Annotated in this window: 52 protein-coding genes, 2 tRNA genes and 8 pseudogenes; 37 read left to right on the top strand and 25 right to left on the bottom strand. The window is 67.3% G+C overall.

Annotated features, from left to right (window positions below; all coding sequences use genetic code 11):
* Positions 1-129: 129 nt before the first annotated feature.
* Both EET03_RS32730 and EET03_RS32725 read left to right on the top strand, forming a co-directional pair.
* A pseudogene (locus tag EET03_RS32730) lies at positions 130-405 on the top strand (FAD-dependent monooxygenase); the annotation flags it as partial.
* A gap of 99 nt (positions 406-504) precedes the next feature.
* Positions 505-933, top strand: a complete 429-nt coding sequence (locus EET03_RS32725) for an aromatic-ring hydroxylase C-terminal domain-containing protein (protein ID WP_341868761.1) — start codon at positions 505-507, stop codon at positions 931-933.
* A 64-nt stretch (positions 934-997) separates the two neighbouring features.
* Here EET03_RS32725 and EET03_RS16380 read toward each other — a convergent pair whose 3' ends face one another.
* The 8 genes from EET03_RS16380 to aceE all read right to left on the bottom strand — a co-directional run bounded on the left by EET03_RS16380 (position 998) and on the right by aceE (position 11,778).
* A complete protein-coding gene (locus EET03_RS16380) occupies positions 998-1,885 on the bottom strand; it encodes a hypothetical protein (RefSeq protein ID WP_075541986.1) in 888 nt (295 codons plus the stop codon).
* A gap of 124 nt (positions 1,886-2,009) precedes the next feature.
* Positions 2,010-3,431: an acyl-CoA carboxylase subunit beta gene (locus EET03_RS16375; protein WP_075541987.1), complete on the bottom strand. Its 1,422-nt coding sequence runs from the start codon at positions 3,429-3,431 to the stop codon at positions 2,010-2,012.
* A 36-nt stretch (positions 3,432-3,467) separates the two neighbouring features.
* Positions 3,468-4,727 (bottom strand): 3-oxoacyl-ACP synthase KasB, encoded by a 1,260-nt coding sequence (gene kasB / locus EET03_RS16370; protein WP_075541988.1) that lies wholly within the window; start codon positions 4,725-4,727, stop codon positions 3,468-3,470.
* 93 nt (positions 4,728-4,820) lie between these two features.
* Positions 4,821-6,071, bottom strand: a complete 1,251-nt coding sequence (gene kasA, locus EET03_RS16365) for a 3-oxoacyl-ACP synthase KasA (RefSeq protein WP_099193594.1) — start codon at positions 6,069-6,071, stop codon at positions 4,821-4,823.
* Entirely contained in the window at positions 6,068-6,415 is a 348-nt protein-coding gene (gene acpM / locus EET03_RS16360; protein ID WP_023365075.1) for a meromycolate extension acyl carrier protein AcpM, read from the bottom strand. The genes kasA and acpM overlap by 4 nt, the downstream gene beginning before the upstream one ends.
* 76 nt (positions 6,416-6,491) lie before the next feature.
* Positions 6,492-7,409: an ACP S-malonyltransferase gene (locus EET03_RS16355; protein ID WP_075541990.1), complete on the bottom strand. Its 918-nt coding sequence runs from the start codon at positions 7,407-7,409 to the stop codon at positions 6,492-6,494.
* 172 nt (positions 7,410-7,581) lie between these two features.
* Entirely contained in the window at positions 7,582-8,901 is a 1,320-nt protein-coding gene (locus EET03_RS16350) for a PucR family transcriptional regulator (RefSeq protein ID WP_075541991.1), read from the bottom strand.
* A gap of 84 nt (positions 8,902-8,985) precedes the next feature.
* On the bottom strand, positions 8,986-11,778 hold the full coding sequence (gene aceE / locus EET03_RS16345; protein ID WP_075541992.1) for a pyruvate dehydrogenase (acetyl-transferring), homodimeric type: 2,793 nt from the start codon (positions 11,776-11,778) through the stop codon (positions 8,986-8,988).
* A gap of 197 nt (positions 11,779-11,975) precedes the next feature.
* Between aceE and EET03_RS16340 the strand changes: the two genes are divergently transcribed.
* From EET03_RS16340 to EET03_RS16325, 4 genes are all read left to right on the top strand, one after another.
* Positions 11,976-12,578 (top strand): hypothetical protein, encoded by a 603-nt coding sequence (locus tag EET03_RS16340; protein ID WP_099193593.1) that lies wholly within the window; start codon positions 11,976-11,978, stop codon positions 12,576-12,578.
* 81 nt (positions 12,579-12,659) lie between these two features.
* Positions 12,660-13,082 (top strand): DUF3052 domain-containing protein, encoded by a 423-nt coding sequence (locus EET03_RS16335; protein WP_075542022.1) that lies wholly within the window; start codon positions 12,660-12,662, stop codon positions 13,080-13,082.
* Positions 13,082-13,543 (top strand): peroxiredoxin, encoded by a 462-nt coding sequence (locus EET03_RS16330; protein ID WP_075541994.1) that lies wholly within the window; start codon positions 13,082-13,084, stop codon positions 13,541-13,543. Before EET03_RS16335 ends, EET03_RS16330 begins: the two co-directional genes overlap by 1 nt.
* A 56-nt stretch (positions 13,544-13,599) precedes the next feature.
* A tRNA-Val gene (locus EET03_RS16325) sits at positions 13,600-13,674 on the top strand.
* Positions 13,675-13,731: 57 nt separating this feature from the next.
* On the opposite strand, the gene EET03_RS16320 is transcribed toward EET03_RS16325, so the two are convergent.
* On the bottom strand, positions 13,732-14,730 hold the full coding sequence (locus tag EET03_RS16320; protein WP_075541995.1) for a Fic family protein: 999 nt from the start codon (positions 14,728-14,730) through the stop codon (positions 13,732-13,734).
* Positions 14,731-14,932: 202 nt separating this feature from the next.
* Between EET03_RS16320 and EET03_RS16315 the strand changes: the two genes are divergently transcribed.
* The 7 genes from EET03_RS16315 (at position 14,933) to EET03_RS16295 (ending at position 18,912) form a co-directional block, all read left to right on the top strand.
* Positions 14,933-15,010 (top strand) — tRNA-Val (locus EET03_RS16315).
* A 96-nt stretch (positions 15,011-15,106) separates the two neighbouring features.
* Entirely contained in the window at positions 15,107-15,307 is a 201-nt protein-coding gene (locus EET03_RS16310; RefSeq protein ID WP_208649070.1) for a hypothetical protein, read from the top strand.
* A 9-nt stretch (positions 15,308-15,316) separates the two neighbouring features.
* Entirely contained in the window at positions 15,317-16,444 is a 1,128-nt protein-coding gene (locus EET03_RS16305) for an epoxide hydrolase family protein (protein ID WP_075541996.1), read from the top strand.
* A gap of 51 nt (positions 16,445-16,495) precedes the next feature.
* Entirely contained in the window at positions 16,496-17,425 is a 930-nt protein-coding gene (locus tag EET03_RS16300; protein ID WP_075541997.1) for a cation diffusion facilitator family transporter, read from the top strand.
* Between the two features lie 70 nt (positions 17,426-17,495).
* On the top strand, positions 17,496-17,663 hold the full coding sequence (locus tag EET03_RS30300; RefSeq protein ID WP_167470648.1) for a hypothetical protein: 168 nt from the start codon (positions 17,496-17,498) through the stop codon (positions 17,661-17,663).
* Positions 17,664-17,732: 69 nt separating this feature from the next.
* Positions 17,733-17,927 (top strand): hypothetical protein, encoded by a 195-nt coding sequence (locus tag EET03_RS29860; RefSeq protein WP_136625709.1) that lies wholly within the window; start codon positions 17,733-17,735, stop codon positions 17,925-17,927.
* A gap of 43 nt (positions 17,928-17,970) precedes the next feature.
* On the top strand, positions 17,971-18,912 hold the full coding sequence (locus tag EET03_RS16295) for a cobalamin biosynthesis protein (protein WP_075541998.1): 942 nt from the start codon (positions 17,971-17,973) through the stop codon (positions 18,910-18,912).
* On the opposite strand, the gene EET03_RS16290 is transcribed toward EET03_RS16295, so the two are convergent.
* The 3 genes from EET03_RS16290 to EET03_RS16280 are packed head-to-tail and all read right to left on the bottom strand — an operon-like array spanning position 18,894 to position 20,843.
* On the bottom strand, positions 18,894-19,709 hold the full coding sequence (locus tag EET03_RS16290; protein ID WP_099194210.1) for an SURF1 family cytochrome oxidase biogenesis protein: 816 nt from the start codon (positions 19,707-19,709) through the stop codon (positions 18,894-18,896). The two genes, EET03_RS16295 and EET03_RS16290, sit on opposite strands and share 19 nt — an antisense overlap.
* Before the next feature lie 11 nt (positions 19,710-19,720).
* Complete coding sequence (locus EET03_RS16285; protein WP_075542000.1) at positions 19,721-20,218, bottom strand: low molecular weight protein-tyrosine-phosphatase; 498 nt, start codon at positions 20,216-20,218, stop codon at positions 19,721-19,723.
* Positions 20,211-20,843 (bottom strand): HAD hydrolase-like protein, encoded by a 633-nt coding sequence (locus EET03_RS16280; RefSeq protein WP_075542023.1) that lies wholly within the window; start codon positions 20,841-20,843, stop codon positions 20,211-20,213. Before EET03_RS16280 ends, EET03_RS16285 begins: the two co-directional genes overlap by 8 nt.
* A 273-nt stretch (positions 20,844-21,116) precedes the next feature.
* On the opposite strand from EET03_RS16280, the gene cobC reads away from it, so the two are divergent.
* From cobC to EET03_RS16260, 4 genes are read left to right on the top strand one after another with little or no spacing between them, the layout of a single operon-like run.
* Positions 21,117-22,169, top strand: coding sequence for an Rv2231c family histidinol phosphate aminotransferase CobC (gene cobC, locus EET03_RS16275; protein ID WP_063471855.1), 1,053 nt, complete (start codon positions 21,117-21,119; stop codon positions 22,167-22,169).
* The gene (locus EET03_RS16270) at positions 22,166-23,302 is read left to right on the top strand and encodes a Nif3-like dinuclear metal center hexameric protein (protein WP_099193591.1); all 1,137 of its coding nucleotides are present in this window, start codon (positions 22,166-22,168) and stop codon (positions 23,300-23,302) included. Before cobC ends, EET03_RS16270 begins: the two co-directional genes overlap by 4 nt.
* A complete protein-coding gene (locus EET03_RS16265; RefSeq protein ID WP_063471853.1) occupies positions 23,299-24,036 on the top strand; it encodes a zinc ribbon domain-containing protein in 738 nt (245 codons plus the stop codon). The genes EET03_RS16270 and EET03_RS16265 overlap by 4 nt, the downstream gene beginning before the upstream one ends.
* The gene (locus EET03_RS16260; protein WP_099193590.1) at positions 24,033-25,157 is read left to right on the top strand and encodes a bifunctional RNase H/acid phosphatase; all 1,125 of its coding nucleotides are present in this window, start codon (positions 24,033-24,035) and stop codon (positions 25,155-25,157) included. The genes EET03_RS16265 and EET03_RS16260 overlap by 4 nt, the downstream gene beginning before the upstream one ends.
* Positions 25,158-25,291: 134 nt before the next feature.
* Here EET03_RS16260 and EET03_RS16255 read toward each other — a convergent pair whose 3' ends face one another.
* From EET03_RS16255 to EET03_RS16235, 5 genes are all read right to left on the bottom strand, one after another.
* Positions 25,292-26,515 (bottom strand): cytochrome P450, encoded by a 1,224-nt coding sequence (locus tag EET03_RS16255; protein WP_075542004.1) that lies wholly within the window; start codon positions 26,513-26,515, stop codon positions 25,292-25,294.
* Positions 26,508-28,232, bottom strand: a complete 1,725-nt coding sequence (locus EET03_RS16250; protein ID WP_075542005.1) for an N-acyl-D-amino-acid deacylase family protein — start codon at positions 28,230-28,232, stop codon at positions 26,508-26,510. Before EET03_RS16250 ends, EET03_RS16255 begins: the two co-directional genes overlap by 8 nt.
* Before the next feature lie 19 nt (positions 28,233-28,251).
* Positions 28,252-29,445: an amidohydrolase family protein gene (locus EET03_RS16245; RefSeq protein WP_075542006.1), complete on the bottom strand. Its 1,194-nt coding sequence runs from the start codon at positions 29,443-29,445 to the stop codon at positions 28,252-28,254.
* A gap of 78 nt (positions 29,446-29,523) precedes the next feature.
* Positions 29,524-29,919, bottom strand: a complete 396-nt coding sequence (locus EET03_RS16240; RefSeq protein WP_063471848.1) for a type II toxin-antitoxin system VapC family toxin — start codon at positions 29,917-29,919, stop codon at positions 29,524-29,526.
* Positions 29,916-30,179 carry a hypothetical protein gene (locus tag EET03_RS16235; protein WP_063471847.1) on the bottom strand — a complete coding sequence of 88 codons (264 nt, stop codon included), beginning with the start codon at positions 30,177-30,179 and terminating at the stop codon, positions 29,916-29,918. The genes EET03_RS16240 and EET03_RS16235 overlap by 4 nt, the downstream gene beginning before the upstream one ends.
* A 90-nt stretch (positions 30,180-30,269) precedes the next feature.
* Here EET03_RS16235 and EET03_RS16230 point away from each other — a divergent pair, with 90 nt between their 5' ends.
* The 10 genes and pseudogenes from EET03_RS16230 (at position 30,270) to EET03_RS16185 (ending at position 40,025) form a co-directional block, all read left to right on the top strand.
* The gene (locus EET03_RS16230) at positions 30,270-30,518 is read left to right on the top strand and encodes a hypothetical protein (RefSeq protein ID WP_136625708.1); all 249 of its coding nucleotides are present in this window, start codon (positions 30,270-30,272) and stop codon (positions 30,516-30,518) included.
* A gap of 104 nt (positions 30,519-30,622) precedes the next feature.
* Positions 30,623-30,816: pseudogene (locus EET03_RS16225) on the top strand (heavy-metal-associated domain-containing protein).
* Positions 30,817-30,890: 74 nt separating this feature from the next.
* The gene (locus EET03_RS16220) at positions 30,891-33,182 is read left to right on the top strand and encodes a heavy metal translocating P-type ATPase (protein WP_075542007.1); all 2,292 of its coding nucleotides are present in this window, start codon (positions 30,891-30,893) and stop codon (positions 33,180-33,182) included.
* 22 nt (positions 33,183-33,204) lie between these two features.
* Positions 33,205-34,587, top strand: a complete 1,383-nt coding sequence (locus tag EET03_RS16215; RefSeq protein WP_099193589.1) for a YHS domain-containing protein — start codon at positions 33,205-33,207, stop codon at positions 34,585-34,587.
* A gap of 13 nt (positions 34,588-34,600) precedes the next feature.
* Positions 34,601-35,851 (top strand): threonine synthase, encoded by a 1,251-nt coding sequence (locus EET03_RS16210; RefSeq protein ID WP_244232398.1) that lies wholly within the window; start codon positions 34,601-34,603, stop codon positions 35,849-35,851.
* A 227-nt stretch (positions 35,852-36,078) separates the two neighbouring features.
* Positions 36,079-36,486, top strand: a complete 408-nt coding sequence (lpqS, locus tag EET03_RS16205; protein WP_082274549.1) for a putative copper homeostasis (lipo)protein LpqS — start codon at positions 36,079-36,081, stop codon at positions 36,484-36,486.
* A 283-nt stretch (positions 36,487-36,769) separates the two neighbouring features.
* Entirely contained in the window at positions 36,770-37,873 is a 1,104-nt protein-coding gene (locus EET03_RS16200; RefSeq protein ID WP_208649069.1) for a PLP-dependent cysteine synthase family protein, read from the top strand.
* Positions 37,874-38,013: 140 nt separating this feature from the next.
* Positions 38,014-38,235: pseudogene (locus EET03_RS16195) on the top strand (anti-sigma factor family protein); the annotation flags it as partial.
* A 99-nt stretch (positions 38,236-38,334) separates the two neighbouring features.
* Positions 38,335-38,664 (top strand): TFIIB-type zinc ribbon-containing protein, encoded by a 330-nt coding sequence (locus EET03_RS16190; RefSeq protein WP_075542008.1) that lies wholly within the window; start codon positions 38,335-38,337, stop codon positions 38,662-38,664.
* A gap of 95 nt (positions 38,665-38,759) precedes the next feature.
* Positions 38,760-40,025: a DegT/DnrJ/EryC1/StrS family aminotransferase gene (locus EET03_RS16185; RefSeq protein WP_075542009.1), complete on the top strand. Its 1,266-nt coding sequence runs from the start codon at positions 38,760-38,762 to the stop codon at positions 40,023-40,025.
* A 77-nt stretch (positions 40,026-40,102) separates the two neighbouring features.
* On the opposite strand, the gene EET03_RS16180 is transcribed toward EET03_RS16185, so the two are convergent.
* Complete coding sequence (locus tag EET03_RS16180; protein ID WP_244232393.1) at positions 40,103-41,497, bottom strand: GMC oxidoreductase; 1,395 nt, start codon at positions 41,495-41,497, stop codon at positions 40,103-40,105.
* Positions 41,498-41,745: 248 nt separating this feature from the next.
* On the opposite strand from EET03_RS16180, the gene EET03_RS16175 reads away from it, so the two are divergent.
* From EET03_RS16175 to EET03_RS30860, 3 genes are read left to right on the top strand one after another with little or no spacing between them, the layout of a single operon-like run.
* Positions 41,746-43,605, top strand: a complete 1,860-nt coding sequence (locus EET03_RS16175) for a N,N-dimethylformamidase beta subunit family domain-containing protein (protein ID WP_208649065.1) — start codon at positions 41,746-41,748, stop codon at positions 43,603-43,605.
* The gene (locus tag EET03_RS16170; protein ID WP_075542028.1) at positions 43,605-44,885 is read left to right on the top strand and encodes a hypothetical protein; all 1,281 of its coding nucleotides are present in this window, start codon (positions 43,605-43,607) and stop codon (positions 44,883-44,885) included. Before EET03_RS16175 ends, EET03_RS16170 begins: the two co-directional genes overlap by 1 nt.
* A 54-nt stretch (positions 44,886-44,939) precedes the next feature.
* A complete protein-coding gene (locus EET03_RS30860; protein WP_075542010.1) occupies positions 44,940-45,953 on the top strand; it encodes a hypothetical protein in 1,014 nt (337 codons plus the stop codon).
* On the opposite strand, the gene EET03_RS16160 is transcribed toward EET03_RS30860, so the two are convergent.
* From EET03_RS16160 to EET03_RS32440, 3 genes and pseudogenes are all read right to left on the bottom strand, one after another.
* Positions 45,879-47,330, bottom strand: coding sequence for an MFS transporter (locus EET03_RS16160; protein ID WP_075542011.1), 1,452 nt, complete (start codon positions 47,328-47,330; stop codon positions 45,879-45,881). The genes EET03_RS30860 and EET03_RS16160 overlap by 75 nt on opposite strands.
* Before the next feature lie 410 nt (positions 47,331-47,740).
* Positions 47,741-48,965, bottom strand: a pseudogene (locus EET03_RS32720) (serine/threonine protein kinase); the annotation flags it as partial.
* Positions 48,929-49,147 (bottom strand): hypothetical protein, encoded by a 219-nt coding sequence (locus tag EET03_RS32440; protein ID WP_208649064.1) that lies wholly within the window; start codon positions 49,145-49,147, stop codon positions 48,929-48,931. The gene EET03_RS32440 and the pseudogene EET03_RS32720, both read right to left, overlap by 37 nt.
* Here EET03_RS32440 and EET03_RS16145 point away from each other — a divergent pair.
* Both EET03_RS16145 and EET03_RS16140 read left to right on the top strand, forming a co-directional pair.
* Complete coding sequence (locus EET03_RS16145; RefSeq protein WP_075542015.1) at positions 49,128-49,559, top strand: DUF6262 family protein; 432 nt, start codon at positions 49,128-49,130, stop codon at positions 49,557-49,559. The genes EET03_RS32440 and EET03_RS16145 overlap by 20 nt on opposite strands.
* 101 nt (positions 49,560-49,660) lie before the next feature.
* A pseudogene (locus EET03_RS16140) lies at positions 49,661-49,870 on the top strand (transposase); the annotation flags it as partial.
* Positions 49,871-49,912: 42 nt separating this feature from the next.
* Here EET03_RS16140 and EET03_RS16135 read toward each other — a convergent pair.
* The 3 genes and pseudogenes from EET03_RS16135 to lpqS (EET03_RS33285) all read right to left on the bottom strand — a co-directional run.
* Positions 49,913-50,279 (bottom strand): annotated as a pseudogene (locus EET03_RS16135) (MFS transporter); the annotation flags it as partial.
* Positions 50,279-51,388 (bottom strand): PLP-dependent cysteine synthase family protein, encoded by a 1,110-nt coding sequence (locus EET03_RS16130; protein ID WP_208649063.1) that lies wholly within the window; start codon positions 51,386-51,388, stop codon positions 50,279-50,281. The pseudogene EET03_RS16135 and the gene EET03_RS16130, both read right to left, overlap by 1 nt.
* Positions 51,389-51,493: 105 nt before the next feature.
* Positions 51,494-51,955, bottom strand: coding sequence for a putative copper homeostasis (lipo)protein LpqS (gene lpqS / locus EET03_RS33285; protein WP_482805336.1), 462 nt, complete (start codon positions 51,953-51,955; stop codon positions 51,494-51,496).
* Between the two features lie 125 nt (positions 51,956-52,080).
* Between lpqS (EET03_RS33285) and EET03_RS16120 the strand changes: the two are divergent.
* The 4 genes and pseudogenes from EET03_RS16120 to EET03_RS31625 form a co-directional block, all read left to right on the top strand.
* Positions 52,081-52,482 (top strand): annotated as a pseudogene (locus EET03_RS16120) (response regulator transcription factor); the annotation flags it as partial.
* Positions 52,483-52,817: 335 nt separating this feature from the next.
* The gene (locus EET03_RS16115; protein ID WP_075542019.1) at positions 52,818-54,014 is read left to right on the top strand and encodes a sensor histidine kinase; all 1,197 of its coding nucleotides are present in this window, start codon (positions 52,818-52,820) and stop codon (positions 54,012-54,014) included.
* A 133-nt stretch (positions 54,015-54,147) separates the two neighbouring features.
* Positions 54,148-54,486, top strand: a complete 339-nt coding sequence (locus EET03_RS32435; RefSeq protein WP_099193587.1) for a GMC oxidoreductase — start codon at positions 54,148-54,150, stop codon at positions 54,484-54,486.
* Positions 54,487-55,139: 653 nt separating this feature from the next.
* Positions 55,140-55,430: pseudogene (locus tag EET03_RS31625) on the top strand (IS110 family transposase); the annotation flags it as partial.
* Here EET03_RS31625 and EET03_RS31620 read toward each other — a convergent pair.
* Positions 55,421-55,666 (bottom strand): hypothetical protein, encoded by a 246-nt coding sequence (locus EET03_RS31620; RefSeq protein ID WP_244232391.1) that lies wholly within the window; start codon positions 55,664-55,666, stop codon positions 55,421-55,423. The pseudogene EET03_RS31625 and the gene EET03_RS31620 sit on opposite strands and share 10 nt — an antisense overlap.
* A 21-nt stretch (positions 55,667-55,687) precedes the next feature.
* On the opposite strand from EET03_RS31620, the gene EET03_RS31615 reads away from it, so the two are divergent.
* Complete coding sequence (locus EET03_RS31615) at positions 55,688-56,257, top strand: transposase (RefSeq protein ID WP_244232390.1); 570 nt, start codon at positions 55,688-55,690, stop codon at positions 56,255-56,257.
* Positions 56,258-56,465 lie beyond the last annotated feature (208 nt).

Below are 56,465 nucleotides of genomic sequence, written 5' to 3'. Positions count from 1 at the left end.
GCCGTGCGGGGTCGATAACCCTGACGCGCCAGGAATATTCTTGGCGGTTACCGGCGACCTCGGAATGTTCATCACCACCTACCATCCCGCCAAAGGTGAGACGGCCGAACAGTTTACCCGCAACGCTGTGCCGAGCTGCTGGTCAAGGCGATCGGCGAACCGATCGAGATGCGGATCACCGAGGTGGCGACGTGGCAACCCTACGAACAGGTAGCCGACGAATTCGCCTGCGGCCGTGTCTTTGTCGTCGGCGATTCGGCACATACCATGCCGCCGTTCAAGGCCGGGGGAGCCAACAGCGCGATCCAGAGCGCACACAACCTGGCCTGGAAGCTGGCCGCGGTCCTGCAGGGTACTGCCGGCGCTGAGTTGCTGGACACCTATCACAGCGAGCGTCGCCCGGTGGGGCGATTTGCCGCTCATCAGTCGCTTACCGGACCGACGGTTGCCTTGCTCGAGTTGGATGAGCATCGACCGCAACTGGCGGCCGCCGAAGAGTGCTCGATGTTCGAGCTGCTGATCGGTTACCGGTACCGCTCCGCTGCGGTCGTGACCGCCGAACCCGCAGCGGACTCCGACGCGGTGCAGCTGGTGGCGGAGTTGCGTGGGCAGCCCGGCACCCGAACCCCGCATGTGTGGATTTCTGAAGGCGGACGGCGTATTTCGACGCTGGATCTGCTCGGTCACGAATTCGCCCTGCTTACCGGCGACCAACGTTGGCGCGGTACAGCCGATTCGGTGTCGACCGCTCTCGGTGCCCCGATTGCCGTGCAGTGCATCCGCGATAACGCGTGGTTCGCTGCGACCGGACTCAAGCCGCACGGAGCGCTGTTGGTGCGCCCGGACGATTTCGTCGGCTGGCGGTGCAGTGGTTTCCCGGCGGACCCGAGTAGCGATCTGCACCAGGCACTTTCGAGGATCCTGTGCCGCTGACGAGCAGACACACAATCGCGTTCCACCGGCCTTTGGCGTGCGATTCTGCGACTGCTCGCCAGCGTCAGATAGCGATGCGCGTGCGGTCCAGGTGGGTAGCGATTCGCTGGGCCAGGCGGTGAGGTTCCTGTCTCACGTCGCTGACGACAATCGGGATAATCGTCCACCCGAGTTCCTGGATCTTGCCCCACCTGGTTTTGTCACGCAGCATCTCGTTGCGCCCGGCATGCCAGTCGACACTTTCGTACTCGGCCGCCAGACGCCTTTCAGGCCAAGCGAAGTCGACCCGCCACAGCTCGCCACCGCGGCCGTAGATCGGATATTGAAGCTCCGGGAGCGGCAACCCGTGGTCGATGATGACGAGCCGAACTTCGCTCTCCATAGCCGATTCCGCTTGTGGGTCGGCGAGCGGCAGCAGTTCGCGCACCGCGACGATTCCGCGGCGCCCACGCTGTTCGTTAACGGCACTTTCGATCTCGAAGCGAGTGCACCGCATTGATCGCAGTGCGGCGTCAAGGGTGGCCAGAGCTCGGGGACGGCGCAGCTGTCGTGCGACCTCGACGGCCGTCCACGCCGGCGCAGTTGCCAGACGACCTGACACCCGCTGCAACCGGGCGCCGGTGCGTTGGTGAACCATCAAACCGACAGTGGGCCGCATCCGTACGCCGGGGTCGAGCACATGAATGGCGGTGGTGTTCTCCGTGTCGAACCCGTATAGCGTGGCCGCAGTGCCCAGGCAAGCCACGGCTTGTCGCCCCATAAAGATGTCGAGGGCCGCCAGGCGACCGAGTAGATCTGGCGTTTGGGCCGAGTAGACCCCGTACCACACGCGAACGAGGCCAGCGTTCTTGACTTGAACGTCGAGCTGTTGGCGGGTCATGACCGTCAGCAGTTGCGCGGTGGTAGCGAACCCGCCGGCCCTTTCCAACAGCGCTAGCGCTCCAAGGTGCACCGGGACAGCATGCGAGGAGCGGCCGGCCTCGGCCAGTCACGCTGGGGATAACCGCCGCGAGCAGTCGCAGAATCGCACTGCGCGGGTCCCGCGCATGCGATTCTGCGACTGCTCGCGGTCAGAACTACAGCGGAATGTTCTTGTGGCGCCCGCGCCGTGCCGGCGCCTGGGCCAGCGCCTCGGTGAGCTTGCTGCGGGTGTGCGCCGGGTCGATCTTCTCGTCCACCACGCCGATGTCGATGGCACTGTCCACACCGCCGGCGATCCGCTCGTGCTCGGCTGCGAGTTCGTCGTGCAGCGCTTCGCGTTCATGCTCGGGCACCGCGGCCAGCTTCTTCTTGTGCAGGATGCCGACGGCCGCTTTGGCGCCCATCACGGCCACCTCGGCGTCCGGCCAAGCAAACACCTTGGTGGCATTAAGCGAGCGGGAATTCATTGCAATGTAGGCCCCGCCGTAGGTCTTTCGGGTCACCAGGGTGACCCGGGGAACGGTGCACTCACCGAAGGCGTGCAGCAGCTTGGCGCCGCGACGCACCACGCCGCCCCACTCCTGGTCGACACCAGGCAGATAGCCGGGCACATCGACCACCACCACCAGCGGAATCCCGAACGCATCGCAGAGCCGCACGAAACGTGCTGCCTTCTCGGCACTTTCGGAGTTCAGGCAGCCGCCCAGCCGCAGCGGATTGTTGGCCAGCACACCGACGGTGCGCCCGGACAACCGACCCAACCCGACCACCATCGACGGCGCCCAATTGGCCTGGAACTCGTCGAACGGCGTTTCGCTGTCGAGGATTGCGGTCACGATCGGATGCACGTCATAGGCCCGCCGAGGAGATTCGGGCAGCAGCGCGTGGATATCAGTGTCGCCGGCCTCGGCCTTGCTCCGGTCGAAATGGCCTTGCTGGCAGAACAATCCGACCAGCCGACGACCGCGGTCATAGGCGTCGAGCTCGTCGTCGGCGACGATGTGGCACACCCCGGACTTCTTGTGGTGGGTTTCCGGGCCGCCGAGGGAGGCCATGTCCACGTCCTCACCGGTGACGCTGCGCACCACGTCCGGTCCGGTGACGAACACCCGGCTTTCCGGGGCCATCACGATGACGTCGGTCAATGCCGGACCGTAAGCGGCGCCGCCGGCGGCGAAACCGACGACCACCGAGATCTGCGGAATGTAGCCCGACGCGCGGATCATGGCCTCGAACACCGTGCCGACCGCGTGCAGCGCGCGCACCCCTTCGGCCAACCGGGCGCCACCGGAGTGCCAGATGCCCACGATCGGGCTCTGCTCCTCGATGGCGGTGTCGTAGGCGTTGACGATGTGTGCGCAGCCTTCGGTCCCCATCGCGCCACCCATCACGGTGCCGTCGGTGCAGAACGCGATGGTGCGCACGCCGTTCACGGCGCCCGCCGCGGCCAGCACCCCTGAGCGGTCACGCTCGTGCAGCAGCTCCACGCTGCCGTCGTCGAAGAAGGTGCTCAGTCGCAGCAGCGGATCGCGGGGGTCGAGCGATTCGCCGACCGCCTCGGGGGCCATGATCGTCATCGCAGGTCTCCTGTTGTTTCCGGGGTGGCTCGGGATTTAGTACCGCCCGAAAGCGATTGCCACGTTGTGGCCGCCGAATCCGAACGAGTTGTTGATCGCATACCGGTAATCACCGGGCCGCGGCTTACCCGCCACCACGTCCAAGTCGATCTCTGGATCGAGGTTTTCCAGGTTCAGTGTCGGGGGAACGACCTGGTCCCGCAACGCGAGCACGGTCAGGATCGATTCCACCGCACCGACCGCACCCACCGAGTGGCCCAGCGCGGCCTTGGGTGCGTACACCACCGCGTTGCCGCCGTGCGGGCCCAGCGCGTTGTTGATGGCCTTGCCTTCGGCCAGGTCACCCACCGAGGTCCCGGTGGCGTGCGCGTTGACATGGCCGATGTCGGCCGGGGTCAGGCCCGCGAGCTGAATCGCCCGGCTCATCGCGTGCCCGGCGCGTTCCCCGTTGGGGTCCGGCGCCACCATGTGAAAGCCGTCGGAGGTAATGCTGGCTCCCATGATACGGGCCAGGATGTTCGCGCCGCGGGCCTTGGCGTGCTCCTCGGTCTCGATCACCATGAGCGCACCGGCTTCACCGAACACGAAGCCGCTGCGGTCCCGGTCGAACGGGCGGCAGGCGCCGACGGGATCGTCGTTCTTGGTGGACATCACGATGCGCATCTGGGCGAACGCCGCGATCGGCACCGCCTCGATCTTGGTCTCGACGCCACCGCAGATGGCGACGTCAGCCTCGCCGAAGACGATGTTGCGCCACGCCTGAGCGATGCCCTCGGAACCGGACGCACACGCCGATACCGGGGTGATAACGCCCGCCTTGGCATGCCGTTCCAGGCCTACCGCCGCGGCCGCGCCGTTGGGCATGTACTTCTGCACGCCAAGTGGTGAGACCGCCTTCATGCCACGAGCGCGCATGCCGTCGTAGCTGAACACCATCTCTTCCGACGAGCCCAACCCGGTGCCGATGGACACCATCAGCCGGTTGGAGTCGACTTCGGGCAAACCCGCGTTCTCCCACACTCGCCGGCTTAAAATGGTGGACATCTTCTGCAGGTAGCCCATGCGCCGCAGCTCGACGCGCGTCAGTTGGCTGTCAAACTCCTCCAGCAGATGCCCGCCGATCCGCACCGGCAGATCGAACTCCTCGACGAACGGGTCGTCGAGGACGCGGATCCCACTTTGGCTGTCGAGTAGCAACTTCCACGTGGTTTCCACGTCGGCGGCCAGCGCGGTTGTCATGGCGACGCCGGTGACCACTACGTTCGGGAGCGTTTTCCCGGTAACCAGCTCTGTCATGAGTGTTGCGAACGTTCCTTCCGTATCTGTCCGGCTCGCCCCCGCAACCGGGGGGACCCCTACCTCGGGCCTCGCGGCCCGCGATGTCTTGCTTTAGTAGCGCCCGAAGGCGAGCGCCACATTATGACCGCCGAAGCCGAACGAGTTGTTAATGGCATAGCGGAATTCGCCGTAGCGAGGTTCGCCCGCGACAACATCGAGGTCGATCTCGGGATCAGGGGTCTCGTAGTTCAGCGTGGGCGGGATGACGCCGTCCCGCAGTGTCAGCACGGTCAGTACCGACTCCAGCGCCCCGACTGCGCCAATGGAGTGACCTAAGGCCGATTTCGGCGCGTAGACCGCGGCATGCTCACAGCCGGCGACCCGGATGGCGTTGGCCTCGGCAGCGTCGCCGATCGGTGTCGCTGTGCCGTGCGCGTTGACGTGGTCGATGTCCTTGGGGGACAAGCCCGCCAGTTCCAGTGACCGTGTCATCGCCCGGCCGGCACGCACACCGTCGGCCGCCGGCGCCACCATGTGGAAGGCGTCCGAGGTGATCCCGGCACCCATCAACCGGGCCAGCGGCTTGGCGCCGCGGGCTTTGGCGTGCTCCTCGGTCTCGAGCAGCATCAGCGCACCGGCCTCGCCGAACACGAAACCGTCACGGTCCTTGTCGAACGGCCGCGAGGCCCGCTCGGGCTCGTCGTTGCGGGTCGACATGGCCCGCATCATGGAGAACGCCGCGATGGGCAGCGCCTCGATGGGACCCTCGACACCGCCGCAGACGGCGACGTCCGCGTCGCCCATGACGATCTGACGCCACGCGTGGGCAATGGCCTCCGAGCCTGATGAACAGGCCGACACCGGGGTGATCACCCCGGCGCGGGCACCGAGTTGCAGGCCCACGACCGCCGCGGCGCCGTTGGGCATGATCATCTGAACCGCGAGCGGGGACACCTTACGGGGTCCGCCCTCGTTCATCAGGTCATAGCTCTCGATCACCCGCTCGGCTCCACCGAGGCCGGTTCCGACCACGACCGTGAACCGGTCCGGATCGACCTCGGGGCTGCCCGCGGACTCCCACAGGTGTCCGCTGAGCAGCTTGGCCATCCGCTGGACATACGACATGCGGCGCAGGTCCAGCCTGCCCATGTGGTTGTCGACGGGCTCCTTGAGGTGGCCGCCGATCTTGACCGGGAGGTCCCACTTGGTGACGAACTCGTCTTCAAGGACGCGGATGCCGCTCTCGCCGGCCAACAGACCCTTCCACGTGCTCTCGATGTCCGGCGAGACCGACGTCGTCGCTGTGACGGCGGTTACCACAACGCTGGGGTAACCGCCATTAGCAGTGGAAGGCTTGGTCACTTGCTCTCTGCTTCCAGCCTCGCCTTGACGTTGGCCACAGCCTCGGGGTTCTCCGACTCGAGCTTGGCCCGCAGCGCCTCGGCAGCCTCGGGGTTCTCTTCCTCGAGCTTCTGGATGTAGGCGACGACGTCACCGACGGTGCGCAGACCGGCGAGGTCCTCGTCGGGGATCTTCACGCCGTACTTGTCCTCGGTCTGCACGGCGATCTCCACCATCGACAGCGAGTCGATGTCCAGGTCGTCGACGAACGACTTCTCCGGGGTGACCTCGGAGGGCTCGATACCGGTGACCTCTTCGATGATCTCGGCGATACCGGCGATGATTTCTTCCTGACTGACGGCCACAGTTAGCTTCCCTTCGTAATATGTTGTGGGCAAATCGGTTTGACGTACTTTTATTGGTTCTGGACGAATCCTGCGGTTACAGGCTTGCCAACTCGTCCAGATCTGCGGGTGACTTGACGGCGCGCGTCGGAACCCCCCGAAGTTCGCGTTTGGCGATGCCGGTGAGGGTGCCCGCGGGCGGGAACTCCACGATCGCCGTGACTGGACCCTCTGCGTGGTCACGCAGATAGGCGGTGCACAGGTCCCAGCGCACCGGCTGGGTGAGTTGGGAGACCAGGGCCTCCATCGCCGCGGCCGCGGAAGTGACGGGCTTTCCGTCCCGGTTGGACAACAGCGTGGCGGTGGGCTCGCCGGTCGCGATGCCGGCCGCCGCTGCGGCGTAGCCGTCCAGGGCCGGGGCCATGAACTGGGTGTGGAACGCTCCGGCGACGCCCAGCGCACGGACCCGGGCTTTGGCCGGCGGGTCCTCGGCCAGCTTGTCCAAGGCGGTCAGCGGGCCGGCGGCGACGATCTGGCCGGCGGCGTTGCGGTTGGCCGGGACCAGGTCGAGCTGCTCGAGGCGGCTCAGCACCTCGGCCTCGTCACCGCCGAGCACCGCCGACATGCCGGTCGGCTCGGCGGCGCACGCCTTGGCCATCTCGGCGCCGCGGGTCGCGGCCAGTGCGACGGCGTCGTCGGCCGCCATCACCCCGGCGATCGCGTAGGCGGCGATCTCGCCGACGGAGTGGCCGGCCACGATGAACTCCTGGCCCACCAGCAGACCCCTCTGTGTCAGCTGCTGGTAAGCCAGCAGGGTGGCCGCAACGATCAACGGCTGAGCGACCGCCGTGTCGGTGATCTCCTCGGTCGACGCGGTGGTGCCCAGCCGGGCCAGGTCCAGGCCGCTGGCCTGCGACCACGAGGCGATCCGGTCCGCCGCGCCTGGCAATTCCAGCCACGGCGACAGCATTCCCTCGGTCTGGGAGCCCTGTCCGGGCGCAAGCAACGCAATCACGTGTCTAAGAGAACACTGTGGAAACGGTTTTGCGCGGTGTAACAGATTATGAACCTCGTCTTAGGTTTTTGTGGAGACCCTACAAAACAGCCGCGTAAGCTACATGTTTGAGATCGACCCGCGATCTGTGTCCTGAATCACTATTGTGCCGGTTCGGCCGTCGGGCCCATGCTCAGGCCCCTTCGGCACCCCGCCTGAGCGGGAGCGGAACCGCTGCGATGGCATTGTTCGCCGCGCCGGAATGCGGTGCCGGATAGTTGAGCTGGCCCACCGTCGCGGCCACCCGCAGGACATAGGCATCGCGCGGTTGGGTCGGATCACGCCCGGTGAAGTCGGTGATTCGCTTGAGCCGGTACCGGATGGTGTTTGGATGAACGAACAACTTCCTGGCACACGCCTCAATCGCGCCGCCACAATCCAGATACGCGTCCAGCGTCTCGATGAGCGTCGGGCCGGCGTCGGCCAGTGGCCGCATCACATCGGTATGCAACGCCACGATCGCCGAGGCGTCACCCATCAGGGCGCGTTCCGGCAGCAATTCACGGGCCAGCACCGGGCGCGGCGCGCCGCGCCAGCCGGCGACCGCGTTCATCCCCGAAATCGCCTCGCTGGCACTGTGATAGGCCGCGGTGAGCATGGGAGCGGTCGGCCCGATGACCACTGGCCCGTTGGAGAACGCCTCCAGCAGGTCCTTGAGGAATTTATCGGTGGGCGACAAGTGGCCGGACACGATGGCCACCAGCCAGGTGCCGTGCACGTCGGTGAGCGCTGCGCGGCCGTGGCGGGCGGCGATGTCGCGGACGTCCTGGCTGGCTCGCTTGCTGCCGTCCTCGTTATTCGAGCCGTCGCGCCCCGGCGCCGGGGTGCCCACCACGACCGTGGCCGGCGCGGTGGTGTCCCAGTTCAGCGCCGCCGCCCGGGACAGCAACTCCGGGCCGGTGTCGCCGCGTACCACCGCGTCGACCACGCTGGCCTCCATCCGGCTGTCCCAGGTGCCGCGCGCTTCGGCGGCGTCGGCGTAGGCAGAGGCGGCGGTGAAGGCCAGGTCCCGGCTGTACTTCAAGATGCCCACGGTCAGCGCGGTCAACTGCTCCTCTGAGCGGGCCAGCAGCGGCACCACTTCTTCGAAGAACTCCATGGTGACCCGCACCATGTCGACGGTGTGACGCAACGCGATTCGTCGGGTCAGGTCTTGGGGCACCAATTCGAATGCCTGTGCGGTATAGCTCACGTCGCTGTGCGGGTCCTGCATCCACTCGACGAAGTTGACCACGGCCGTCTGCACCACCAGTGCCACGCTGGCGCGCTGGGACGCCTCCAGGTCGGCGAAGAACGGCAGCCGTTCCTGCATCACCGAGACCGCCTCGGTGGCCAGCCGGCCCGAGTACTGTTTCAACCGTCGCAGCAGCGAATCGGGCACGGCGTCCAGCAGTTCGAGTGGTGATCTGGACGATGCGAGCCGAGCCAGTGGCGAAAACTGGTTGTCGTTCACCCCTAAAAGCTACGCCTGTTTTCTGGAACTTCCCGCCAAAGCGCTTGGGAGATTCTTAGTGTCGTCTTATGCAGCGGTCGTGCGCTAGGTCGCCGTGCCGGCGTCGGCATCCTGCTTCGCTGACGCCTGCACGTTGTCGATCTGGTACTGACGCGCGGCTGCCACCGCCACCGACGGGTCGATTTCACCGTCGCGGGCCAGCGCCTCCAGCACCGCGACGACGGTCGACTCGGCGTCGGTGTTGAAGTAGCGCCGCGCGGCGGGACGGGTGTCGGAGAAGCCGAACCCGTCGGTGCCCAGCGTCACGTAGGTGCCCGGCACCCAGGGCCGGATCTGCTCGGGGACCGCACGCATCCAGTCCGACACCGCCACCACCGGGCCGGCGGTATCGGCGAGCGCCTTGGTCACGTACGCCTCACCCGCCGGCTGGCCGGGGTTGTGCAGCCGTTGCTTCTCGACGGAGACCCCGTCGCGGTTCAGCTCACTCCAACTGGTCACCGACCACACGTCGGCGGCCACGTCCCACTCGGCGGCCAGCAACTCGGCCGCCCGCAGTGCGTCGGGCATCGACACGCCCGAGGCCAGGATCTGCGCCTTGCTGGAGCGTTGCGCGGTGGCCGCGCGGTACCGGTAGATACCCCGCAGCACGCCCTCGGGATCGAAGTTCTCCGGCTCGGGCGGCTGCACGTAGGGCTCGTTGTAGACGGTGATATAGAAGAACACGTTCTCCGGGTTCTCCCCGAACATGCGCGCCAGCCCGCTTTCCACGATGTAGGCGATCTCGTAGGCGAACGCCGGGTCGTAGGAGACCACCGCCGGGTTCGTGGCGGCCAGCAGCAGCGAGTGGCCGTCGGCGTGCTGCAGGCCTTCGCCCGTCAGCGTGGTGCGGCCCGCGGTGGCGCCGAGCAGGAACCCGCGCGCCATCTGGTCGCCCGCGGCCCACAAACCGTCGCCGGTGCGCTGGAAACCGAACATCGAATAGAAGATGTAGACCGGGATCATCGGCTCGTTGTGGGTCGCATACGACGTGCCGGCCGCGATGAACGAGCCCACCGCTCCGGCTTCGTTGATGCCCTCGTGCAGGATGTGGCCGACTTCGCTTTCCCGGTAGGCCAGCATCAGTTCGGCGTCGACGGCGGTGTAGAGCTGGCCGAGGCGGTTGTAGATCTTCAACGACGGGAACCAGGAGTCCATCCCGAAGGTGCGGGCCTCGTCCGGAATGATCGGGACGATTCGCGGGCCAACCTCTTTGTCCCGCAACACTTCCTTGAAGGTGCGCACCGTCGCCATGGTGGTGGCGACCTCTTGGTTTCCCGATCCCTTCTTCAGGGCGGCATAGATATTGCGGCCGGGAAGCTTCAGCGCCTTGGTCTTGGTCCGGCGCTCGGGCACGAAGCCGCCCAGCGTGCGGCGCCGGTCGAGCATGTACCGGATCTCCGGGGCGTCCGGGCCGGGGTGGTAGTACGGCGGCAGGTAGGGGTCTTCCTCGAGCTGGGTGTCGCTGACCGGGATCCGCATGGCGTCCCGGAAATACTTGAGGTCTTCCAGCGCAAGCTTTTTCATCTGGTGGGTGGCGTTGCGGCCCTGGAAGTGCGCGCCCAGCGAATAGCCCTTGATGGTCTTGGCCAGGATCACCGTCGGCTGCCCCTTGTGGTCGACGGCGGCCTTGTAGGCGGCATAGACCTTGCGGTAGTCGTGGCCGCCGCGCTTGAGGTTCCAGATCTCGGAATCGGTCATGTTTTCCACCAGCGCCTTGGTGCGCGGGTCCCGGCCGAAGAAGTGGTCGCGCACATAGGCGCCGTCGTTGGCCTTATAGGTTTGGTAGTCCCCATCGGGGGTGACGTTCATCAGGTTGACCAGCGCGCCGTCCTTGTCGGCGTGCAGCAGGGCGTCCCATTCGCGGCCCCAGACCACCTTGATCACGTTCCAGCCGGCGCCGCGGAAGAACGACTCCAGCTCCTGGATGATCTTGCCGTTGCCGCGTACCGGGCCGTCGAGGCGCTGCAGGTTGCAGTTGATCACGAAGGTCAGGTTGTCCAGGCCTTCCAGCGCGCCGATGTGTGCCAGCCCGCGGCTTTCGGGCTCGTCCATCTCGCCGTCGCCCAGAAAACACCACACGTGCTGATCGGAGGTGTCCTTGAGGCCGCGGTCGTGCAGGTAGTGGTTGAACCGCGCCTGGTAGATGGCGTTCAGCGGGCCCAGGCCCATCGAGACGGTGGGGAATTCCCAGAAGTCGGACATCAGCCGCGGGTGCGGGTAGGACGGCAACCCGCCGCCGGGGTGGCTGTGCTCCTGGCGGAAGCCGTCCAGCTGGTCGGCGGTCAACCGGCCTTCGAGGAACGCGCGCGCGTAGATCCCGGGGGAGGCGTGGCCCTGGATGAAGATCTGGTCCCCGCCGCCGGGATGCGATTTGCCGCGGAAGAAGTGGTTGAAACCGACCTCGTAGAGCGCAGCGGACGACGCGTAGGTCGAGATGTGACCACCCACGCCCACCCCGGGCCGTTGCGCGCGATGCACCATGATCGCCGCGTTCCATCTGATCCAGGTCCGGTAGCGGCGTTCGACGTCCTCGTCGCCGGGGAACCACGGCTCCAGCTCGGTCGGGATGGTGTTGACGTAGTCCGTCGACGTCAGTGCCGGGATGGCCACCCGTTGTTCGCCGGCACGTTCCAGCAGACGCAGCATCAGGTAGCGCGCCCGCGACGGGCCGGAGCGCTCCAGCATCTCGTCGAAGGACTCCAGCCATTCCGAGGTCTCTTCGGGATCGATGTCGGGCAGATAGGACGCCACGCCCTCGCGGATCACCCGAACGCGGTCGGGTTCGCTTCCGCTGCTTGGGGTTTTGGCCAAATCGTGGCGGGCGAACTCGGTGGTCACGCGCTACTCCTGGAGTCGGCGGGTGTGCTGCTTGGACGCGTCGGTGGTCCGTCCCCCTATCGTGCCGCACCGACGTCGCGGGCGGATAGCCGCCGCCCGATCGCGGTTGCGGGATCGCGACCGCCGGAGGCGTCGGCACCGGCCGGAGTAGGAGCGTCGCCGACAGTTGACGCCCCGAACCGGTAACGTCACTAGCCGTGCTCAACGGATGGCGTGCCGTCGCTCGCCGGCACGCGGGGGTTGTGGCCAGTCTGAATGCGAGGCGAGTCGCCCGGGTCTGCGGTTGCATTGCGGTGCTGCTGATGGCAATCCTGGGGTGTACCAGCGTCACCGAGGGCACCGCGACCCCCGACACCAAGGTCGCTCCGGCCTACCGGTCGTCGGTGTCGGTGTCGCTGTCGGCCTCGTCGGCGACCTCCAGTATCCGGGAATCCCAGCGCCAGCAGTCGCTGACGGCCAAGGCGATCCGCGGCTCCTGTGAGACCCTGGCAACCACCAGCAAGGACGCCATCGACAAGGTGAATGCCTTTGTCGCGGCGTTCAATGCCGGCCGCAGCACCGGGCCGACCGAGGGCCCGGCCATCGAAGCGCTCAACAACAGCGCCTCATCGGTGTCGGGCAGTCTCAGCGACGCGCTGTCCAGGGAGATGCGCGACGCGCTCAACGCCTATGCCGATGCGGCGCTGGCGGTGGCGAATGCCATCGGCACCCATGCACCGACGGGCGAGTTCAACCGGCGAGTCGATCAGCTCAACGACACCAAGACCAAGGCGCTGAAAATGTGCATGGCCTCCTTTTGAGGCGGCGTTATTGGCTCGATGGCGTTTGTGCGACGATAGTGCCCATCACGCGTCGTGTGGCTGAACAAGGGAGGTTCCACGGTGGTCGCGGCGGATCACGCCCCGAGCTACGCTCGCAAACTGGGCATCCAACGAGACCAAGTCGTCCAGGAGTGGGGCTGGGACGAAGATGCCGACGACGACATCCGCGCGGCGGTCGAGGAAGCCTGCGGCAGCGAGCTGCTGGATGAAGACACCGACGAGGTCGTCGACGTCTTGCTGCTGTGGTGGCGCGACGGCGACGGCGATCTGGTGGACACCCTGATGGACGCGATCAGCCCGCTCGCCGAGGACGGCGTGATCTGGGTGCTGACCCCCAAGACCGGCCGGCCCGGCCATGTGCTGCCCGCCGACATCGCCGAGGCGGCGCCCACTGCCGGGTTGATGCCGACCTCGTCGGTCAACCTCGGGGACTGGAGCGCCAGCCGGCTGGTCCAGCCGAAGTCACGGGCCGGGAAGCGCTGATGCTCGACGTCGGGGCCACCGCTCCGGACTTCACGTTGCGCGACCAGAATCAACAACCCGTCACCCTCAGCGACTATCGCGGCGCGAAGAACGTGCTGCTGGTGTTCTTCCCGCTGGCATTCACCGGGATCTGTCAGGGCGAGCTGGACCAACTGCGTGACCACCTGCCCGAGTTCGAGAACGATGACAGTGCGGCACTTGCCATTTCGGTGGGCCCACCGCCGACGCACAAGATCTGGGCGACCCAGAGCGGGTTCACCTTTCCGGTGCTGTCCGATTTCTGGCCGCACGGTGGGGTCAGCCAGGCCTACGGCGTGTTCAACGACCAGGCCGGCGTCTCCAACCGCGGTACCTTCGTCATCGACCGGTCGGGGATCATCCGGTTCGCCGAGATGAAACAGCCGGGTGAGGCCCGCGATCAGCGGTTGTGGACGGATGCGCTGGCGGCTTTGCGAGCCTGAAGGTTTGGGTGCTCGGGCCGCGGGCGGGTAGCCTGCTGCGGACCCCCGGGTTTCAAGGGCGCGTAGCTCAGTGGTAGAGCTCTGGTTTTACACACCAGCGGTCGGCGGTTCGATACCGTCCGCGCCCACCAGTGGAAGCGGGTTGGCGATCGCTGGGCGCCACTCGATCCGCCATTGGTGCTGTCAATTCAGCCTCGGCGTTTGTAGCGGTTCTGGGCGTACTCCTGCACCCATTGACGACTTGAGCGCCACTGCCCGTCAGAGCCTTTGGTGGCCTGCAGCGCACCGCGGTTAGCGGCCACGCGCAGCGCGGTGGCGTTGAGCTCGTCGGTCGCGAGCGCAGTCAGCGGGACCAAGCGCGCCGGCCCGGCAATTGCCGGCACGATGAATTTGTAAAGGTTGTCCATGACCGCGCGGGCGATGAACTCGCCTAGTGCGCCGTAGTCGCCGCCGTCGGCGCGCTGTAGCGCTCGCAAATATCTGCGGCGGTCGTTTTTGTAGATGATGGCCGGCGGATATCCCAGGCGCACGAGAATGAGGTTGAGTACTAGCCGTCCGGTACGTCCGTTGCCGTCGAGGAACGGGTGGATCGCCTCGAAGTCGCGGTGAACCTTGGCGATCCGTTCCGGGAAGTTCAGGGAACGGGCCTCGACGTCGTTGGCTTCATCGAGCCATGAGGCCATTTCGACGTCGATGAGTGGCCAGGTAACGGGCTTCATTCCGCCATGAAATGCTTCAATTTCATGGCGGCGGAATGCGCCCGGGCCTTCGGCCGGCGACGCGCTGGGATGGGGGTCGACGGCCCACACTAGGGCCATGACCTGCTGATGGATGTGGCGCACGTCCTGCATGGTGATATGGCGCTCAGGGTCGTAGCTGGTCGGCTGGATGCCTTCGCGATAGACCCAATCAGCGGCATTGGCGTAGCCCTTGACCTCCAGGTATTCGCGGAGTTGCTTCGCGCCGACAGCGCGGCCCTCGTCGAGTAGCTTCTCGACTTCGCTGATGACCAGCGTGTTGCCTTCGATGGCTGTCGAGTGATGCGCTTCGGCTGTCCAGATGTCTTTCCAGATGTTTGCGGCTTCTAGTGGGCTCGGTAGGCCGCCAAGCCGGTTCCATAGTTCGGATATCTGGGTGTCGAGTCGGTTGTAGACCTCGGATCGCGCCGGTCGGCCCCTTGTGGCCACGTCGCTCCTTGACCTTTCATGGTTGCTCTGAATTCGTACGGCGCACTGATATAAGTCTTAAAGTACGAAATCGATCTAGTGAACTGCGGAAACATATAGATATCATACTGTACGCTTTATTTCTGGTTAGCGTACACATTTGTCGGACCGGGGGTCGGACTGGCGTTGACGCCCGCGACGCTGCGATGGTGATGCTGCTGCTGGTGGTGCTGGCGTCGGCCGCCAGAGCTCTGGTTTTACACACCAGCGGTCGGCGGTTCGATACCGTCCGCGCCCACCGGCTGCGCGGCGTTGGCAGCGCGGCGAAAATCCAAGCCGGTCTCGCCGCGGCGTTATACCCGCCGCGTTGTCGGTCGCGAGCGGGTATGGCAAGGTCGTGGACGTGGGTGAGCTATCTGGTTCTCAGAGCGACGGTGCGGGACGGCAGAAGTCGAGACCGCCGGTGCGGCCGCTGTCATCGGACCAGCAGCCGGCGACCAAGGCGGACCTGTATGCCGCGGTGGACGCGATGCGCGCCGACATGCGCGAGCTGCTCGATCAGATCAGCACACTGATCAAAGAAGCCAACAAGAAATAGTCTTGCGGCGTGAGGCCGTTTCGCATCGACGTCTCCGACGACGTTCTGGATGACCTGCAGTCCCGTCTGGCGCGCACCCGCTGGCCCGAAGCCGAGTGTGTGGACGATTGGAGCCAGGGCATTCCGCTGGCTTACACCCGCGACCTGGCCGCCTACTGGGCCAACGACTACGACTGGCGGGCACGCGAAGCGGCGCTCAACCGCTTCGACCAGTTCGTCACCGAAATCGACGGGCTGGATATCCATTTCATCCATCAACGGTCACCGCATGACGACGCCTTCCCGTTGCTGATCACGCATGGCTGGCCGGGCTCGATCGTGGAGTTCCACAAGGTGATCGAGCCGCTGACCAATCCCACCGTCCATGGCGGACGCGCCGAAGACGCCTTCCATGTCGTCTGCCCGTCGCTTCCCGGCTACGGCTTCTCCGGCAAGCCGAGCCGCACCGGCTGGGGAGTCGAGAGAATCGCTCAGGCCTGGGAGACGCTCCTGCAGCGTCTCGGCTACCGGCGCTACGGCGCCCAGGGCGGCGACTGGGGAGCGGCCGTCACCACCCAGATCGGCCGCAACGCCGGCCTTTCCGGAGGCCACTGCGCGGCCATCCACCTGAACATGCCGATCGCCTGGCCCTCCGCCGACGAGCCCACCGACCACGAGCGGCAGGCGCTGCTGGACCTGGACCACCACCGCAAGTGGGGCACCGGCTATTCCAAGCAGCAAGCAACCCGGCCCCAGACCCTGGGTTATGGGCTGGTGGATTCCCCGGTGGGACAACTTGCCTGGATCGTCGAGAAGTTCTGGGCATGGATGGACTGCGACGGCAACCCCGAGAACGTCCTCACTCGTGATGAGCTGCTGGACAACGTGATGATGTACTGGGTGACCGGCACGGCGGCATCGTCGGCCCGGTTGTACTGGGAAAGCATGAAGAGCTTCCGTCCGGGCGGCCGCGTCGAAATACCCACCGGTGTCGCGTCTTTTCCCCGGGAGATCCTGCGGGCGTCGCGGCGGTGGTGTGAGCCGAACTACCACATCACCCACTGGACGACCATGCCGCGCGGCGGGCACTTCGCCGCATTCGAACAACCCGATCTGTTCGTCGAGGACGTCCGCAGGTTTTTCGCGACGGTGCGGTGAGGTTCCGCCTCACACTCGGAGCGCCGAGCACCAAGTGGCATCCTATTGGGCATGCATGTGATCAATGGTCTGCGGGACCCGGCCGCCAGTTTTCCGCTGGCGCACCGGTTCGACGACCGGGCGGAGCGGCGCCGGGCCAATCGTGCTGTCGCGCTGAGCGCTGCCGGTTTGGCGCTGACGGGTCTGATCGAACTGGCGATCGCCATGGTGTCCGGGTCGGTGGCGTTGCTCGGCGACGCCTTGCACAATCTGTCCGATGTCTCGACGAGTCTGGTGGTGTTCGTCGGATTTCGGAGCTCGCGGAAGTCGGCTAGCCAGCAGTATCCATATGGGCTGGAGCGGGCCGAGGATCTCGCCGGCATCGGGGTGGCGCTGGTGATCTGGGCCAGCGCCGCGGTAGCGGGGGTGGAAAGTGTGGACAAGCTGCTGCGGCACGGGACTACCCAGCATGTGGGCTGGGGCATCGCCGCGGCGGCGGTCGGCATCGCCGGCAATCAGCTGGTGGCCCGCTACAAGCTCGTCGTCGGCCGCCGAATCCAGTCGTCGACCATGATCGCCGATGCCAAGCATTCCTGGCTGGACGCGCTGTCGTCGGGAGGCGCGTTGCTGGGTCTGTGCGGAGTCGCCGCGGGCTGGGGATGGGCCGACGGCGTTGCCGGCATCGTGGTGACGGGATTCATCTGCCATGTCGGTTGGGAGGTGACCTCAGACATCGGCAACCGGTTGCTCGACGGGGTGGATCCCGCCGTCATCGCCACCGCGGAGGCGGTCGCCGCCGCAACACCGGGAGTCAGCCACGCCCACGCACGCGCCCGCTGGACTGGGCGCACGCTGCGCGTGGAGGTGGAGGGCTGGCTTGATCCGGCCACCTCGGTGGCCGAGGCCGATGCGACGGGCCGTCTGGTGGCCCAACGGCTGTCCGCGAAGCTACCCGAGATGCGCAGCTTCGTCTGGGCGGCGCGTAGCGCGCAGCCGGTCTGAGAAGGCGGTATGCGACGAGGTTCTCACCCGCTCGAAGGTTAGCCGGCCTAAAAATGGGCACATTCACGGCATGTCGATCGAACCGTCACCCCGCGATGCCGACGCTGCGGCGGCCGACCTGCCCACACTGCCGATCGCGCCGTCGCCGGGCGGATACGGCCATGCCGGGGAGGTGTGGTGGATGCTGGCGGCGCAGCTGGTCATTGTCCTCGCGCTGATCGCCGTCTTGGTGGTGTAGCCGTCGGGCGACGATTGTTGTTACCCGGTACACAGGTTGGTCCGGCCGGAAGCGGGCACCCGAGTACAGGTGAGCACTCAACCTTCACCTCCGCCTCCCGACCCGCCCAACCTGTCGCCGAAAGGCAAGTGGGGCGTTGCCCCGTCGACGAGCCCCCAAGTGACGCGCCCCGGGCGCGGCTCAAAGCGTGCTCCGCTGCTTTGGTCGGTGTTGGTCGCGCTGGTCGTCGTGGTGATTGTGCTGGCCATCGTGTTGACGGTCTAGGCGGCCCGGCCGCGACGAAGCGGACGTATGAGACGCTGCCGGGGTGGTTGCGTCGACGCGGCAGGCCCGGATCGCCGGCGTCCTGGTGGGCTACCTGGCCGACCTCGCCCTGGGCGACCCGAAGCGGGGTCATCCGGTCGCGGTGTTCGGGCAGCTGGCCGCAAAGCTGGAGCAGACCAGCTACCGCGACAGCAAGGTCGCCGGTGTGGTGCACGTCGGGGTGTTGGTCGGTGCCGTGTGCCTACTGGGCGCGGCGCTGCAGCGGGGCCCGGGCAGGCTGCGGTCCCTGGCGGGCACGGCGACGGCCAGTTGGGTGTCACTGGGTGGGATGTCGTTGGCTCGCACCGGTCGGGCGATGGCCGAGCTGCTGGATCGCGGCGACCTCGAGGCGGCGCGACGGCTGCTGCCGTCGTTGTGTGGGCGCGATCCCGCCGGGCTGGACCTGCCCGGCTTGACCCGCGCGGCGCTGGAGTCGGTGGCCGAGAACACCTCCGACGCCCAGGTGGCACCGCTGCTGTGGGCGGCGATCGGCGGCGCGCCCGCGGTGCTGGGATACCGGGCGGTCAACACGCTGGATTCGATGATCGGCTACCGCTCGTCGTGCTATCTCCGATTCGGTTGGGCCGCAGCACGATTGGATGATGCAGCCAACTATGCCGGGGCGCGCGCGACTGCGCTGCTGGTGGTGGTGTGCGCACCGCTGGCCGGCGGATCGCCGTTGGGCGCCCTCCGGGCCTGGCGTCGCGACGCCGCCCGCCATCCCAGCCCCAACGCCGGCGTCGTGGAGGCGGCGTTCGCCGGGGCGCTGGGCGTGCGGCTCGGCGGGCCGACCCGGTACCGCCACGGGCTACAGATCCGGCCCACCCTCGGCGACGGCCGTCAGCCCACGGTTGCCGATCTGCGCCGGGCGGTGCTGCTGTCGCGGGCGGTGCAGGCCGGGGCGGCGTTGGGCGTTGGGTTGTTGCTCTACCGCCGGCGGCCGTAGCGGTCGGCAAGTTTCTCCTCGACCGTCATCGGCTCGTCCGCCGGCGGCGGCTCGCGTCGTTCGCGGCGGCGCGCCCGCAGCTCGGCGAAGGCGAAATAGCCCAGTCCGATCGGCGCCAGGATGCCGAAGGTAATCCACTGGATGCCGTAGGACAGAAACGGTCCGGCATCCAGATGCGGTATCCCGATCAGGCCCAGTCCGCCGGGCTGGTCCTCGACCAACTGCAAATAGGACCCGGCCAGCGGAACTCCGGTCAACGTCGAAACCTGTGCCGTGCTGATCGAATACACCTGCGGGAAACCGTCTCTGGTGAACGGCTCCTTGCCCACAGCCGTCGGTTCGGAATCTCGCAGTCGCGCCGTGATGGTCACGGTCTGCTCCGGCGGGCGGGGGATCGGCGGCACGTGTGAGCCGGGCTCGGGCCGCACGTAGCCGCGGTCGACCAGTACGGTCGGCCCGTCGTCGACGGCGAATGGCGCCAGCACCTCGAACGCCTGCTCGCCGTCGACCACCCGCAGCCGGGCCACCACCTGCGCGTCCGGCAGGTAGTGCCCGGTCGCCGTCACCCTGCGCCACTGCGCACCAGCGGCCGATGAATCCTGTTGCGGCAGCAGAGTTTTCAGCGGCACCGGGGGTGTGTGCAGGGAGTAGTCGATCTGGCGGTTCTCCCGGGAGGTTTTGGTGTTCTTTCCCAGCTGCCACGGGGCCAGGACCGTGAAGCACAGGTAGGTGAACGCGATCACCACCAGGGCCAGTGCTATCCATCCCGGCCGCAGCAGGAACGCCAGGCTGGGAATCCGTCTGGGCATCACGGGGATCCGTTCTGCGCCAGCCGCTCGTCCACCCAGTCATGCAGGCCGGGCAGCGCGGCCTCGATGACGGCGAAGACCTGCTCGAATTCGTCATGGCCGCCGTAGTAGGGATCGTCGACGTCGAGGGCGTGGGCGCTCGACCGCGGGTCGAACGAGCGCAGCATGCGCAGCCTCGCATCCTCGACACCGAGCTGCCGCAGCAGCCGAGCGTGGTTGCGGCCCAAGGCAATCACCAGGTCTGCCGCCAGATGCCCGGCATCGATCTGCGCGGCGCGGTGCTCGGTGGGGTAGCCGTGGGCGCGCAGCACCCGCCGGGCCCGCTCGTCGACCCCGTTGCCGATATGCCAGTCGCCGGTGCCGGCACTGGTCACCCGCACGGCATCTCCTAAGCCGCGCTCCCTGAGTTGGTGGGCGAACATCTTCTCGGCCATCGGCGAACGGCAGATGTTGCCGGTGCACACGAAGGTGACGTGCAAGGTTGGCGGATCAGACACCCAGCGCCTCCCGCAGCTCGTCGATGGTGCGGGCGTGCCTGACGAGGGTGGCGTCAGTGTCGTGGCCGAAATCGTCCTGCCCGTATCCCCAGCCGACCACCACGGTGTCGATGCCGTGCGCTGCCGCGCCCTCGACGTCATGGTTGCGGTCGCCGACCATGAGGACCCGCTCGGGCAGCGGCCGCAGCTGGGCGAGCGCGTGGCCCAGCACCTCGATCTTGCTGCTCCGTGAGCCGTCGCCACTGGCTCCGGCGATGACCTCGAAATGTTGCTCCAGCCCGAAGTGCGCCAGAATGCGTCGCGCTGTTGGCTCGAGCTTGCAAGTGGCCACCGCCAGCCGGACCCCGGTGGCGCGCAGATCGCCCAGCAGCGGCGCTATCCCGTCGAACACGGTGTTCATCGCCCAGCCGCGGGCGCCGTATTCGGCCCGGAAAGCCGCGATCGCGTCTTCGACACGATCGCCGAGCTCCATCGCGCGAAAGGTGTCGTCCATCGGCGGGCCGACGATCCAGGCGGCCAGGTCGCCCTCGGGAACGGCGGCGCCGATGTGGTCGAGCGCATGGCGGAAGCTCGCCACGATCCCGTGTGCCGAATCGGTCAGGGTCCCGTCGAGGTCGAAGATCACCAGCTGCGGCGGCCCGTCGGAGACCGCGGTAGGGCGGCGGGCGGCGCCGCAGTCGGGCGAATCGGTCGCGATCGAACCTGTCACGCCTTCCATTGTCGGTGATGCGGCGGGTCGTCCGGCACCGACCGGCGTTAACGCCACCGGCTCACCCGCCGGAGCGGACCGCTTCTACGCTGGCCAGCGACTGCCCGCCCCGACCCGACCCGGGCCACGCCCGCCGGGGGCGGTGCTCCGGATGCCTGGGTAGTCCACCGGCGCACTAGTGTTTCACTGGTGGCGGATCTGGATCACAGCGCGTCGATTTGCCTCGCCGCGGCGCGCTATCACGGTGATCAGGCCGTCGCGCCCGACATGCTGGATTTCGCGGTCAATGTCCGTGAGACCCGCCCGCCGCAGTGGCTTGTCGACGTTCTGGCGGCCCGGCTGACTGATCTGGCCCGCTATCCAAGCGTGGACGAGGTGCGCCGCGCACAACAGGCGATAGCCGCCCGGCACGGCCGAACCCGCGACGAAGTGCTGCCCCTGGCCGGGGCGGCGGAGGGTTTCGCGTTGTTGCCCAACCTGGCTCCGGCTCGCGCGGCGATCATCGCGCCCTCGTTCACCGAGCCGGCGGTGGCGCTGAGCGCCGCCGGAATCCCGGTGGACCACGTTGTCCTCGAGCCGCCGTTCGGCCTAGCCGGTGTGGCGGTGCCCGAGGCGGCCGACCTCGTGGTGGTGGGTAATCCGACCAACCCGACCGCGGTGTTGCACACCCGCGAGCAGTTGCTGGCGTTGCGCCGGCCGGGACGAATCCTGGTCGTCGACGAAGCGTTCGCCGATTCGATTCCCGGGGAGCCCGAGTCGCTGGCCGGCGACTGCCTGCCTGATGTGCTGGTGCTGCGCAGCCTGACCAAGACGTGGTCGCTGGCCGGTTTGCGAGTGGGTTATGCCCTCGGCGCACCGGACGTGCTGGCCCGGCTGACCGCGCGGCGCCCGCACTGGCCGGTGGGCACCCTGCAGCTGGCGGCCATCGCGGCGTGCTGTGCGCCCGAAGCGGTGGCCGAGGCCGCCGCCGGTGCCCAGCGGCTGGTGGCACTGCGCGCGGCGATGGTGGCCGGCCTGCAGTCGGTGGGTGCCGCGGTGGTCGACGGTTGCGCACCGTTTGTGCTGTTCGGCATGCCGGATGCCGTGCGAATCCGAAACGACTTGCACCAGAAGCGAATTGCGGTTCGCCGCTGCGATACGTTCGTCGGCCTGGACAACCGGTATCTGCGCGCGGCGGTGCGAGCGGAGTGGCCGCGGCTGGTTCAGGCCATCGGTTGCGGGCACAGCGGGAGGCGCCGATGAGTGTGCGGTTGGCCGACGTCATCGAGGTGCTGGACCAGGCGTATCCGCCGCGGCTTGCCGAGTCGTGGGATTCGGTCGGCCTGGTCTGCGGCGATCCGGCCGACGTGGTGGATTCGGTGACCGTCGCGGTGGACGCGACAGCGGCGGTCGTCGACGAAGTTCCCGACGGGGGCCTGTTGCTGGCCCATCATCCGTTGCTGTTGCGCGGGGTCGATACGGTCGCTGCCAGCACGCCCAAGGGTGGGCTCGTGCACCGCTTGATCCGATCGGGCAAGTCGCTGTTCACCGCGCACACCAATGCCGACTCGGCGTCACCGGGGGTCTCCGACGCGCTGGCGCAGGCGCTGGGCCTGACCGTCGAAGGCGTGCTTGATCCGTTGCCCGGGGCGGCCGATCGGGACAAATGGGTCATCTATGTACCGCGCGAGTCCGCGGATGCGGTGCGGGCGGCGGTGTTTGAGGCCGGTGCCGGACATATCGGTGACTACTCGCACTGCGGCTGGAGCGTTACCGGTACCGGACAGTTCCTCGCGCTGGAGGGTGCATCGCCCGCAATAGGCGCCGTCGGCACCGTCGAACAGGTGGCCGAGGATCGGGTGGAGGTGGTCGCACCCGCGCGGGCGCGGGCCGCGGTGCTGGCGGCGATGCGGGCCGCGCACCCCTACGAGGAACCGGCCTTCGACATCTTCGCCCTGGTGCCGCCGCCGGCCGGCGTCGGGTTGGGCCGGATTGGCACGCTGCCCCAGCCGGAACCGCTGCGCGACTTCGTCTCCCGGGTCTGCGCGGCGCTGCCCGCGACGTCCTGGGGAGTGCGTGCCGCTGGTGATCCCGGCCTGCCGGTTTCGCGGGTGGCGGTCTGCGGCGGCGCCGGGGACTCGTTGCTGGGCGCCGCGGCCGCGGCGGAGGTGCAGGCCTATGTCACCGCCGACCTGCGGCACCACCCCGCCGACGAGCACTGTCGGTCCTCGCCGGTGGCCCTGATCGACCTCGCGCACTGGGCCAGCGAATTCCCTTGGTGCGACCAAGCCGCCGGCGTGCTGCGGTCCCATTTCGGCGCGTCGCTGCCGGTGCGGGTGTCCACCATCCGCACCGATCCGTGGAATGTGGCAACAAGACCTGGAGACGGGACATGAAAGCCGAAGCGGCACAGCAACGTTCGCTATTGGAATTGGCGAAGCTGGATGCCGAGCTGTCGCGGATCGCGTATCGGTCCACGCATCTGCCGCAGCGAGAGGCCTGCGAGCGGGCGCAGATCGAGCACCACGCCGCCGGTGACCGGCTGGCCGCCGTGCGAATCGCTGTGGAGGACTTGGACGCCCAGGTGTCGCGATTCGAGGCAGAAATCGACGCGGTGCGCAAGCGCGAGGAGCGGGACCGGTCGCTGCTCACGTCCGGCGCCACGGACGCCAAGCAACTGTCGGACCTGCAGCACGAACTGGAGACGCTGGAACGTCGTCAGGCCAGCCTGGAAGACTCCCTGCTGGAGGTGATGGAGCGCCGCGAGGAACTGCAGGCCCGGCAGGTCGCCGAGACGGCGGCACTGGAGAAGTTGCACACCGAGCTGGACGGCGCCCGGCAAGCCCGGGACGCCGCGCTGGCCGAACTCGAGCAGTCCCGCCGGGAACGCTCGTCGCGCCGCGAGGAACTCAGCGCCTCGTTGAATCCCGACCTTGTTGCCCTCTACGAGCGGCAGCGGGCCGGGGGAGGGCCGGGCGCCGGACCGTTGCAGGGTCATCGATGTGGGGCCTGCCGGATCGAGATCGGCCGCGGCGAGCTGGCCCGGATCTCGGCGGCCGCCGACGACGATGTGTTGCGGTGCCCGGAATGTGGCGCAATCCTATTGCGGGTCAAGGGTTTTGAGCAGTGAAAGTCATCATCGAAGCCGACGGCGGGTCGCGGGGCAACCCCGGGCCGGCCGGATACGGCGCGGTGGTGTGGACCATGGACCGCTCGACCGTGCTGGCGGAGTCCAAGCAGGCGATCGGCCGGGCCACCAACAACGTCGCTGAATACCGCGGGTTGATCGCCGGCCTGGACGACGCGGTGAAGCTGGGCGCCACCGAGGCAACGGTCCTGATGGACTCCAAGCTGGTGGTGGAGCAGATGTGCGGGCGCTGGAAGGTCAAGCACCCGGACCTGGTGGAACTGCATGCGCAGGCTCAGGCGCTGGCGCGGCACTTCCGCCGGATCAGCTACGGGTGGGTGCCGCGGTCACGGAATGCGTATGCCGATCGGTTGGCCAACGAAGCGATGGATGCCGCGGTTCGCACCAATCGCCGTGGGGAGAACACCGCCGTGCCGGTGTTGGCTGTTGCCGACCCGCCGCACAAGCTTGCGACCGAATCCCCGACAGCTCCCGGATGGACGGGCCGACGCGGTGCGGCCACCCGGCTGCTGTTGTTGCGGCACGGGCAGACCGAGCTATCGGTGCAGCGCCGCTATTCGGGGCGGGGCAACCCGGCGTTGAACGAAGTGGGATGGCGGCAGGCCGGGCTGGCCGCCCGCTATCTCGCGCAGCGCGGCGGGATCGCGGCGGTGGTGTCCTCGCCGTTGCAGCGGGCCTATGACACGGCGACGACGGCGGCCCGGGCCCTGGGTCTGGAGGTGACCGTAGACGACGACCTCGTCGAGACCGACTTCGGCGCATGGGAGGGAATGACTTTCGCGGAGGCGGCCGAACGCGACCCCGAGCTGCACCGCCGCTGGCTGCGTGACACCAGCGCCACGCCCCCGGGTGGGGAGAGTTTCGACGACGTGCTGCTGCGGGTTTGTCGCGGGCGTGACCGGATCATCGCCGGGCACGAGGGCGCCACGGTCCTGGTGGTCTCTCACGTCACGCCGATCAAGATGTTGTTGCGGCTGGCCCTGGATGCCGGGGCGGGCATCCTGTACCGGTTGCACCTCGATTTGGCGTCGCTGAGCATCGCCGAGTTCTATGCCGATGGAGCGTCGTCGGTGCGGCTGGTGAACCAGACCGGCTATCTGTAGCCCGTCTGGTTCACCAGCCGCCCCGAGCGTGCATTCGTTGCGAATTCCGGCGCGATTTTTCGCACTACGTGCACGTTCGACGAGGGTTAGCTGTGGGTTGCGGCGCCGACGACGCGCCATGTGGGAGGCCGGCGTCAGGCCGGCGCCGGCGCGAACTCGACCGGCAGCGCGGCGGGCGAGCGGAAGGCGACCCCCACCACGTGCGGAGTCGGTGCGCTCGCGTCCAGCCGCAGCCCCGGCAGGCGGTCCAGCAGCGCGTTGATCGCCACCGCGGCCTCCATGCGCGCCAAGTGCATGCCGAGGCACAGATGCGGGCCGCCGCCGAACGTCAGGTGCGCGATGTTCTTGCGGGCGGGATCGAAGCGGTCCGGATCCGGGTAGCGCGCCGGGTCCCGATTGGCGGCCGCGACACTGACGCTGACGTTGCTTCCCGCCGGAATCGAGATCCCGCCGAGCTCGCAGTCGCGGACCGCCATCCGCACCACCGTGGTGATCGGCGGCTCCCAGCGCAACGCCTCCTCGATGGCAGCGCGGACCAGCCCGCGGTCGGCCCGCAGCGTGTCCAGCAGCTCCGGTTCGGTGAGCAGCGCGACCAGCAGGTTGCCCGAGGCCCGGTAGGTCGTCTCGACGCCGGCGGGCAGGATCAGCAGCAGGAACGCGAAGATCTCGTCGTCGGTCAGCCGTGCGCCGTCGATCTCGGAGTCCGCAAGCGTGCTGATCAGGTCGTCCTGCGGGTTGCGTCGGCGCTCGGCGAGGATTTCGGTGAAGTAGGCCTTCAGCGCTCTCGACGCGGCCAGCCCGCACTGCCAGTCGTAGACCACATTGAGCAGCTCGATCGACAGCCGCTGGAAGCGCGGGTAGTCCTGTCGCGGCAGGCCCATGATCCGCGCGATCACCTGGACCGGAAACGCGAAGGTGAACTCGCGGGCCAGCTCGGCGCGCCCGCGCGGCGCGAACCGGTCGATGAGCTCGTGGACCACCACCTCCACCAGCTCGGCGCGCCATCGTTCCAGCAGCGCCGACCGGAACGACGGCGACACCAGCGCCCGGCTGGCCCGATGCTCGGCTCCCTCGAGCTCCAGCAGGGTGCGACCCATGACCGGGCCCATGATGTGCTCGTAGATCGACGAGGAGAAGGTGTCCGGATGGGTGAGCACCGTCTGGCACTCGTCGTAGCCGAGCACCGTCACCCCGAAATCGCCGACCTGCCCGGCCCTGACCTCGGTGAAGGGGTTTCCGAGCATCACCCGGTGTCGCGCGCGCGCCTCGCGCAGCCGCTCGTGCACGTTTTCGACCTGCATGAGCAGCCCGCCCTGCAGCTCGGTCGGGTCGAAGTCGTTGGTTGCCACCTCAGCCATGAGCCGACACCGTCTCGGTATCCCGCCCGGACCGCAGCACGGTGCCGGGCAGCGCGCCGGTGGCGGCGCCGTCGCGGCACACCTCGACGCCACCGACCAGCACCGAGCTGATTCCGCGGGCGACGGCGACCAGCCGGGGCGCGCCCGCGGGCAGGTCGTAGCGGGTGCGTTCGGGGCCGTGGCCGACCGTCGCCGGGTCGAACAGCACCAGGTCGGCGTGCCAGCCGGGCGCGATCCGGCCACGGTGCGTCAGCCCGTAGAACCGGGCCGGCACGTCGGTGATCAGCCGCACGGCTTCCTCCAGCGTCACCACCCGATGCTCGCGCACGCCCTTGCCCAGCAGCGACGTCGTGTAGATCGCGCCGCACATCATGTCCAGGTGGGCGCCGGCGTCCGAGCCGCCGATCACCGCGCCCGGGTGGCGCCACACCTGCGCGCGCGCCCGCCAGTCGGCCGCGTCGTCACCGGTCAGCGGCGGGGAGAGTCCGGTGCGCAGCTCGTCGGCGATCACGATGTCCAACAGCGTGTCGAACGGCTCGCCGCCGCGGGCGGCCGCGACCTCGCCGACGCTGCGCCCGGTGGCGTCGGCGTTCTCGGGCGCGAACGTCTCGACGATGACTAGCCGGTCCCATTGCGCCAGGCCGCGCAGCATGCCCGCCTCCTTGGAGGCGGCGCCCTCGGCGAGCCGGCGACGCACCGCGGGGTCGGCGAGCGCGGCCAGCCGCTGCGGCACCGGCAGGTGCATGGTGTCGCGCCACCCGGGCAGCCCGTCGAGCACGAAACCGGACAGGAACGAAAGCCGGATCTTCATGCCGTGCGGCAAGGTGAGTGCCACCACCCGGCCGCCGCGTTCGGCCGCGACATCGTAGGCGCGCAACTGCTTTTCGTGCCCCGCCGGGTTTGCCGCCGTCACACCCAGCAGGTTCCAGTTCAGCGGCCGGTCGGCGGCCACGGACATGTCGGTGAGCAACGCGATGTCGTCATCGGTGAAGCCGGACAGGCAGCCGCCGATGATGGCCTCCAGCGTGGTGCCCGGGTGGTCGCGCACGCCGGAGGCCAGCGCCACCAGTTCCTCTCTTGAGGCGCTGCGGGACGGCACCGGCTGGCCGGAACCGTCGTTGTGAGTGGGCGACTGCGAGGTCGACAGCCCGAGCGCGCCGGCGTTCAGCGCGTCGTGCAGCACCGCGACCATCGTGTCGATCTGTGTCGGGGTAGCCTGGCCGCCGACCGCGTCGTTACCCATCGCCGCCAGCCGCAGTGCCGAATGGCCAACCAGGAAGCCGGCATTGACGGCGATGCGGCTCTCGAGGCGGTCGAGCCAGTCGCCGAACGACGCCCAGCCCCAGTCCAGGCCAGCACGCAGCGCGTCCAGCGGCATCCCCTCGACCCGCGCCAGCATCCGGGTGAGGTAGTCGTGCTGGTCGGCTGCGGCGGGCGCCAGCGTGAAGCCGCAGTTGCCGCCGAAGACCGTGGTTACCCCGTGTTGCACCGACGGGCTCGCCGTCGGGTCCCAGAACAGCTGCGCATCGTAGTGGGTGTGCAGGTCGACGAATCCCGGTGCCAGCGTAAGTCCATGGGCATCAACGGTTTTCGTGGACAGGTCGTCGCTTTCTCCGACGGCGACGATCCGCCCGTCACGGACGCCGACGTCGCCGTGGCGGGCGGGCGCGCCGGTACCGTCGACGATCTCGGAGTCACGGATCAACAGGTCGAGCATGGGCCCCTCCTACGCCGTTCTATCCGGTGGCCGCGAGCCACCGTTCGTCCGGAAGCGGGTGACGAAACAGCTGCGCGGCGTTGCGGTGGGTGATCTTGGCCGCGTCCGCCGCCGACAGGCCGGCGACGTTGCGCGCCACGACCTGTTGGGTGTCGGGCCAGGTCGAGTCGGCGTGCGGATAGTCGCTTTCGACGAGGATGCGGTCGGCCCCGATCGCGTCCAGCGCGCCGAACGCGTGCGGATCGTCGATCGAGCAGAACCAGAAGGTGCGTCGCAGCACCTCGCTGGGCAGCAGGTCGCTTTTCCAGGAGCCGCCCTCGTGGCCCGAAGCGGAGTGCGCCAGAACGTAATCGGCGCGGTCGCCGAGCATGGCCGCCCAGCCCAGGCCGCCCTCGGCCAGCGTGATGTTCAGCCGCGGGAAGCGCACCGGGATGCCCGACCACAGCATGTCCGCGCAGGCGACCAGGCCGTTGACCGGGAACAGTGTGGTGATGGTCTCGAACGGGGTGTCGAAGGCGGGGATCGGCGCCCACTGCGCCGACCCGGTGTGCAGGCAGACCACCGTGTCGGTCTCCTCGCAGGCGGCGAAGAACGGATCCCAGACCCCGGTGTGCAAGCTGGGCAGGCCGCAGTGCGCGGGCAGCTCGGGAAAGCTGACCGCTTTGAACCCGCGGTCGGCGTTGCGGCGGATCTCCTCCGGGGCCAGCTGCGGGTCGGCGAGCCAGGGCAGCTGCAGCGGGATGATCCGCTGCGGGTAGGCGCCGGCCCACACCTCGAGGTGCCAGTCGTTCCAGGCGCGCAGCACGGCCAGCCCCAGCTCCAGATCGTCGCTCTTCCAGAACACGGTGCCCGCGAACCCGGCGATCAGCGACGGGAAGTTCAGCGACGCCCAGATGCCGGCGAGGTCCATGTCGGCGATGCGGGCGTCGATATCCCAACAGCCGCGGCGCATTTCGTCGAACCGGGCGGCTTCCATGCTCCATTCCTCGCGCGGCCGGCCGATCACCGCGTTGAGCCCGATGTTCGGGTATTCCCGGCCCTCGTAGCGCCATACCTGGCGCCCGTCGTCGGTCTCGACGACCGTCGGCGCCCGGTCGGCCAGCGCGGTGGGCAGCCGCCCGGCGAACATGTCGGGCGGCTCGACGACATGGTCGTCGACCGAGATCACGACGTGCTGTCGCTGCCGGGGATCGGGGTCTGGCAGCAGCGCCATAAGAGAAGCTAACGATGGGTTTTAGCGAGTGTCAATGCCTTTTAGCGCTATCTATGCAATGAATATAAGGTTGCCTTGTCAGGTCAGTCGCGTGATCCCCGGGTAGGCGTCGAAGCCGCGGTCGAAGCTCATGAGCGCAGCGATGTTGTGGCGGGCCATGATGGCCACGTGCAATGCATCCCTGGCCGGCAGGGCTGGGTAGCGCAACAAGGTGTCCTTCGCATGCTCGACGTCGGCGCGGCCGATCGGCAACACGTCGTCGACCACGGCGAGGATCGCGTCGAAGGCCGGCTGGATCGCCTCGCGCCGGCCGATCGCCGCGTAGCGGTGGCAGATCTCCTGCAATACCTCGGCGTCGGTGACCAGCCGTTCGCCGGCGAAGAGCGCGGCTTCCAGCAGGCGCTGCGCATCGAGCTTGTGCGGGTGTGCGGCACCCACCAGGTACATCGGGATGTTGGCGTCGACGAAGATCACCGTGTTGCGCCGGGCGGCTCCAAGTAACCGAGTTCGGTCTCTTCGAGCATCTGCTCGATGTCGGGTGCCGGAAACTCGTGACGCACGGCAGCGCGGACCGCGCGCAACTTGGTGTCGAGATCGCCGCCCGGTTCCCGCTCCCGCGCTTCGCGCAGGGTGCGGCGAACCCACTCGGAGACGGTCGTCCGATGCCGACGCGCGATCTTTTGCAGTTCTTCCCATTCGTCGGCGTCGAGGAGGACCTGCAGCCGCTTACTCATAGCATGAGTATAGGTGGCTCATAACTGTCTCGACTCCGTCTCGCAGATAGCGCGGGGATATGTCGGACATCCTTGGCCGGCGGTGAAACGATGCTTTCGTGGATCCCAGCGGGGATGGTGGCGGTGGACTGGCTCGCCGTGGTCGTGTTCGCCAACTCCCTCGTGAGCCTGTTCTACTACCTGCGCTGGATCATTCCGTCGTTTCGGCAGTCAACCGAACGTGTCGCCGACGACGTGTCCGACCCGAAGAGGTGGTCCACCGCCACCGCGGTGCTGGCTTCGGGCATAAGCCTGGCCTTGGGCATTTCATCCGGTGCTGTCTGGCAGTTGCTCACATGACTGGCCGGCGCCACAGCCGGCAGACAACCACTTGCATACCCCCAAGGGGTATGGTAGGCATGAGTTGATCGCCTGAATACCAGCGACTCGAGAAAGGCAGCGACATGAGCACTGTCACCGGTATGACCTGTGGACACTGCGCAGCCGCGGTGCGTGAAGAGATCGACAAAGTTCCCGGCGTCACCGCCGTCAACGTGGAGCTCGCCGCCGGAAAGTGACCATCGAGAGCGACACGCCGGTGGACAGCGACGCGATCAAGAGCGCGGTCGAAGAGGCCGGCTATCAGCTCGCCGGCTGACAAGCCGACCGGTCGCCACTGCGAAGCCCCAAACGCCATAGCCACTGACCCTCGATCACCAGAGGAAATTCGTCATGAATCCCGCTACCAAAACCAAAACTCCGCCAAGCGGTCACGTCGAATTGGATATCAGCGGCATGACGTGCGCTTCATGTGCGGCGCGAATTGAGAAGAAGTTGAACAAGATCGGTGGGGTGGCGGCATCGGTCAACTTCGCTACCGAGAAGGCCCGCGTCGACTACATCGGCGACGTCTCGGCCGAACAACTTGTCGAAACCGTCGAACAGGCCGGGTATCGTGCGCAGGTTTCCAAGCCGGAAACTCGTGAACCCGACGGCGATGCAGCACTTACCGAAGGCGATTCGGCGACGGCGTTGCGACAGCGCCTGCTTGTCTCGCTGGTGCTGACCGCGCCGGTGATTGCGATGGCGATGGTTCCCGCGCTGCAATTCACCAACTGGCAATGGCTGTCACTGACACTGGCCGCGCCGGTGGTGGCGTGGGGTGCGCTGCCCTTCCACCAGGCCGCGTGGTCCAACCTGCGCCACGGCACCGCCACCATGGACACGCTGATCTCGATGGGCACGATCGCCGCCTTCGGTTGGTCGATCTACGCCCTGTTCTGGGGGACCGCCGGAATGCCCGGCATGACTCACTCGTTCGAGCTGAGCATCGCCCGCACTGACGGCACCGGCAGCATCTATCTGGAGGTGGCCGCCGGGGTCACGACGTTCATCCTCGCCGGCCGCTATTTCGAGGCCCGCTCCAAGCGGCGCGCCGGTGCGGCGTTGCGGGCGCTGCTCGAGCTCGGTGCCAAGGACGTCGCCGTACGCAGAAACGGTGTGGAGCAACGAATCCCGATCGACCAACTTGCGGTCGGCGACGACTTCGTGGTCCGTCCCGGCGAGAAGATCGCCACCGACGGCATCGTGATCGAGGGTTCCTCGGCGGTCGACGCGTCCATGCTGACCGGTGAGTCCGTGCCGGTCGAAGTTGGCCCGGATGACCAAGTGGTCGGCGCGACAGTCAACGTCGGTGGTCGACTCATCGTGCGCGCCAACCGGATCGGATCTGATACCCGACTGGCGCAGATGGCCAAGCTCGTGGAAGAGGCACAGGCCGGCAAGGCGCAGGCCCAGCGGCTGGCCGACAAGATCTCCGGCATCTTTGTGCCTATCGTCATCGCGTTATCGGTGGCGACCCTTGGGTTCTGGATCGGCACCGGCGCACCGATCGCCGCGGCGTTCACCGCGGCCGTCGCGGTGCTGATCATCGCCTGCCCGTGTGCGCTCGGCCTGGCCACACCCACGGCGCTGATGGTCGGCACCGGTCGCGGCGCGCAACTTGGCATCCTGATCAAGGGGCCCGAGGTGCTGGAGTCCACGCGGCGCATCGACACCATCGTCCTCGACAAGACCGGGACCGTGACCACCGGCACGATGGCCCTGCTCGACGTCATCACCGCCGACGGGGAACAGCCGGACGACGTGTTGCGCCTCGCGGGTGCACTCGAAGACTCCTCGGAGCACCCCATCGCCAAGGCGATCGCCAAGGCTGCCCGCGACAAGGTCGGCGACCTGCCACCCGTCGAGGACTTCACCAATCTCGAGGGGTTGGGCGTGCAGGGCATCGTCGACGGGCACGCGGTCGTCGTCGGCCGACAGCGACTCCTTGCCGACTGGGCCCAACATCTACCGGAGAAGCTGGCGGCGTTCATGCGAGACGCTGAGGCGGAGGCCAAAACCGCCGTCGCCGTGGGCTGGGACGGCACGGCGCGTGCGGTGCTGGTGGTGGCCGATGCCGTCAAACCGACCGCCGCCGAAGCGGTCCGCCAACTGCGTGCGCTGGGCTTGACGCCGATCCTGCTCACCGGCGACAACGCGGCCGCGGCACGCGCGATCGGCAAGCAGGTGGGCATCGATGATGTCGTCGCCGAGGTGTTGCCCCAGGGCAAGGTCGAGACCGTCAAGCGGCTGCAGGCCGACGGCAACGTGGTGGCCATGGTCGGCGACGGCGTCAACGACGCCGCTGCGCTTGCTCAGGCCGACCTCGGACTGGCGATGGGCACTGGAACCGATGTCGCCATCGAAGCCAGCGACCTCACACTGGTGCGCGGTGACCTGCGCGCCGCGCCCGACGCGATCCGCCTGTCGCGCAAAACATTGACCACGATCAAAGCCAATCTGTTCTGGGCGTTCGCCTACAACATTGCCGCCTTGCCGCTAGCGGCCGCCGGGCTGCTCAACCCGATGCTGGCCGGCGCAGCGATGGCATTCTCGTCGGCCTTTGTGGTCGGCAACAGCCTACGGCTACGGCGATTCCAGTCGATCGTGCGTGAATCCCACGTCAAGAAACCGTCGTCGTAGACGATTAGGAGCATGGCGTCTCATGGTGGAGCCCTGGAGTCTGCACAGACTGGCGACCGTTGCCGCCGAGACCGAAGAACGTCTTTGTTCCTATGCCGACATGGGATTGCTGCACCGCCGGCCGGATGGCGACTTTGAGCCCGACTCGCTGCAGCGTTTACGGCTGATTCAGTTCGCGCAGGCCCGCGGTGTCGGCGCGCACCAACTGGCCGCCGCCGCTGACGGGGGCGATCTGCTGGGCATCTTCGAGGAGCTCGCGCCGCCCAGCGGCGCCGCTGCAAACCTGACCGACATCGCCGGCGAGCTCGGACTCGGCGATGACGTGCTCGGTGACCTACGAGAACTTCTTGAATGCAATGAGATTGGGGCTACCACCGAGTCGGACGTTGCCGTATTGCGGATGGTGGCCAGGGCAGTGGGGCTAGGTCTGCCGCGCGACGCCCTCATGCAGTTGGTGCGGGTATTCACTGACGCCATGGGGCGCTTGGCCGATGCCGAGGTGCGCACGTTCCACAACTATGTTCATGAACGCTTCCGCGCCCAGGGCCTGGTTGGCCGCGAGCTGTTAGAGGCGAGCATGGACATCGGGAAACCGTTGCTGGATCTCATGGAGCCGGCCGTCGTGCACTTCCACCGACGCGCCTACCACCAGGCCAATCGTGAACACCTGCTCCGTCATCTCGCCGAGGAGACCAGCCCGCCCTTCACGGCACCGGGTGAGGAACACGCGACCGTGGTGTTTGTCGATCTTGCCAGTTTCACACCGCTGACAGCAGCGATGGGCGATCACGCTGCTGCAGATGTGCTGCACCGGTTCAGCCTCACGGTACGTACCCGCGCGACTCGGCACCGGGGCCGCGTCCTCAAGCAGATCGGGGACGCATTCATGCTGATGTTCACGCAGCCGGCAGACGCCATCGAATTCGGGCTCGCGATGATTGGTTTCGTCGACGCCGAGCCGCAATTCCCGGCCCTGCATATCGGCGCCCACCACGGCACCGTCCTCTATCGCGAGGGTGACTACGTCGGCGCCACAATCAATCTCGCCGCGCGGGTGGCGTCGGCTAGTGCCGCGGGACAATTCCTCATCACCCAAGATCTCCGCCCGGCAGCCGAGGAGTGCGCAGACGCCGACATCACCGCTTTGCCGCCGCGGCGACTCAAGGGTATTGCTGAATCGGTGCGCCTCATCGAAATTCGACCGCGCGGCCCGGAAAACTCCCACCGTGACACCGATCCGGTATGCGGAATGCGACTTCACCCCTACGACGTGGCAACTCGGAGCACATGGCAGGGAAGGACATTCGTCTTCTGCTCTCAGACATGCGCGGACGCCTTCGACGACGATCCCGGCCGCTTCGTTGCTACCGCCCGGCAACCTCCACAACACGGGATCGAAAGTTGAGCATCGTTTTGCCATGACCGCCCGATATCTCGGTTTTCTCCGATGCCCCCGGTGCGGACTGCAGACACCGGAAGCCGAAGCGTCGTTCGGATGTCGCGATTGTGCCCGCGCCGGCGTTGGAGTGAACCTCACCCCTGCCTACGCCCTCACGCCCGGCCCGTTGCCCTGGGAGGCGTCCGAGCGAGGCATCTTCGGCTTCCGTGGGCTGCTGCCGTTGGCACCCCACGATGTCCCGATCAGCCTGGGAGAAGGCGCGACACCGCTGCTTGCCTTGAACCGTCTGGGGCCTCGCTTGGGCATGCGCAGACTCATGCTCAAAGACGAAACGCGCAATCCGACGTGGTCATACAAGGACAGGCTCGCGGCGGTCGCGGTTACCAAGGCGGCGGCGTCGGGCGCTTCCACCGTCATCGTCTCCTCGACAGGCAATCACGGTGCGGCCGTCGCGGCCTACGCCGCGGCCGCCGGGCTCGGCTGTGTGGTCTTGACCGTATCGTCCGTGCCGCGCCAGCTGAGCACTCTGATGCAGGCGTATGGAGCCTTCGTCGTCGCTTATGAAAGCGGACCAGACCGCTGGTCGGTGATGAGAGCAGCGGTCGACGCGTTCGGTTGGACTCCTATGTCTGGGCTGATGAGCCCGCCGCTCGGCTCCAACCCATTTGGCATCGAGGGATATAAGACGATCGCCTACGAGCTGTGGCGGCAGCTCGGCGAAACGCCTGATGTCGTCGTGGTGCCGACCGCCTACGGGGATGGACTCGCCGGTATTCGGCGAGGGTTTGCAGACCTCATTGCTCTCGGCCTTGCCAGCCGGATGCCGAGGCTGGTCGCCGTCGACCCATTTGGCGCCTACGCACGCGGGCTGCGGTCTGAGAAAACAAGGCTGCCAACGGTTCTCACACGGCGCACGATGGCATTTTCCGTCGCGACTTCCGTAGCCACCCAGCAGGGACTGGATGCCATTCGAGCCACCAACGGAACCGCCGTCGCAGAGCAATCCGATGACGCGATCGCCCGCATGCAGCTTGAACTGTCCTCGACCGAGGGCCTCTACGCCGAAGGTGCCTCGGTTTTGGCGGTCCTCGCTGCTCAACAACTCGCCGACCGGATGTGGCTCGACCGCGATGAGAGCGTCGTGCTGTTGTCGACGTCAACAGGGCTGAAAGATCCCGACTCCTCCGCCGGCCACCTGCCCGATCTGCCGGTTCTCCAACCCACCTTGACGGCGCTAGAGGCTGCGCTCCCCGCGCGAATGTGGAAATGACGATGCCGTCCATCAGCCAGCGAACTACGACCAGGCGCATACGCGTGTGCAAGCAGTTTCCGGTCGGGCACGCCGTCCGCTTTACGCAGTACGGGTGGGGGGTATAGACTTGCCGAGTGGGTGTCCCACAGGTGATGACTGGTCGCGCGCCGCAGGTAGCGGGCGGGGCGGCATGGTGTGGTCAGCGGGTTGCTGGCCGAGCTGATATCGCCCGGCGGACGCGCTCCGTGAGCGACCGTTCCTGGTTGGTGTCGGTGGTTGCGGTGGCGGCGTTGGTGTGGGCGTTGGTGGCGGTGGGTGCTCATGGGGGCCTGTTGTCGGGGCAGCGCCATGGTGTGCACTTTGGGCATCCGTTGGTGTCGTCGTTGGGTGGCGAGTTTGCGGCTAATGTCGATCATCCGCATGTGGTGGATGCGTCGAGGCATTCGCATCACCCGGAGCAGTTCGCTGCTGCGGTGTTGCCGCAGCGGGCGGGTGCGGCGTTGGTGGTGTTGGGTCTGGTGGTGGCGGTGGTGGCCGTCGCCGGTGTGGCCGGTGCTGTGGTGGTGCCGGTGGGGCGGGGCCCGCCGTGGGGGTTGGCCGGTGTCGTTGCCGGTCGGGATTTGTTGACTCGGTTCTGTCTTCTGCGTCGCTGATTGGTCAGCGTCAGGTCGTGGTGCTCGTTGCACGCGGCCGGTGAGCGTCTGACCGATGTCAATTGGGCCTGCCTTGATTGGCGGCCGCCATTTTGGAAGCGACGATCATATGAATCACGTTTTGTCTTTGGATGCTGCGGTGGCGCACGGTTCGCGTCACCACACCGGCCACCGCCCTGCGGTGAGTGCGGGGCAGGGGTCGGGGCCGGCTGCTCCCCATGAGTGTGGCCCGAATTGTGATCGGTGCCGCCGGGTGCCGGAGAAGTATCGCCGGCCGGCTGCGATGGTGGGTAATACCCCGGTGTTGTGGGTCGGTGAGCCGTTCGGCTCGGGTGAGCGCGGGTTTTGGGCCAAGCTGGAAGGTGCTAACCCCGGGGGCAGTATGAAGGATCGCCCGGGGATGCACATGGTGGAGCGGGCCCGGTTGCGTGGTGAGTTGTTGCCGGGGGCGCGCATCGTGGAATCGACCAGCGGCAGTTTGGGGTTGGGGTTGGCGTTGGCGGGCATGGCGTATCACCATCCGGTCACTTTGGTGACCGACCCGGGGATGGAGCCGATCATTCGTCATATGTTGGCCGCCTATGGCGCCCGGGTGGATCTGGTCGCCGAGCCGCATCCGGTGGGGGGCTGGCAGCAGGCCCGCAAGGAACGGGTGGCTGAGTTGTTGGCCGCCGAGCCCGATGCGTGGTGCCCCAATCAGTACGGCAACGCCGATAATGTGGATGCCTATCGGCCGCTGGCCCAGGAGTTGCTGGATCAGCTCGGCGATATCGATGTGCTGGTGTGTTCGGTGGGTACCGGCGGGCATTCGGCGGGGGTGGCGCGGGTGTTGCGCCAGGCCAATCCCGATCTGCAGGTGATCGGGGTCGATACGGTGGGCTCGACGATTTTCGGTCAGCCGGCCGCCAGCCGGTTGATGCGCGGGCTGGGCTCGAGCATCTATCCGCGCAATGTCGACTACGGCGCGTTTAGCGAGGTGCACTGGGTGGCGCCGGCCGAGGCGGTGTGGGCGTGTCGGACCCTGGCCGCCACCCACTTCACCAGTGGGGGCTGGAGTGTGGGCGCGGTGGCGTTGGTGGCCGGCTGGGCCGCGCGCACCCATCCGCGCGGCACCAGGATCGCCGCGGTGTTCCCCGATGGTCCGCAACGCTACTTCGACACCATCTACAACGACGACTACTGCCGCCGTCACGGGCTGCTCGACGCCACCGCACCCAGCGGGCCCGAGCAGATCAACACCCCCAGCGAGGCCGTCGTGCAGCGCTGGACCCGCTGCACCACCGTCGTCGACCCCACCACGGTGGCACCGACGCTGCTCACCAAACCACGACGCCGGCAAGCGGTTCGCAACGAAAACAACGGCGACGCCGAGAAAATCCCCGCATAAAAGCGGGCCGAACATGAATCACGGAAAAGGTCGAACGATATGCATACCACTTTTGTGACCATCACACTGCTGCGAGGCCAGCGACAGACTGCGCGAGGGAAAGGAGTGCCGCGATGACATGTTTTCCCGGGCGACGTTGCATGCCCGATGTCCGCAAACGACCCGAAAAAGACTGCGCCGAGTACGTGATGTGGGATGCCGCGTACGTTCTGGGGTCGCTGTCTGCGAACGACCGGCGCGAATTTGAAAGACACCTGGGTGGTTGCACAGTGTGCCGGAAGGCTGTTACCGAACTCAGCGGTATGCCCGCTCTGCTCTCGGTGCTTGACCGTGATGAGGTAGCCGCCATCGTGGAGAGTTCTCATCCCACTGGGAATTTCGCCGAAGCGGTCGAATGTGGTGACGTGCGTGCTAAAAGCCGATTGGACGGCACGGCGCCTCGGTTGCGAGGTGCCTAGGTGATGAGTGACAAGGCGATGATCTGCCCGCGGTGCGGATCCGAAATGGAGACCTATTCGCGCTCGGGGATCAATGTGGACCGCTGCACCGGTTGCCGTGGGGTGGTTCCCGATCGTGGCGAGCTGGAGAGCCTCATTGACGCGGAGACCGCCTACTACCAGCAGACCCCGCCTGCCCCGGTCGGCGGGTATCCGCCCGGCTACAGCCAGCCGCCGCCGCCGTATCCGCCTCCAAGCCCGTACTACGGTGATTACCACGACGACCACCACGGTGACCACGGTTACTACGGGCATCACGGCCGGCGCGGTTTTCTGCACGGGCTTTTCGACTGATCGCCGGTGACAACCTTGGAGTGCAGGGCAACTCGAGCACGCACTCGTCGGCAGCGGCGGGTGAACGGCCCCGTCCTACCCGGAACGGGTGCGTGATGGGATGGCTCGCACTGACAGGCGGTCCGCCAGTGTGGCGGGACGGCTGGCCGCCGTGGCCTCAGCACGACGACGCCACGATCGACCGGGTAGCCACCGCGGTGCGCAGCGGCCGGTGGACACTTACCGGCGGTTGGACCGGCGATGAGCCCTACGAGCGGCTGTTCGCCCGCCGGTTCGCCGAACTGGTTGGGGTGCCGTACTGCGTGAGCACCGACCATGGCTCGAGCAGCCTGGTGGTGGCCCTGGAGGCGGTCGGCGTCGGTGCTGGGGACGAGGTGATTGTCCCGGTGCTGACGTGGGTCGCGACGGCGACGGCGGTGCTCAACGTCAACGCGGTGCCGGTCTTCGTGGACGTCGACGCCGGCACCGGCTGCCTGGACCCGGAAGCCGCGGCCGCGGCCATCACGGACCGCACCACCGCCATCATCGCGGTTCACCTGCACTGCCGGATGGCCGATATGGACGCCCTGGTGCGGCTGGCCGACGCGCACGGCCTGCCGGTGATCGAGGACTGCGCCCAAGCACATGGCGCCCGGTGGCGTGGCCACCGCGCCGGCTCGATCGGCGTCGTGGGTGCCTTCAGCATGCAGCAGGGCAAGGTGCTCACCTGCGGCGAGGGCGGCGCCGTCGTCACCGGCGATCCCGTGCTTTATGACCGTCTGCAGCAGCTGCGCGCCGACGCCCGCCGCTACCCGGAGGCCGAACCGAGGCTCGGCTACCCGTACCTTGTTGAGGCCGGCGAGGTGATGGGAACCAACCACTGTCTTGGCGAGCTACCCGCAGCGCTGCTGTTGGACCAGCTGGAGCGGCTGCCGGCGCAGCTGGCGCGGCGGGCGCGCGGTGCCGAGATGCTCGACGCCGAACTCGCGCGACTGCCCGGTCTGCATCCAATGACCAGGCAACCCGGCCTGGAACTGCCCAGCGTGTTCGCCTACGCGGTGCGTCGCGACCCGGAAGCCTTCGCCGGCGCACCCACGGACCGGGTCTGCGCCGCAGTGGCCGCCGAGCTGGGGGTGCGGGTATACCGCTGCGATCGGCCGCTGCATGACAACGTGCTGTACTGCCCGCACACTAAGCCGCGGTACCGCTGGCTTGACAGCCGGCTGCGGACCACCGCGAAGTGGGGCGATTTCCGCCACGCCGAGCACTTGTACGACAACCTCATCCTTGTCCCGCACCGGGTGTTGTTGGCCGACGACGCGGGTCTCGACGCCGTGGTCAGCGCCTTTTCTAAGGTCGCCCGGTACGCAACCGAGTTGTGAGTCGCCACGCCGCTGGTCCCTGGTGAAGCGCTCCGGCCGCGCTAGCGCCGGTCATTTCATCCAGGCCCGCGCTTTGGTCAGCAGTGATCGGCGACGAGTGTGCGGGCGGCGTGGCGGGCCAGCGCAAGGGTGGTCAGCGACGGATTGGCGGCGCCCGAGCGGGGAAAGGTCGACGGCCCGGCCACGTAGGCTCCCGCAGCGAGGCGGACGCGGCCCGCAGCGTCGACGTGCTCGCCGCCCAGCGGCAGCGTGCCGGCTTCATGGTCCACGCTGCCGAGCGGCCAAGCATAGGACACCGGGGTGCGGTAGGGCGCGGATCCGACCTGCTCCACCGCAGTCGCGAAGGGCCGCGGCTCGGTGCGGAAATCGGGGAACCGCAGGTTATGCCCGCCGCCCCCGGCGACGGAGGCAACTGCCGACCAGGCCCGCCCCAACAGTTCGCGCTGCCCAGCCAGCACCTCGTGATCGGCGGCGGCCAGGCCGGGCACCACCGTCGGCGGCCGGCCGCCCGACGGAAACGACAGCCTCGATTCCGCCGATCGCACCTGCTCGCCCATGGCCCACACGTCGACCAGCACACCGTTGTCGGTCGGCAACGGGCGCACCCGGGCGAACACGTTGGATCGGCAGGCGGGTTCGGCCACGTAGCGCAACGAGTCGCCGAGCGTCCCCTCGCCGGCCGCACCGGCCGGCAGTCGCACCACGAAGCCCTGGACCAGGTGATCATTGAGGCCGGTGAACTCGCCGCCGTCGAGCTCCGGCAGCCGTGCCATCAGCCGCGTGTTTTCCAGCGTGCCGGCGGCCAGCACCACCGCCGTCGCGGGCACCACCTCGCTCGTGCCCGCGGCGGCGACGCGCACCCCGGTGACGTTCCCGGCGTCCCGCACCAGTTCCACCGCCCGACAGCCGGGCCGAATCCGGGGTAATCGGCTGCCCTCGGGCCGGTGCAGCCACTCGGTGCACTCGGCCAGGGGCGTGTATGCCCGCGTTGCGCCGTCGCTCTCGGGCCGCGTCGCCAGCGGGACGGGGCGCGCGGAGGGGCCCAGCGCCGCGGTCGACAGCTCGGGTGTCTCGTCGGCCCCGCGGCCTGCCAGGGGGCCACCGGCCCAGGCCGCGAGATCCCGCTCCACCTCGGCGTACAGCGACGGCGCGCCGGGCGCGCCGCTTGCACCGGTCAGCGCGGTGCGCAGCGGTGCCGGCCAGGACGCATCCAGCGCCCAGTCCTCCAGCCGCAGCACCACCCCGTGCCAGCGCAACGACCGCCCGCCGACTCGGTCCGGTGCCGCCGCGGCCGAGTAGTGCGGGGGAGCGGTGGTGCGCCACGTTGCGGCAGGTACCGCCGCGACCGCGGGCGCCTCTCCGGCGTCGAGCACGAGCACGTCCTTCACACCCGCCGCAACCAGGGTGCGGGCGAGTTCCAGGCCCGACAGGCCCGCTCCGATCACCACCACGTCGGCAACAGTTCCGATCATGCAATCCCTTCCTCAGCCGTCCAATTCATCCATTAGGCAAGTCTGGTCCACCGCACGTCGCACCGACCGCAGCGCATTCAATGGATAATTGAGCCGAAGCCACGGTCAGGCCGAACCGGCCGGGCGTGGTTATCATCGCAGGGCCTCTGTTTGGGCCCGGCTAGGTCGCGACGTCTGGGAGACATGTTGGTAGTTGTGCGGGACCGCCCGCTGGCGGCGCCGTCTCGCCCACCGCGTGGCGGCTGCGGGTGAGTACGCAGGCCTACCCTCGCCAGCCGAGCGTACGCGCGGGCGAACGGCTGATGTTGCACGTGTCCACCCCGGCGCCGCGCTATCGGGTCCGGTTCTTGCGGATAGGGTGCGAGCTCGAGCCGGTGGGCGAGAGCTCCTGGCGGCGCGGCTTCGAGCTTCCCCCCGGCCTGCCGGACCGGGACTGGGGATGGCCCGGCGAGCTGTTCGACGTCCCGAAGAGCTGGCGCAGCGGCGCCTACCTCGCGGTGATCGACACCGGGCAGGACGACCAGCCGCCGATTGACCTGGCCGCCCGCTGTGGGCAGGCGTTGTTCGTGGTCCGGCCCGCCGCCTCCGCGCGACGGGCGCCGATCCTGTACAAGGTGCCGCTGGCGACCTACCACGCCTATAACGCCGCCGGCGGAGGCAGCATGTATCACACCGCGTCGTTCGTGCCGAGCCTGTCGCCCACCGTGCTCACCACCCGCAGGCCCGGCGGCGGCACCGGCGGGGCGCCGTCCTTCCCGGAAGCGGTGGACGTCTACGACCCGAGCTCGCCGCGGGAGGGCGTCGCGCACTGGGATGTGCCGATGATCGCCTGGCTGCAGCGCGAGGGCGTCGACGTCGACTTTTGCACCGACTTCGACCTGCACCGTGACCCCGCCGTGCTGGACGGGCACCGTCTGCTGCTCAGCGTCGGCCACGACGAGTACTGGAGCCCGCCGATGCGGCAGGCGGCCGAGGATTTCGTGCGGCGTGGCGGCAATATCGCGTTCTTCAGCGGCAACACCAGCTGGTGGCGAGTCGACCTGACCGACAACGGCGACCTCACCGCCGTGCATCCACCGGTCAGCCATCCGGGCGGTGGTAACTGGTGGCGCACCCGCCCGGAGAATCGTCTGACCGGGGTCAGCTACCGGCACGGCGGCGGGTGGTGGGACGGCCCGCGGGAGCCGCTGGGCTACACGGTGCAGCACGCCGGGCATTGGGTGTACGGGGGGCTGAACCTACGCACCGGCGACGTGTTCGGATCGACGGAACGCCTTGTCGGCTACGAGTGCGACGGCGCAGTGGTGGAACCGGGTCCCGGCGGCCGGCTACGTGCCGCGGGCACCGACGGCACCCCCGCGGAGCTGGCGGTGCTGGGGACCGCGCGGCTGGGAGAGGGCTGGCAGGACCGGCCGGCCGGTCCCGCGGCCACCGCCGTGCTCGGCGCCTACACCGACACCGGGACGGTGTTCACCTGCGGCACGACCGACTGGCCGCGCCTGCTTGCGCAGGGCGACCCGGTGGTGACCGCCATCACCCGCAACGTGCTGGGCCGGCTCGCCGGGCAGGGCGCGCGGGTGCTGGGGCCGTTCCCGGCCCGACATGGCCGCTGGCTGGTGGTGGCCGGCCAGGACGCGACCTTCCAGGTTGACCTCCGCGGCCCGGCGCCGGAGGGGACCACGTTCACGTGGACGATCGCCGTCGGCGACTGCCCGGCCAAAAAGGTACCCGGCGCGCTCACCTGCCAGCTGGCGGTGCCCGACGTCGCGGACCTGCTCACCGTTACGGTGACGGTGACCAGCCCGGACGGCCAGACCAGCTTCGGGTGGACCACCCAGCCCATCCTGTCGGCCGCCGAGTTCGCGCAGATCGACGTGCTATGCCGACTACGCGACCTGGTGGTGGCCGTGGCCCCGGCACTAAATCCGGTCGCCGAGGTGGGCACCGGAAACCGGCCGTTCGGCGACCCGGCGTGGGACCCTGTGCGAGACGGGCTGCGCAAGCCGATGACACCGGAGGCTTTCGACACCGTCATCACCGCCGCGACCGAACTGACCGAGCGTTGCGCACCCTTCGCCGGCCGGCACGACCGAATTGGATCGTGCTGATGACCGGGACCGCGGACCCAGCCGCCAGAGGTGCCGACGCGGTGTATCGAGAGTTGCGCCAGCGTGTCGTCGACGAGCTCAGCGGGCAACTGCCACCCGGCCCGGCGCTACCGGTAATGATTCCCACCGTCGGGTTCGGCGGGCAGAGCCGCGCCGTGCTGACTCACACCGTGCGGGAGCTGGCCAGGCAGCGCGCTGCGGTGCCGATTTCGGTGGTGCTGCTGGTCAACCGGCCAGAGGCCCGCCCGGCCGACAGCACCCCTTTCCGGGCCCGTGGACTGGCTGCCGCGCGGAACTCGACGGCTGTCCAGTTCGCCGTGGCGGAGCTGACGCTGCCGCGCCGGCCGCGGATGGGAGAGCTTCGCCAACTCCTTCTGGAGGCGGTCCTGCAGGTGCAAGGCCTCGATCCCGACCGCACTGCATGCGTCGTATGCGACGACGACATCGTGCGCGCGCCGGCCGGAATGCTCGCCGACCTGCATAGGGTCGTCAGCGAGCCGGGGGTGGCCGCGGCCCTCGGCCCGGTGCTGTTCGACTCCGAGCACAGCCCCGCCCCCCTGTGGCCGGCCTTCTTCGCCGCCGACGCGCTGCGCGCCCTGCTGGCCGCGAAGTTCGTCCGGCGACTGCGCCAGGAGCCGTTCGACGCGGCGCGACATGCCGAATTCGACCACCATGCGGAAGCGATAGCCCTCAGCGGCAACTTCGCGGCGCGCGCCTCAGCCATCCAGCAAGCCGGAGGATTCGCCCCGCTCAACGAGATCACCAACTTGACGCGCGGCATACATCACCTGGGCCCCGGCACGATCGCCGGAACTTGGGACTTCGATCCCGGCCGGGAGGATGTGCTCATCGAGCTGCGCCGCCGCGCCCTGCACACCAGCGCGCGGCGAGCGATGGCGGCCTATTTGGCGACCGGGACGCCGTCGGTGGGACAGTGGCGAGTGTGGCGTTTCCGGTCTTCCCGCGTGGATCCGGTGCGGACCATGGACGCGCCGGCAGGCACGCCGGTGCGGATCGCCGACCTCGACAACCGGCGCACCGCGGAACTGGTCACCGAACTGAACTCCGTGCTCACCACCACGCTGCGCTACTTCCCAACCGATCTGGAGGTCATCGAGGACTGCCTGGCTGCCCTCGGCTTGAGCACGCGCTCGCTGTCTCTCGGCGTGGGATCGGCCGCCCCGACGGTCACCATCCGCGAGGCTGCGGGCCTGCTTGACCGGCTGGCGGCAGCGCAGCGGGACGTCGACCAGTCACGCACCCCGCGTGAGACGGGGTAGACCCACCGCGGCGTCAGATCGGGTTCGTTCGTGCGGGTCCACCAGTGTGGTGCTATGTCGGAGCGTGGGCAGTCGTTGTTCGGACGTGTCGCGGCGAAGGTGCGTCGTGAGGTTCCGGTCGAACAGATCCGGCCGGTACTCGATGCCGGGGGCGGAGCGTACGAGGAAATTGTGGCAGCGGATCGGCTGCGAACAGACCTGGTCAGTGCCGGGCTGAGCCCCTTGACGATGTCACCCGCGGAAAGCGGGCAGTTGTTGTGTTCTTGGGTGGCCTATGCCCTGCAGTCACTTGCCGACGCCTTCGTTGAGGCCGAGGAACGGTCTGGTCCGCCGCCTTCCCCCGGCTTCTTGACCGCCGTGACCGCTGATCAGGTGCGCCTGATCGCCGTAGCGGTGCCGCCGTGGATCGCCCGGGCCCGCCGAGCTGCCGCTGATCCTGGATACGACGTCGCGGGCGATGTCCCGCTGCCTGCAACGCTTCCGCCGTGGGTGCAAGTGGAGCCGTGCCCGTTGTCGCACCCGACTGGAATGCGCAATGCCGCGGCAACGATGTTCGAGCGGCGGCAGCTCGCGATGGCAGATTTCGAGCGGGCGACATCCAGTCATGCCGGCGTGCAGTCGGACATGCGCGCCCGGGTGGCGGCGCTGCAGGCCCTGCTGGACGCGACACCCGGGTCAGTTCGGGGCTCGCTTCGGGCCCGTGAGCACGAGGCGGCGGAGGTGGCGTTGCGAGAACTGGTCAATCGCTGTTTCGAGCTGGGCCAGATGCTGTCTCGCCCGCGATTGCTGCGCGGCCGGAGCCGGCCGCCCGGTCGGACTGCCCCACAGCCGCCGGTGCCGCGTCGCCCCGTGGCGGACCGGCCGGATTCCTTCTATGGGCATCACGCCGGCTATGACCATCACGGCGGGCATCAACGATCGAAATCCCGCGCCTGGCGCTCAACCACCACCAGCAGGATGAAACCGCGACGGACGGTGGCAGCACCGCAGGGATCAGAACTGTCCTCGGGTGGCGCGGTAGGAGGCCATGGCCCCGAAAGCCGCCAGCACCATGAACACCGCGAATAACCAGCGGGCCGCCATGGCCTCGCCGCCCCCGGCGGTGTTGACCACCACACCGGCCAGGCCAGCACCGAACGCCCCGGAGATCAGCTGCACCGTGTTGATCGCGGCGGCCGCCGCGCCGCCCTCGGCGGGGTCGTCGACACAGTGCATCGCCCATGCCGATAGGTGCGGCCAGGGCACGCCAATGCCGATCCCGGTGACCACCAGTGCCAACGCCCAAAATGCCACGATGCCGATTGGAGCGTTGTCGCGCTGAGTGATTGCGGCCAGCGCCAGACCGACCGCCATCACCACAGGTGCGGCCGCCACCAGACGGGCAACGACCCGCCCGTTGTTCAGCGACGCGCTGACTATTTCGCTGACCGTCCAGCCAAGTGCCAGCGCCGCACCCAACAGCCCGGCCACCACTGGCGTTAGATGTGCCAGCCGGTGACCGAACAACGGCACATAGCTCTCCACCATCGCGGCCGCCATCAGCAGAGCCATCGCCAAATAGGTCCATTTCAACGGTCCGGAACCAAACGTGCTGGGCGGCAACATCGCTGCCCGGATCCGCCACTCGAAGATCAGCAGGATCCCGACCAACAACCCGCCGGCGGCGAGCAGCCCGGCGGTCGCGAAAACGTTGTGCGGGATTCCCGCGACGCTGACGCTCAACACGGCAACCCCCAGAACCAATAGCGACCACAGCGGGACCTTGGTCACCGCCGTCACGCCCCTCCGGGCGACGGTGTCTGCTGTTAGTACCGCCGGCACCAACAGGGCCAGTGCGGCCGTTGCCATCACCATCGAGCCGAACGCCCACCGCCACACGTCGAACTGTGCGAACAAGCCGCCCGTAACGGGCCCGATTACGGTCGCGACCGCATACATTGCCGCCGTCAGCGCCGATGCGCGAGCCCATAGCGACGGGGGCAGAACGGCATTGATGACCGCATAGCCGAGCCCGGCCAGTAGGCCGCCGGCGGCGCCCTGCAGGGTCCGGCCCGCCAGCAGGACCTCCATACTCGGCGCCACGGCGCACACCAGGGTGCCGACCCCGAACACCGCCAGTCCGAGCAGGTAGGACACCCGCGCTCCCACGCGCAGCAAGACCGAGTAGACCGTGCTCGCCGCTATCACGGATCCGACCAGGTACAGCGTCGTCACCCACGCGTACAGCCGCTCGCCGCCAATGTCGGCGACCGTGCTGGGCATCAGGCTGATCGTCAGGAATTCGTTGACGGCGTAGAGCCCCACACCCCCGGCCAGCAGCGTCGCGGTCGCCACATACCTGGGACCGAATAGCACACGCCAACTGGCGGTGGTTTCGGCGGCGCTCGTCGCGTCGGTCACATCCACCACCGTATGGTCTCGATCGCGGTTGCGATCAACGCACATTGTGATCACGCCATGGCCGGGCGGTGATGGCCGCCGGAATGGCCCATCGCGTTCCGTCCCACGCTGTCTCGCATCTGAACAGTTGCCGCACTCGCTATCTGGCCCGTCAATGGCGTCACCGGCCGAACAGTCGGTGCGCGACCCGTACTCGTCGCGCGGCTAGCGTCTCCGGAGGATGGGGAGCGGGACTGTGTGATCAATTCTAAAACCGAAATATTTCCCACAGCGTGCCCTGGGGGCCTCATGCTCAAGACGTGCGAGTCAACACGATTTGCCGGCGATCACGTCGGCTCTGCAGTTCGGTTCATGCCCTGGAACTTGCCGTCCAACTGCGGCGCCGGCAACCGGCAATGCGGCCCCAATTGTCGAAGTCGATCCTCCCTCAAACGGCCAGGGCTGCGAGCACACTGTTAGCGTGCTGGCAGTTCCACCACCTGGTCGGCGCCGTTGTCGGCGACAAGTATTTTCTTTATGGCGGGATCCACCGCAACGGCCACCGGGTGGTCGCCGGTGAACGGCAGCACCGTTGGGGTGCTCGACCCGGGCTCCAGCTTCACCACTTTCCCGCCCTCGTGGTCCGTGACGTAGACAGCGCCAGCGGTATCCACCGCGATACCCGAGCGCACAGTGAGCCTTGTGAAGGGCAGTACCGTCGGGGTGCTCGAACCGGGATCCAACTTCAGCACCCTGTCGTTGTCGGAATCGGTGACATAGACGGTCCCGGCGGCGTCCACCGCCACACCATCTGGATGATTGAGGCCGGTGAACGGCAGATCAGTCTGCGTGTTCGACGTGGTGTCCAGCTTCACCACCCTGTTGTTGCCCCGGTCGGCGACTAAACATTGCCGGCAACATCCACCGCCACCCCCTGCGGGAAATTGGCGCCGGTGAAGGGCAGCACAGTTGGGGTGCCCGATCCGGGAGCCAGCTTCACCACCCTGTTGTTGAAGTCGGCGACGTACACGGTGCCGTTGGCGTCTACCGCCAGCCCCTGCGGCTGGTAAAGGCCGGTGAACGGCAGCACTGCCGGAGTGTGCGACCCGGGGGCCAACTTCACTACCCGCCCGTACATGCCCTGACTGGTGACGTAAACGTTGCCGGTGTTATCCAGCGCTACCCCGCCTGGTGAGAAGGGGAAGTCGAGTCCGGTGAACGGCAGGTCGGTTTGCCCGGACGCCGACGTCGATGGGTGCGGTCCCCCTATTACCAGGTATCCGGACGCCGATGGTGGCGATGACGAGAAGTGTGGTCGCGCCGACGAGAGCCCACAGCGTGCGTTTGTGAGGCTCCGCTCGTTCGCGGGGTGACTGGCTGACGCCCGTGAGTCCGCAGGGCCGGCGGAGGGCGGGGTCCACCCGGGCTGGGTGGGCGAGTTTGACAATCGCGACCATGCCCTGGCCTGGGCCACAGCGTCGGCGCTCGCCAGCCCGGTATCTGCAGCTCCGGTCGGGAGGGTTGCTTTCTCGCCGTGCTGCAGAATCGCGTCGCCTGTCTTGCTCGGCTGCGGTCAGTGCATTGTGGGCGGCGGTGGCCATTTTAACCGGCGCTGCGATAGCGCTCTTCGGGGTTCTTCGCCATGCCTCTGGCGATCACCGCATCTAAAGCCACCGGAGCCTTCCCAGGTCGCAGCCGAGTTCCTGCCCCAGCACCACCAGCAGCGGCAACAGACCCTGCAACTGATCACCGCCGCCGAAGCCCGCGGTCAACAACGTCTGGCCGAGATGAACCGTCAAGTCCTGCATAACCTGGACAACATCATCACCGCCCTCAACGATCCAGAACCAGGGAAGGCCAAACATGCGGGCTAACAACAGCATCCACCTCCTCCGCGCCGCTCAACAGCGGCACGAACACACCCGCGCCAAGGCCATCGCGGCGATGCACGAACTCGACCGGACCGGCGCCGTGCTCACCTTCGAATCCGTCGCTCGCCATGCCGGTGTCTCCCGCTCGTGGATCTACACCCAGACCGACCTCAAAGACGAGATCCGCCGACGCCGCGCCCAGCACCGGCCCGAGCCGAGCACACCGTTACCTGCCCGACAACGCGCCAGCGACGACTCCCTGCGACAGCGCCTCGAAATCGCCAACCGCCGCAACCACGAACTCGCCGATGAGAACCGGCGGCTACGCCGCCAACTCGCGTGCGCCCTTGGCCAACTCCGCGACGACACCGGCCGACACCGCGAACCAACGCATCACACTTCGGTAACGATCGGGCCGTGCTGACCGCCAACCGATATCGATCTCCAGCCGCGTCATGGACACCCTCCATGACACAAACCTGCAGGTCACAACAGCTATCGCACACAGTGCTCCAGATAACCTGTGAGTCGTTAAACGCCCGCTACCGCCGCGCGATCCGCGTGCGCGGTCATTTTCCCACCGAGCAGGCAGCCCTGAAATGCCTATACTTGGTCACCCGATCGCTGGATCCGACCGGGACAGGCCAGAAGCGATGGACGATGCGCTGGAAGCCAGCACTGAATGCCTTCGCGATCACCTTCGCTGACCGCACCCCGGCCAGCGAAACCAACTAACCGAAGATGCCACTTACACCATTAATCGGGCGGACCCGAGACGCGCACCGCGGGATTGAACAGGGCGCCTGCGAAACCTGTTGCTGCCGAGGCGATGAGAACGATCGGCAGAGACTAGGCAAGGCCAGTAGCGCGATCCCGCTGTGCGAAGCAAGCAGCGGGGCCACAATCAGTGGTTTGTAGCCGAGCCGTCGGCCAGTGTTCCGCCGACGACGAAGGTGCCCTGCTGTGAGAAATTACGTACGCCGAGCACGAGCCCGATCGCCCAGGCTGCCAGGCCTACCGAACCGGCGAGATAGCCGGCCAGGTGGGGCATGAACCTGTAGAAGCCAAGGTTGATGCAGAACTGGTTGATCATCAACATCCGGCTTTGCGGATCAAAGCTGCGGAACTGGCCGATGAAGCCCATCACCGCTTTCCGGCGGCCGGGTCGATGACGACGGGGCAGCGGGTCCAGGACTGCACGACGCGTTCGGTGGGGTGACTGATGACCGCCGGTTCGCTCGGCGGCTCGACGTCGAGCAGAGCGTGCTCGCGGCAGTAATCGTCGTTATAGATGGTGTCGAAGTAGCGTTGCGGCCCGTCCGGGAATACCGCGGCGATGGTGGTGCCGCGCGGGTGTGTTCGGGCGGCCCAGCCCGCGACAAGTGCGACTGCGCCCACACTCCAGCCGCCGCTGACGTACTGGGTCGAAGCCAGGGTACGACATGCCCATACCGCCTCTGCAGGGGCAACCCAGTGTGCTTCGTTGAAGGCTGGATAGTCCACGTTCCTGGGATAAATGCTTGACCCGAGGCCGCGCATCAGTCGGCTGGCGGCTGGTTGCCCGAAGATGGTGGAGCCGATGGTGTCCACGCCGATCAGCTTCAGGTCGAGGTTGTATTCGCGCAGCACCCGCGCCACCCCCGCCGAGTGTCCACCGGTTCCCACCGAGCACACCAGCACGTCAATATTTCCTAGTTGGGATATAAGTTCTAAGGCCAGCGGTCGGTAAGCGGCCACGTTGTCGGGGTTGTTGTACTGGTCGGGATACCAGGCATGCGGATCTTCGGCCAACAGCTGGGCGACTCGATCCTTACGCGCCTGCTGCCACCCACCGACCGGATCAGGCTCGGCGACCAGATCGAGGTGGGCGCCGTATGCAGTGAGCATGCGCTCGATGATCGGCTCCATGCCGGGATCGGTCACCACGGTGACCGGATGCCCGTACACGGTCCCGGCCAGCGCCAAACCCAAGCCCATGGTGCCGCTGCTGGATTCGACGATTCGCGCACCGCGCAGCAGGTCTCCGCGCGCCCGAGCTTGTTCCACCATGTGCAGCGCGGGGCGGTCCTTCATACCACCGGGATTAAGTCCCTCGAGCTTGGCCCAGAAGCCGCGGTCCGGTTCACTGAACGGCGCGGACACCCGCAACACCGGCGTGGTGCCGACAATCGTGTTCGCCCGTCCCTGCGTTCCCAACGCAACAGGCTGAGATGCTAGAGGTCGGTTGTTCTCAGGAGGTAAGGCAGAATTCATGTGATCGTCGCTTCTGCGTGAAAGCCGCGGCGTAGCGCGGCAGCTGACAATGACAGCAGTCACCAACCGTGATGGCAGCAGAGCCACCGGTCTGACGATGACCGGTCAGCGACGAGTGATGCACAACCGGGACAAAATCTGTTTGCCGGTCAACGAAGCAGCGAGCCGACCGGGCGGCGACCGCATCATTGGCGACACCATGGCCGCCAGCCACCCGGCAATGGCGATGCCCGCCATGGCGATGAAATCGGAACCGGCCAGCGGCGCGATTCGCGGTAAGACCGCGGCAGCAGACATGTCCGACGAACAGATGGATTCATGCTGAATATGGTCGTGACTGGCGAGCGCGAGAACACGATCCGCAGATGCCGATACCGAGCGATGTGAATGGACCGGGGAGACTTCACACCTGGGCAGGGCGACTCTGGCGCCCAAGACGAGTACCACCGCCGCGCCGAACACGAGAACGGTGGACCTCAGGCGAAAGCTCGTCGGGGTGCCGCTGAAACTTACGATGACCCGACTGTAACAACACCGCGACCCAAAAAAACGGAACCGCACGGACATCGACAGGTTCCCGGTCGAAGACGGACGATCGCCGCGACACCAGCGCAGAACGTGCGAAGATTCTCTCGACATCGCTCAAGCCCGGAAAACTGATACAGCATGATCGCAGCAGGCATTATGGACGGATGGAAACAGTGCCGCAGACTTCAGTGACCGGCGCAGGCCATCGGGCATTGGTAGTCGACAACGAAGTTTCGCTAGCCGGAGTGGTCGCCAGTTATCTCGAGCATGAGCAGTTCGAAGTATGTATCGCTCACGACGGGTCCGATGCGCTCACTTTGGCCCGTGCGTTTCACCCTGATGTCGTTGTCCTCGATTTGGGCTTGCCGGGGATGGACGGCATTGAAACCTGCCGCCAGCTACGCACCTTCTCCGATGCCTATGTTGTGATGTTGACTGCCCGCGACAGCGAGGCGGACACACTGATCGGATTGTCGGTCGGCGCCGACGACTATGTGACCAAGCCCTTCAGGCCCCGCGAACTCGTCGCCCGCATCCTCGCGATGCTGCGCCGACCGCGCACAATGCAGCCAGGGAGCGGGGACGTCAGCACCGAGGCCACGGCCAACTAGCAGGCAGTCATTTCGGTGCGTCGCCTTCGTGCACTTCTTGCCCGGACGCAACTTGACTCCTGCGGAAGTGCCGAAAGGCCTAGACTGCGACCCAGAAGGGCAGTCGAGTCATCTCTCACATCACAACAACAGGTTTGACCCGCGGTAGACCTTGGGGAGGAAAGATCACCTCGTCCAGACCGGCTCGGCAAGGTCCTTCCCACACAGTCGAGCGAACACGGCGACGAGCACTTGGGCCGCGATCGACCATCGCCCGCGACTGGCGTCGAATATCGGATGGGAATGGGACAATGAGTGACAACACCACACCAGGTGCAAAGCCGCGCCGATCCTTGCGCCGGCCCGGCATCGGGTTGCGCCTGCTGCTCGCCCAGACACTAGTGCTCGCCGCCGGTGCAGCAGCCACCTGGGCAATTGCCGCCGTCGTCGGACCGCCGCTTTTCCATAAACACATGCATGGGCAGGTGCCCGTCAACTCTTTCCTGGAAATACACGCCGACCATGCCTACAGATCGGCCACCGCCGTGGCCGTCGGCGGCGCCCTTGCCATTTCCGCGTTGATGGCGCTGGCGGTCAGTTGGTATGTCAGCCGTCGGCTGCAACGGTCGGTCACTGAGGTCGCCGCCGCTGCGACCGAGGTCGCCCGCGGCCGATACGACATCCGGGTTTCGCCTACCCGCCTCGACGAGGATTTCGACACACTCGTTGACTCGTTCAACCAGATGGCGGCCCGGCTACAGACCGTCGACGCTACCCGGCGCCAGTTGTTCGGCGACCTGGCCCACGAGATCCGCACCCCCGCCTCGGTGCTGGACGCCTATATGGACGCGCTCGAAGACGGGGTGCGGTCGCTGACCCCGCAGACCGCCGCGATGCTGCGCGACCAGACCCGCCGGCTAGTGCGGTTCTCCGAGGACACTTCTGCACTCGCCCAAGCCGAAGAGAGTGCCTACTCGATGGCCTTTAGCTGGATCGACGTGCGCGAGCTGATCGATGCTGCCGTGACGGCCATGCAGGAACGCTATCGGAGCAAACATGTCGATCTAGTCGTCACGTTACCTGCGAACCTGCCCCCGCTGTGGGGCGACCCGCAACGGCTCTCTCAGGTTCTAGGCAACCTGCTTGACAACGCGCTGCGCCACACGCCGCCGGGGGGACGCGTCGAAGTCCGCGCGGCTGTGGACGGCGCTGACTTCACGGTTTCGGTCGTCGACAGCGGTGAAGGCATCCCCGCCGAACACCTACCCCATGTGTTCGAACGGTTCTATCGAGCCGATCTCGCCCGCGATCGGGGCTACGGCGGAGGCGGAATCGGACTAGCCATCGTCAAGGCGCTGGTCGAGGCCCACAAGGGACGCGTCGCCGCGGCCAGCGACGGCATCGGCAAAGGCGCCGCGTTCACCGTCACCCTGCCGCTGGCTGCATCGGGTGCCAAGCGCACCCCTGAAACCGTGGTATCCGCCGGCGAAAGAGCCAGCTCTACTTAGGCGGGGGCGGCCAACCCTGCGCCCGAGCTGGTCACCGCGGTAGCGGGTATGTGTGCTGGCGCGGACTGTATGGATGACATGGACGTGGTCCGCAGCGGCGGCATGACGACGCTGTTCGGCGGGGTGTACGCACCTGATCGCGCTCACTGAAATTCCCCCACTGACGCTCATCGACGAGATCGTCCGCGACGGCGCCCGGCAGATGTTGGCGGCGGCGCTGACCGCCGAGGTCGCCGCCTATATCGATCGGTTCGCTGACCAACTCGACGAGCACGGCAGCGTGGACCATGAAGCCGGCACGCCGCCGCTCGGCGGCGAGCACGTCAATCCTGCCGGCCGGGTCCCCCCGGCCGCCGGAGCCTACGTGATCGGGCCGGCGACCTTCCCCCGCTCGGGCGCCGCCAACCCGTCGCTGACCACGCTGACGCTGGCCCGACACACCGCCCGTACGCTCGCCGCCGATCACTGCTGACCGAGCGCAAGACCTGCGTGCCTTGATGACCAGGCTGCTCGGCGGTACTAACCAAGGCAGCTACGACCTGATATGTAGATCCGTTTGTCAATAGCCAGGGGGAAGCGGACGCCATGACCGTCGTCGTGGCGTCCGCTTCCGTTGGCCGAGCCGAACCGTGCCGGCGAGCGTGTCGATGATTGTCGACGCGGGTGTCAAGTCTGATATGCGCGGGTTGGTTACCGCAGGACGGACTGTTCTGCTGGAGCGGATCGCGGGGTCTAGCCAAATTGACCATGGGGTCGCCCGTTTCGGGGTGAAAATGGGCTGGTGGTCGCCTTGCGACGCCGTCGCTCTATGGTCCTTGCAGGCTGTCGTCTAGCCGGGCGCTGGGATCGCGTTGTGGGCCCTTCATTGTTGCCGTTTCAGCAGAGCACGAGGATTAGATTTTGTTGTTCCCGTTGCGATTTTACGGGCGACCACCCCGTCAGGTATTGGATTTCGGTGATGGCGGAGGTGGTCGACCGTGTTGGAGGTGTCCGGTGATGAGGAACAGATCATCGCCAGGGTCGCGGCCCTGGACATCGGTAAAAGCGGAACTGGTGTGCTGTGTGCGCGTTCCCGCGGCTGACAGCGCGCGGAAACGATTACAGGAAGTCTCGACGCATTCGACGATGACCGGCTCGTTGACCGAGCTGGCCAACCACCTCGTCGAACGCGGGGTCGAGCGAGTGGTGATGGAAGCTACCAGCGATTATTGGAAACCGGTGTTCTACCTGCTGGAGGCCCACGGGCTGGAGCCGTGGCTGGTCAACGCCCGCGACGTCAAACACCTGCCCGGGCGCCCCAAGACCGATGTCCTGGACGCGGTGTGGTTGTGCAAAGTGGCCGAACGGCAGATGCTGCGACCCTTCGTGCCACCCCCGCCGATCCGGCGCCTGCGGGATCTGACCCGCTACCGCATCGACCTCATCGGAGCGCGCACCGCGGAGAAGAACCGGGTCGAAAAACTCCTCGAAGACGCCTGCATCAAGCTCTCCGTGGTGGCCTCCGACATTTTCGGGGTGTCCGGGCGGGCGATGATGGCCGCGTTGATCGCCGGCGAACGCGACCCCAAGGTGCTCGCACAGCTGGCGCGCTCGCGGATGCGGACCAAGATCAGCCGCCTCGAAGAGGCCTTCAACGCCACTTCGACGCCCATCACGGGTTCCTGCTCACCCGGATGCTGGCCCGCATCGACGGCATCGACGCCGACATCGCCGCCGTCGATGCCCAGATCGAAGCGTACCTGGCCCCTTTCGCGACGGCGGTGGCACGGCTGGATGAGATCCCCGGCATCGGGCCAGTCGCCGCCGCGATCATCCTCGCCGAGATCGGCACCGACATGTCACACTTCCCGACCGCCGGACACCTGTGCTCGTGGGCCAAGTTTTCCCCCGGCATCAACTCCTCGGCCGGCAAGATCAAAGGCAACGGCTCCACCGGACACGGCAACCGCTACCTGGCCCGCGTCCTGGGCGAGGTTGCCGTCGTCGCCGGGCGCACCGACACCTTTCTCGGGGAACGCTATCGGCGCATCGCCCGCCGGCGCGGCAAAAAACGGGCGATCGTCGCCGTCGGACGCTCCATCCTGGTCATCATCTGGCATCTACTGGCCGACGAAGACACCCAGTTTATCGACCTCGGAGCCGATCACTTCGCCCGCCACGTCAACCCCGACGCCACCAAACGCAACCACATCCGCCACCTCGAAGCTCTCGGCTACACCGTCACCCTCACCCCAGCAGCCTGACCCCCGCACACACCCCGGCACTGTCACCCGACGGCTATCTCGGCGTGCAGACTCCCGAGTCAACCCACCATCATTTTCGGATTAGTCCCGCTGGCCCCTGGCGGGGCCGCACACAGCAGGTGAAAATTGTGCGTGGGTCGCCCGGGCGACGTCGAAGTGTCCTTGGTGTGCGAGAGCCCGTGGTTTAGTCGGACGCGGGAGCCTCGGG

It is taken from the genome of Mycobacterium innocens (genome assembly GCF_900566055.1).
Taxonomy (GTDB): Bacteria; Actinomycetota; Actinomycetes; order Mycobacteriales; family Mycobacteriaceae; genus Mycobacterium; species Mycobacterium innocens.
This window is presented reverse-complemented; position numbering and strand designations above follow the sequence as displayed.

What these genes read in the sequence shown, in the direction of transcription:
- EET03_RS32725 (WP_341868761.1), top strand. Translation starts at nt 505, where the DNA reads ATGTTCGAGCTGCTGATCGGTTACCGGTACCGCTCCGCTGCGGTCGTG.
- EET03_RS16375 (WP_075541987.1), bottom strand. Translation starts at nt 3,431, where the DNA reads ATGACGATCATGGCCCCCGAGGCGGTCGGCGAATCGCTCGACCCCCGC.
- kasB (WP_075541988.1), bottom strand. Translation starts at nt 4,727, where the DNA reads ATGACAGAGCTGGTTACCGGGAAAACGCTCCCGAACGTAGTGGTCACC.
- EET03_RS16330 (WP_075541994.1), top strand. Translation starts at nt 13,082, where the DNA reads ATGCTCGACGTCGGGGCCACCGCTCCGGACTTCACGTTGCGCGACCAG.
- EET03_RS16300 (WP_075541997.1), top strand. Translation starts at nt 16,496, where the DNA reads ATGCATGTGATCAATGGTCTGCGGGACCCGGCCGCCAGTTTTCCGCTG.
- EET03_RS30300 (WP_167470648.1), top strand. Translation starts at nt 17,496, where the DNA reads ATGTCGATCGAACCGTCACCCCGCGATGCCGACGCTGCGGCGGCCGAC.
- EET03_RS16270 (WP_099193591.1), top strand. Translation starts at nt 22,166, where the DNA reads ATGAGTGTGCGGTTGGCCGACGTCATCGAGGTGCTGGACCAGGCGTAT.
- EET03_RS16265 (WP_063471853.1), top strand. Translation starts at nt 23,299, where the DNA reads ATGAAAGCCGAAGCGGCACAGCAACGTTCGCTATTGGAATTGGCGAAG.
- EET03_RS16255 (WP_075542004.1), bottom strand. Translation starts at nt 26,515, where the DNA reads ATGGCTGAGGTGGCAACCAACGACTTCGACCCGACCGAGCTGCAGGGC.
- EET03_RS16250 (WP_075542005.1), bottom strand. Translation starts at nt 28,232, where the DNA reads ATGCTCGACCTGTTGATCCGTGACTCCGAGATCGTCGACGGTACCGGC.
- EET03_RS16245 (WP_075542006.1), bottom strand. Translation starts at nt 29,445, where the DNA reads ATGGCGCTGCTGCCAGACCCCGATCCCCGGCAGCGACAGCACGTCGTG.
- EET03_RS16235 (WP_063471847.1), bottom strand. Translation starts at nt 30,179, where the DNA reads ATGAGTAAGCGGCTGCAGGTCCTCCTCGACGCCGACGAATGGGAAGAA.
- EET03_RS16230 (WP_136625708.1), top strand. Translation starts at nt 30,270, where the DNA reads ATGCTTTCGTGGATCCCAGCGGGGATGGTGGCGGTGGACTGGCTCGCC.
- EET03_RS16220 (WP_075542007.1), top strand. Translation starts at nt 30,891, where the DNA reads ATGAATCCCGCTACCAAAACCAAAACTCCGCCAAGCGGTCACGTCGAA.
- EET03_RS16215 (WP_099193589.1), top strand. Translation starts at nt 33,205, where the DNA reads ATGGTGGAGCCCTGGAGTCTGCACAGACTGGCGACCGTTGCCGCCGAG.
- EET03_RS16210 (WP_244232398.1), top strand. Translation starts at nt 34,601, where the DNA reads ATGACCGCCCGATATCTCGGTTTTCTCCGATGCCCCCGGTGCGGACTG.
- EET03_RS16200 (WP_208649069.1), top strand. Translation starts at nt 36,770, where the DNA reads ATGGTGGGTAATACCCCGGTGTTGTGGGTCGGTGAGCCGTTCGGCTCG.
- EET03_RS16190 (WP_075542008.1), top strand. Translation starts at nt 38,335, where the DNA reads ATGAGTGACAAGGCGATGATCTGCCCGCGGTGCGGATCCGAAATGGAG.
- EET03_RS16185 (WP_075542009.1), top strand. Translation starts at nt 38,760, where the DNA reads ATGGGATGGCTCGCACTGACAGGCGGTCCGCCAGTGTGGCGGGACGGC.
- EET03_RS16180 (WP_244232393.1), bottom strand. Translation starts at nt 41,497, where the DNA reads ATGATCGGAACTGTTGCCGACGTGGTGGTGATCGGAGCGGGCCTGTCG.
- EET03_RS16170 (WP_075542028.1), top strand. Translation starts at nt 43,605, where the DNA reads ATGACCGGGACCGCGGACCCAGCCGCCAGAGGTGCCGACGCGGTGTAT.
- EET03_RS30860 (WP_075542010.1), top strand. Translation starts at nt 44,940, where the DNA reads ATGTCGGAGCGTGGGCAGTCGTTGTTCGGACGTGTCGCGGCGAAGGTG.
- EET03_RS16160 (WP_075542011.1), bottom strand. Translation starts at nt 47,330, where the DNA reads ATGTGCGTTGATCGCAACCGCGATCGAGACCATACGGTGGTGGATGTG.
- EET03_RS16145 (WP_075542015.1), top strand. Translation starts at nt 49,128, where the DNA reads ATGCGGGCTAACAACAGCATCCACCTCCTCCGCGCCGCTCAACAGCGG.
- EET03_RS32440 (WP_208649064.1), bottom strand. Translation starts at nt 49,147, where the DNA reads ATGCTGTTGTTAGCCCGCATGTTTGGCCTTCCCTGGTTCTGGATCGTT.
- EET03_RS16130 (WP_208649063.1), bottom strand. Translation starts at nt 51,388, where the DNA reads ATGAATTCTGCCTTACCTCCTGAGAACAACCGACCTCTAGCATCTCAG.
- lpqS (WP_482805336.1), bottom strand. Translation starts at nt 51,955, where the DNA reads ATGTCCGTGCGGTTCCGTTTTTTTGGGTCGCGGTGTTGTTACAGTCGG.
- EET03_RS16115 (WP_075542019.1), top strand. Translation starts at nt 52,818, where the DNA reads ATGAGTGACAACACCACACCAGGTGCAAAGCCGCGCCGATCCTTGCGC.
- EET03_RS31620 (WP_244232391.1), bottom strand. Translation starts at nt 55,666, where the DNA reads ATGGGCGTCGAAGTGGCGTTGAAGGCCTCTTCGAGGCGGCTGATCTTG.
- EET03_RS31615 (WP_244232390.1), top strand. Translation starts at nt 55,688, where the DNA reads ATGCTGGCCCGCATCGACGGCATCGACGCCGACATCGCCGCCGTCGAT.